Origin of the sequence: Collinsella aerofaciens, assembly GCF_005844325.1 — a bacterium.
In the GTDB taxonomy this organism is placed as follows: Bacteria; Actinomycetota; Coriobacteriia; order Coriobacteriales; family Coriobacteriaceae; genus Collinsella; species Collinsella aerofaciens_G.
In genome coordinates this window covers 1-56,378 of the sequence record NZ_SPFY01000005.1, presented here as the reverse complement: position 1 = coordinate 56,378, position 56,378 = coordinate 1, and the positions used below count along the sequence as shown (strand labels likewise).

At 60.7% G+C, this 56,378-nt stretch carries 55 protein-coding genes (1 of these 55 running past the window's edge); 47 read left to right on the top strand and 8 right to left on the bottom strand.

Annotation, left to right across the window (positions count from 1 at the left end):
• A protein-coding gene (locus tag FGQ61_RS09575) for a DUF2207 domain-containing protein (RefSeq protein ID WP_055310398.1) crosses the window boundary here: on the top strand, positions 1-387 show its end. It extends 1,557 nt beyond the left edge of the window; the window shows 387 of its 1,944 coding nt (coding positions 1,558-1,944); its start codon lies beyond the left edge, outside the window; the stop codon is at positions 385-387.
• Between the two features lie 138 nt (positions 388-525).
• Here the strand turns inward: FGQ61_RS09575 and FGQ61_RS03030 are convergent, their stop codons facing one another.
• Complete coding sequence (locus FGQ61_RS03030) at positions 526-1,167, bottom strand: GNAT family N-acetyltransferase (protein ID WP_138113379.1); 642 nt, start codon at positions 1,165-1,167, stop codon at positions 526-528.
• A gap of 277 nt (positions 1,168-1,444) precedes the next feature.
• On the opposite strand from FGQ61_RS03030, the gene purH reads away from it, so the two are divergent.
• The 6 genes from purH (at position 1,445) to FGQ61_RS03000 (ending at position 7,551) form a co-directional block, all read left to right on the top strand.
• Positions 1,445-3,052, top strand: a complete 1,608-nt coding sequence (gene purH, locus FGQ61_RS03025; RefSeq protein ID WP_138113377.1) for a bifunctional phosphoribosylaminoimidazolecarboxamide formyltransferase/IMP cyclohydrolase — start codon at positions 1,445-1,447, stop codon at positions 3,050-3,052.
• A 223-nt stretch (positions 3,053-3,275) separates the two neighbouring features.
• Positions 3,276-4,007: a hypothetical protein gene (locus FGQ61_RS03020; RefSeq protein WP_138113375.1), complete on the top strand. Its 732-nt coding sequence runs from the start codon at positions 3,276-3,278 to the stop codon at positions 4,005-4,007.
• Between the two features lie 177 nt (positions 4,008-4,184).
• Complete coding sequence (locus FGQ61_RS03015; RefSeq protein WP_138113373.1) at positions 4,185-4,856, top strand: response regulator transcription factor; 672 nt, start codon at positions 4,185-4,187, stop codon at positions 4,854-4,856.
• A gap of 9 nt (positions 4,857-4,865) precedes the next feature.
• Positions 4,866-5,909 (top strand): sensor histidine kinase, encoded by a 1,044-nt coding sequence (locus tag FGQ61_RS03010; protein WP_138374528.1) that lies wholly within the window; start codon positions 4,866-4,868, stop codon positions 5,907-5,909.
• A gap of 116 nt (positions 5,910-6,025) precedes the next feature.
• Positions 6,026-6,271 (top strand): helix-turn-helix domain-containing protein, encoded by a 246-nt coding sequence (locus FGQ61_RS03005; RefSeq protein WP_138374527.1) that lies wholly within the window; start codon positions 6,026-6,028, stop codon positions 6,269-6,271.
• Positions 6,262-7,551 carry a HipA domain-containing protein gene (locus FGQ61_RS03000; protein WP_138374526.1) on the top strand — a complete coding sequence of 430 codons (1,290 nt, stop codon included), beginning with the start codon at positions 6,262-6,264 and terminating at the stop codon, positions 7,549-7,551. Before FGQ61_RS03005 ends, FGQ61_RS03000 begins: the two co-directional genes overlap by 10 nt.
• Positions 7,552-7,641: 90 nt before the next feature.
• On the opposite strand, the gene FGQ61_RS02995 is transcribed toward FGQ61_RS03000, so the two are convergent.
• Positions 7,642-8,079: a universal stress protein gene (locus tag FGQ61_RS02995; protein WP_006235921.1), complete on the bottom strand. Its 438-nt coding sequence runs from the start codon at positions 8,077-8,079 to the stop codon at positions 7,642-7,644.
• A gap of 247 nt (positions 8,080-8,326) precedes the next feature.
• Here FGQ61_RS02995 and FGQ61_RS02990 point away from each other — a divergent pair, with 247 nt between their 5' ends.
• The gene (locus tag FGQ61_RS02990) at positions 8,327-9,307 is read left to right on the top strand and encodes an undecaprenyl-diphosphate phosphatase (protein ID WP_117746102.1); all 981 of its coding nucleotides are present in this window, start codon (positions 8,327-8,329) and stop codon (positions 9,305-9,307) included.
• 356 nt (positions 9,308-9,663) lie between these two features.
• Positions 9,664-12,564: an ATP-dependent helicase gene (locus FGQ61_RS02985; protein WP_138374525.1), complete on the top strand. Its 2,901-nt coding sequence runs from the start codon at positions 9,664-9,666 to the stop codon at positions 12,562-12,564.
• 279 nt (positions 12,565-12,843) lie between these two features.
• Here FGQ61_RS02985 and FGQ61_RS02980 read toward each other — a convergent pair whose 3' ends face one another.
• The gene (locus tag FGQ61_RS02980; RefSeq protein ID WP_411160854.1) at positions 12,844-13,776 is read right to left on the bottom strand and encodes a type I phosphomannose isomerase catalytic subunit; all 933 of its coding nucleotides are present in this window, start codon (positions 13,774-13,776) and stop codon (positions 12,844-12,846) included.
• 74 nt (positions 13,777-13,850) lie between these two features.
• Complete coding sequence (locus tag FGQ61_RS02975) at positions 13,851-14,570, bottom strand: GntR family transcriptional regulator (RefSeq protein WP_138374523.1); 720 nt, start codon at positions 14,568-14,570, stop codon at positions 13,851-13,853.
• A 301-nt stretch (positions 14,571-14,871) separates the two neighbouring features.
• On the opposite strand from FGQ61_RS02975, the gene FGQ61_RS02970 reads away from it, so the two are divergent.
• From FGQ61_RS02970 to nhaA, 7 genes are all read left to right on the top strand, one after another.
• Entirely contained in the window at positions 14,872-16,272 is a 1,401-nt protein-coding gene (locus FGQ61_RS02970) for a glycoside hydrolase family 1 protein (RefSeq protein ID WP_138113363.1), read from the top strand.
• A 135-nt stretch (positions 16,273-16,407) separates the two neighbouring features.
• The gene (locus tag FGQ61_RS02965) at positions 16,408-17,760 is read left to right on the top strand and encodes a PTS sugar transporter subunit IIC (RefSeq protein WP_138113361.1); all 1,353 of its coding nucleotides are present in this window, start codon (positions 16,408-16,410) and stop codon (positions 17,758-17,760) included.
• 150 nt (positions 17,761-17,910) lie between these two features.
• A complete protein-coding gene (locus tag FGQ61_RS02960; RefSeq protein ID WP_117735519.1) occupies positions 17,911-18,213 on the top strand; it encodes a PTS sugar transporter subunit IIB in 303 nt (100 codons plus the stop codon).
• A 9-nt stretch (positions 18,214-18,222) separates the two neighbouring features.
• On the top strand, positions 18,223-18,555 hold the full coding sequence (locus tag FGQ61_RS02955; protein WP_199407153.1) for a PTS sugar transporter subunit IIA: 333 nt from the start codon (positions 18,223-18,225) through the stop codon (positions 18,553-18,555).
• 241 nt (positions 18,556-18,796) lie between these two features.
• Positions 18,797-19,750 (top strand): ROK family protein, encoded by a 954-nt coding sequence (locus FGQ61_RS02950; RefSeq protein ID WP_229025879.1) that lies wholly within the window; start codon positions 18,797-18,799, stop codon positions 19,748-19,750.
• A 165-nt stretch (positions 19,751-19,915) separates the two neighbouring features.
• Positions 19,916-20,839 (top strand): manganese-dependent inorganic pyrophosphatase, encoded by a 924-nt coding sequence (locus FGQ61_RS02945; protein ID WP_117646235.1) that lies wholly within the window; start codon positions 19,916-19,918, stop codon positions 20,837-20,839.
• Between the two features lie 267 nt (positions 20,840-21,106).
• Positions 21,107-22,465, top strand: a complete 1,359-nt coding sequence (nhaA, locus tag FGQ61_RS02940; protein ID WP_138374521.1) for a Na+/H+ antiporter NhaA — start codon at positions 21,107-21,109, stop codon at positions 22,463-22,465.
• 86 nt (positions 22,466-22,551) lie between these two features.
• On the opposite strand, the gene FGQ61_RS02935 is transcribed toward nhaA, so the two are convergent.
• A complete protein-coding gene (locus tag FGQ61_RS02935) occupies positions 22,552-22,806 on the bottom strand; it encodes a hypothetical protein (protein ID WP_040359778.1) in 255 nt (84 codons plus the stop codon).
• 149 nt (positions 22,807-22,955) lie between these two features.
• Here FGQ61_RS02935 and FGQ61_RS02930 point away from each other — a divergent pair, with 149 nt between their 5' ends.
• From FGQ61_RS02930 to FGQ61_RS02900, 7 genes are all read left to right on the top strand, one after another.
• Positions 22,956-24,260 carry an aspartate aminotransferase type Ic gene (locus FGQ61_RS02930; RefSeq protein ID WP_138374520.1) on the top strand — a complete coding sequence of 435 codons (1,305 nt, stop codon included), beginning with the start codon at positions 22,956-22,958 and terminating at the stop codon, positions 24,258-24,260.
• 51 nt (positions 24,261-24,311) lie between these two features.
• Positions 24,312-24,626, top strand: a complete 315-nt coding sequence (locus FGQ61_RS02925) for an STAS domain-containing protein (protein WP_035137695.1) — start codon at positions 24,312-24,314, stop codon at positions 24,624-24,626.
• 153 nt (positions 24,627-24,779) lie between these two features.
• The gene (locus tag FGQ61_RS02920; protein WP_171021487.1) at positions 24,780-25,355 is read left to right on the top strand and encodes a twin-arginine translocase TatA/TatE family subunit; all 576 of its coding nucleotides are present in this window, start codon (positions 24,780-24,782) and stop codon (positions 25,353-25,355) included.
• Complete coding sequence (gene tatC, locus FGQ61_RS02915; RefSeq protein ID WP_022093860.1) at positions 25,355-26,146, top strand: twin-arginine translocase subunit TatC; 792 nt, start codon at positions 25,355-25,357, stop codon at positions 26,144-26,146. Before FGQ61_RS02920 ends, tatC begins: the two co-directional genes overlap by 1 nt.
• Before the next feature lie 6 nt (positions 26,147-26,152).
• Positions 26,153-26,509, top strand: coding sequence for a hydrogenase maturation nickel metallochaperone HypA (gene hypA / locus FGQ61_RS02910; RefSeq protein ID WP_117817250.1), 357 nt, complete (start codon positions 26,153-26,155; stop codon positions 26,507-26,509).
• 55 nt (positions 26,510-26,564) lie between these two features.
• The gene (gene hypB, locus FGQ61_RS02905; protein ID WP_138374518.1) at positions 26,565-27,248 is read left to right on the top strand and encodes a hydrogenase nickel incorporation protein HypB; all 684 of its coding nucleotides are present in this window, start codon (positions 26,565-26,567) and stop codon (positions 27,246-27,248) included.
• Between the two features lie 54 nt (positions 27,249-27,302).
• Complete coding sequence (locus FGQ61_RS02900; RefSeq protein ID WP_138374517.1) at positions 27,303-29,894, top strand: DNA topoisomerase I; 2,592 nt, start codon at positions 27,303-27,305, stop codon at positions 29,892-29,894.
• A gap of 151 nt (positions 29,895-30,045) precedes the next feature.
• Here FGQ61_RS02900 and FGQ61_RS02895 read toward each other — a convergent pair whose 3' ends face one another.
• Positions 30,046-31,029 carry a zinc-ribbon domain-containing protein gene (locus FGQ61_RS02895; RefSeq protein ID WP_138374516.1) on the bottom strand — a complete coding sequence of 328 codons (984 nt, stop codon included), beginning with the start codon at positions 31,027-31,029 and terminating at the stop codon, positions 30,046-30,048.
• 246 nt (positions 31,030-31,275) lie between these two features.
• On the opposite strand from FGQ61_RS02895, the gene tmk reads away from it, so the two are divergent.
• The 21 genes from tmk to nagA all read left to right on the top strand — a co-directional run bounded on the left by tmk (position 31,276) and on the right by nagA (position 52,456).
• Positions 31,276-31,959 carry a dTMP kinase gene (gene tmk / locus FGQ61_RS02890; RefSeq protein ID WP_138374515.1) on the top strand — a complete coding sequence of 228 codons (684 nt, stop codon included), beginning with the start codon at positions 31,276-31,278 and terminating at the stop codon, positions 31,957-31,959.
• A 1-nt stretch (position 31,960) separates the two neighbouring features.
• Positions 31,961-33,088 carry a DNA polymerase III subunit gene (locus FGQ61_RS02885; protein ID WP_138374514.1) on the top strand — a complete coding sequence of 376 codons (1,128 nt, stop codon included), beginning with the start codon at positions 31,961-31,963 and terminating at the stop codon, positions 33,086-33,088.
• Positions 33,079-34,779, top strand: coding sequence for a PSP1 domain-containing protein (locus FGQ61_RS02880; protein WP_138374513.1), 1,701 nt, complete (start codon positions 33,079-33,081; stop codon positions 34,777-34,779). The genes FGQ61_RS02885 and FGQ61_RS02880 overlap by 10 nt, the downstream gene beginning before the upstream one ends.
• A 102-nt stretch (positions 34,780-34,881) precedes the next feature.
• Entirely contained in the window at positions 34,882-35,688 is an 807-nt protein-coding gene (locus FGQ61_RS02875) for a ComF family protein (RefSeq protein WP_229025878.1), read from the top strand.
• Positions 35,689-35,698: 10 nt separating this feature from the next.
• Positions 35,699-36,808, top strand: a complete 1,110-nt coding sequence (locus FGQ61_RS02870) for a hypothetical protein (protein WP_138374512.1) — start codon at positions 35,699-35,701, stop codon at positions 36,806-36,808.
• A gap of 733 nt (positions 36,809-37,541) precedes the next feature.
• Positions 37,542-38,567, top strand: coding sequence for a substrate-binding periplasmic protein (locus FGQ61_RS02865; protein ID WP_229025882.1), 1,026 nt, complete (start codon positions 37,542-37,544; stop codon positions 38,565-38,567).
• Positions 38,568-38,884: 317 nt separating this feature from the next.
• Positions 38,885-39,469: a ribosome hibernation-promoting factor, HPF/YfiA family gene (hpf, locus tag FGQ61_RS02860; RefSeq protein ID WP_035137685.1), complete on the top strand. Its 585-nt coding sequence runs from the start codon at positions 38,885-38,887 to the stop codon at positions 39,467-39,469.
• 80 nt (positions 39,470-39,549) lie between these two features.
• Positions 39,550-40,503, top strand: a complete 954-nt coding sequence (locus tag FGQ61_RS02855; RefSeq protein ID WP_138374510.1) for a DegV family protein — start codon at positions 39,550-39,552, stop codon at positions 40,501-40,503.
• Positions 40,504-40,559: 56 nt separating this feature from the next.
• Positions 40,560-41,681 (top strand): NAD(P)-dependent oxidoreductase, encoded by a 1,122-nt coding sequence (locus FGQ61_RS02850; RefSeq protein WP_465038282.1) that lies wholly within the window; start codon positions 40,560-40,562, stop codon positions 41,679-41,681.
• Between the two features lie 5 nt (positions 41,682-41,686).
• Positions 41,687-42,115: a hypothetical protein gene (locus tag FGQ61_RS02845; RefSeq protein WP_118206488.1), complete on the top strand. Its 429-nt coding sequence runs from the start codon at positions 41,687-41,689 to the stop codon at positions 42,113-42,115.
• A gap of 15 nt (positions 42,116-42,130) precedes the next feature.
• Complete coding sequence (locus FGQ61_RS02840; RefSeq protein WP_138374508.1) at positions 42,131-42,829, top strand: HEAT repeat domain-containing protein; 699 nt, start codon at positions 42,131-42,133, stop codon at positions 42,827-42,829.
• A gap of 6 nt (positions 42,830-42,835) precedes the next feature.
• Positions 42,836-43,921 carry an isocitrate/isopropylmalate dehydrogenase family protein gene (locus FGQ61_RS02835; RefSeq protein WP_138374507.1) on the top strand — a complete coding sequence of 362 codons (1,086 nt, stop codon included), beginning with the start codon at positions 42,836-42,838 and terminating at the stop codon, positions 43,919-43,921.
• Positions 43,922-44,047: 126 nt separating this feature from the next.
• Positions 44,048-45,133, top strand: coding sequence for a hypothetical protein (locus FGQ61_RS02830; RefSeq protein ID WP_138374506.1), 1,086 nt, complete (start codon positions 44,048-44,050; stop codon positions 45,131-45,133).
• Positions 45,134-45,763: 630 nt separating this feature from the next.
• Positions 45,764-46,207, top strand: a complete 444-nt coding sequence (locus FGQ61_RS02825) for a PTS sugar transporter subunit IIA domain-containing protein (protein ID WP_117743271.1) — start codon at positions 45,764-45,766, stop codon at positions 46,205-46,207.
• On the top strand, positions 46,207-46,488 hold the full coding sequence (gene yajC, locus FGQ61_RS02820; protein WP_022094612.1) for a preprotein translocase subunit YajC: 282 nt from the start codon (positions 46,207-46,209) through the stop codon (positions 46,486-46,488). Before FGQ61_RS02825 ends, yajC begins: the two co-directional genes overlap by 1 nt.
• Before the next feature lie 36 nt (positions 46,489-46,524).
• Entirely contained in the window at positions 46,525-47,007 is a 483-nt protein-coding gene (agaV, locus tag FGQ61_RS02815; RefSeq protein WP_022094611.1) for a PTS N-acetylgalactosamine transporter subunit IIB, read from the top strand.
• Between the two features lie 90 nt (positions 47,008-47,097).
• Positions 47,098-47,898: a PTS mannose/fructose/sorbose/N-acetylgalactosamine transporter subunit IIC gene (locus FGQ61_RS02810; RefSeq protein WP_022094610.1), complete on the top strand. Its 801-nt coding sequence runs from the start codon at positions 47,098-47,100 to the stop codon at positions 47,896-47,898.
• Positions 47,888-48,970: a PTS system mannose/fructose/sorbose family transporter subunit IID gene (locus tag FGQ61_RS02805; RefSeq protein ID WP_138374505.1), complete on the top strand. Its 1,083-nt coding sequence runs from the start codon at positions 47,888-47,890 to the stop codon at positions 48,968-48,970. Before FGQ61_RS02810 ends, FGQ61_RS02805 begins: the two co-directional genes overlap by 11 nt.
• A 185-nt stretch (positions 48,971-49,155) precedes the next feature.
• On the top strand, positions 49,156-49,887 hold the full coding sequence (locus tag FGQ61_RS02800; RefSeq protein ID WP_138374504.1) for a GntR family transcriptional regulator: 732 nt from the start codon (positions 49,156-49,158) through the stop codon (positions 49,885-49,887).
• Between the two features lie 114 nt (positions 49,888-50,001).
• Positions 50,002-51,168, top strand: coding sequence for an AgaS family sugar isomerase (locus tag FGQ61_RS02795; RefSeq protein ID WP_138374503.1), 1,167 nt, complete (start codon positions 50,002-50,004; stop codon positions 51,166-51,168).
• Between the two features lie 118 nt (positions 51,169-51,286).
• A complete protein-coding gene (gene nagA, locus FGQ61_RS02790) occupies positions 51,287-52,456 on the top strand; it encodes an N-acetylglucosamine-6-phosphate deacetylase (RefSeq protein WP_022094606.1) in 1,170 nt (389 codons plus the stop codon).
• 75 nt (positions 52,457-52,531) lie between these two features.
• On the opposite strand, the gene FGQ61_RS02785 is transcribed toward nagA, so the two are convergent.
• Positions 52,532-53,116, bottom strand: coding sequence for a flavodoxin domain-containing protein (locus FGQ61_RS02785; RefSeq protein WP_022093846.1), 585 nt, complete (start codon positions 53,114-53,116; stop codon positions 52,532-52,534).
• Positions 53,117-53,272: 156 nt separating this feature from the next.
• Between FGQ61_RS02785 and FGQ61_RS02780 the strand changes: the two genes are divergently transcribed.
• The 3 genes from FGQ61_RS02780 to FGQ61_RS02765 all read left to right on the top strand — a co-directional run bounded on the left by FGQ61_RS02780 (position 53,273) and on the right by FGQ61_RS02765 (position 55,820).
• On the top strand, positions 53,273-54,154 hold the full coding sequence (locus FGQ61_RS02780; RefSeq protein WP_138374501.1) for an aldose 1-epimerase family protein: 882 nt from the start codon (positions 53,273-53,275) through the stop codon (positions 54,152-54,154).
• Between the two features lie 59 nt (positions 54,155-54,213).
• Positions 54,214-55,149 (top strand): hexose kinase, encoded by a 936-nt coding sequence (locus tag FGQ61_RS02775; RefSeq protein WP_138374500.1) that lies wholly within the window; start codon positions 54,214-54,216, stop codon positions 55,147-55,149.
• 197 nt (positions 55,150-55,346) lie between these two features.
• Positions 55,347-55,820, top strand: a complete 474-nt coding sequence (locus FGQ61_RS02765; RefSeq protein WP_117716293.1) for a NanQ anomerase/TabA/YiaL family protein — start codon at positions 55,347-55,349, stop codon at positions 55,818-55,820.
• A 217-nt stretch (positions 55,821-56,037) separates the two neighbouring features.
• Here FGQ61_RS02765 and FGQ61_RS02760 read toward each other — a convergent pair whose 3' ends face one another.
• A complete protein-coding gene (locus FGQ61_RS02760; RefSeq protein ID WP_138374499.1) occupies positions 56,038-56,313 on the bottom strand; it encodes a hypothetical protein in 276 nt (91 codons plus the stop codon).
• Positions 56,314-56,378: the final 65 nt, after the last annotated feature.

Genomic DNA, 56,378 nt, shown 5'->3' with positions numbered 1-56,378 from the left:
GTGGCGGCTCGCTGCAAGGCACTCAAGCATTGGCTCGAGGATTTCACACGCCTAAAGGAAGCCGTCCCGGGCGATTTGGTGCTGTGGAACAAGCTGCTGGTGATGGGCGTTGCCCTGGGCGTTTCGAAAGAAGTGCTGCGACAGCTGGCCGAGGCCGTGCCTGCGGACCTGCGCAACAGCGACGATTTCTACGACAACTACCCCTGCTACTGGTGGTATTACCATCACTACGGCAACGAGTCTCCGCTCGATTCGTTCAACGATGTGTATCACGAGACCATCCGCGAGCTGGCTTCGAGCTCCGATAGCTCGAGCGGCGGCAGCGGCGGCGGCTTCTCTGGCGGCGGTGGTGGCGGCGTCGGCGGAGGCGGCGGCGGAACGTTCTAGCGCGCTCTGATTTTTGGGATGGATCTTCTCCGGCGACTGCCGACGGATCCATCCCATTTTCATGCGCTACCTACGAAGGCTGTCCCCAACGACTAATCACTGGGAACATCCCTAAATGACTAGGTATGGCTGCTGGGTTTAGGCTGTTAGATCGAGTTCGTAGAGGAAGCTTTCGCGCGGCATGTCGTGGCGACGCTCTTCGCGGTTGGCGCGGTGCGTGGCCGTGCGCTTAAAGCCGTGCAGCTCGTAGAACTTCCACGAGCAGTTGGAGTCGGTGTACAGGTGCGCCCTCGTCGCTCCAAGCGAGGATAGGTGTGAGACCGCGGCATCGAGCAGAACCGTGCCAACGCCCAGGCCATGGACATCGCGATCCACGGCAAGCAGCGTGACCTCGTTGTCGTGCGGCAACGGGCTGCTCTCGAGCAGGCGGTTGTTGGTCCGGATGGTTGCGCGCACAAACGAGAGATACTCGGCGCAGGCATCGGGCTCCAGCTCACGCATCTGCGATAGCAGCGCGCGTTCGGTATCCATCCAATGTTCCTTAACGGTGGCGCCGGAGCTCTGTCCTGCGCGTGCAAGCGCAATGCCGCGTGCATGGCCGTCGATTACGGCAACCTGCGAAAACGTCGAAGACGAAAGGCAATAGGCGAGGTCGCATGCGGCCTCGAGGCGGTTGTACTCATCGTTATCCGAATTGTTATGCCAAAGCTGCTGCAGAATCAACGCGATGGCGTCGAAGTCTTCGGTATCAAACGGTCGGTAGAGAACCCGCGAGACCATGGTGCCTCTTTCTTTTGCGGATGCATATCGAGCACAGTTCTACCACGCTATTGGCATCTAATTATGGTGCCCCTGTGTTCCATGAACTCACCGTGCCCGGTGCCGTGCCCATCCCCTCCGCTCGCAAACTTTTTCTGCATATGCGCCCGTTGCGGGGTGCATCGATGCGCTCGATGCGCTACATTGAATCAGTATTTTCAATGCCGCTGCGCGAGCGCTGCAGATCGACGTATCACCGACTCACAGAGCACGGCGGCGTACCAGACAGGAGGACTGCATGGGATCTGATGTGAAGATCGCACGCGCGTTGATTTCGGTTACCGATAAGACGGGCGTCGTCGATTTCGCACGGACGCTGGTCGATGACTTTGGCGTCGAGATCATCTCTACGGGCGGCACGGCTCGTGCCATCGAGGACGCGGGCGTCCCCGTAACCCCCATCGAGGAGTTCACGGGCTATCCCGAGATGATGGACGGCCGCGTTAAGACCCTGCACCCCAAGGTTCACGGCGCGCTGCTGGCCCGCCGCGATTCCGAGCAGCACATGCAGGAGGCGGCACAGCACGGCATTAAGCTGATCGACCTGGTCGTCGTCAACCTGTACGAGTTCGAGAAGACCGTCGCCAACCCCGAGGTCACCTTCGCGGATGCCATCGAGCACATCGACATCGGCGGTCCTTCCATGCTGCGCTCTGCCGCCAAGAACGCCGCGAGCGTTACCGTCATCTCCGACCCGGCCGACTATGATGCCGTCCTGGCCGAGATGCGCGAGACCGGTGGCTGCACCACGCTTTCCACCCGTCGTCGCCTGCAGGTGAAGGTCTACCAGACCACCGCCGCCTACGACACGGCTATCTCCCGTTGGCTCGCCGCCCACGCAAGCGACGTGGCGGACACCTCTGCCAAGCTCGAGATCTCGCTGGAGAAGGTCGACGACCTGCGCTATGGCGAGAATCCTCAGCAGAAGGCCACGGTCTATCGCTTTGCCGAGGGCTGCGAGAATACCGCGAGCTCGCAGTTCCCGCTCGTGGGCTCCGAGCAGATCCAGGGCAAGCCGCTCAGCTACAACAACTATCTGGATGCCGACGCCGCTTGGAACCTAGTCCGCGAGTTCGACGAGCCGGCCTGCGTGATCCTCAAGCATCAGAACCCCTGCGGCTCCGCCGTGGCCGAGGACATCACGGCCGCCTACGACCGCGCCTTCGCCTGCGATCCCAAGAGCGCCTTCGGCGGCATCATCGCCTGCAACCGCGAGGTTCCCTATGAGCTGGTTGAGCACTTTGCCGATCAGAACAAGCAGTTCGTCGAGGTTATCATCGCTCCGAGCTACACTGCCGAGGCGCTCGAGCGCATGGCCAAGCGCCCCAACCTGCGCGTGCTGGCCACCGGCGGCGTGGACCACGGCGCCCAGGTGGAGCTGCGCTCCGTCGACGGCGGCATGCTGGTGCAGGAGGTCGACCACGTGACCGAGGATCCTGCGACCTTTACGTTCCCCACCGACCGCAAGCCCACCGACGCCGAGATGGCCGAGCTCGAGTTTGCCTGGAAGGTCTGCAAGGGCGTCAAGTCCAACGCCATCCTGGTTTCCAAGGGTAAGGCCGGCATTGGCATGGGCCCGGGTCAGCCCAACCGCGTTGACTCTGCGCTGCTTGCCTGCGAGCGCGCCGAGGACTTCTGCGAGCGCGAGGGCGTGGAGAAGGGCGGCTTTGCCTGTGCAAGCGACGCGTTCTTCCCGTTCCGCGACAACGTCGACGTGCTCGCCGCGCACGGCGTGACCTGCATCATCCAGCCCGGCGGCTCCAAGCGCGACGACGAGAGCGTCCAGGCCTGCAACGAGCATGGTATTGCGATGGTCTTCACAGGGGCCAGGCATTTTAGGCACTAGAGGCTTTCCCAAGCACCCGACCTTGCCCCTCAAACCGTCGCTTGCGTACATTTAGTACGCGGCGCTCCTCTTTCGGGGCAATCTCGGGCACTTGGAAAACCCTTAATGGGATGTTGTTCTATCCCATTAAGCCGATCGGTCGCCTGACCGTATCGTCAAAATAATCTCTGCAAAAGACGGCTGCTCCGTTTGGAGGGCCGTCTTTTTGGTATAAGAGGACGGAATGACTAACACGAAAGGTATGACCATGCCCCAGATTGATGATGCCGAGCTGTTTGGCAATGCCGAGGATCAGCGTGCGTACGAGGACTTTTGCGCCAATCAGGAGGCGGTCGAGAAGTTTACGCTCGACAAGCCCGCGCTTGTCTGCCGTTGGCGCATGTCCAACAAAAAGGTGCCCATGCTCAACCGCCACATTCGCGCGCTGTCCGAGCGCCTGGTGCAGGGCGAGCCGCTTACCCACAACATGCTCAGCTGGGCCAAACAACACGTTGAGTGGTCGCTTGCCGAGGGTGATTACACCGCACACGACGGCGTGCTCATGCTGGTGATCGACATCAACGGCAACGCCGCCATGACGGTGGGCGAGTACGAGCCGCTGGCCGATACGTCGGCCAAGGCGCTACGTGCCCGCTCCGCCGAGGCCCGCTCCGAGGCCGACGAAACCGGCGTGGCGCCCGAGCTGCTCGCCGCCGTCGATAACGGCGAGCTGGCCTTTGTGGCGCCAGCGGACGAGTGTCTGTGCGGCACGGCGACGCTCATTGAGCAGCTGGCCCAGACCAAGGGCATCCCGGTCACGCGCGTGGACATTCCCGCGCAGCTCAAGGGCGCGCTGTTCCTGGTGAGTGACGAGCACGGCGTGGTCCCCGCAACCGAGACGGACGCCGCCGAGGCCGACGCCGCCACGGTCGCCTTCTTCGCCGAAGGCTACGAAAAGCTCCGCGCCCGCCGCTAAATGATTTTTCTGGGACGGGGATTAAAGAATCATTTTGGTCCCCGCCACCGCTGCGAGTGCGAGGCGGACAAAACGCCCCCGCTCGCGAACAGTTCTGTCACCTGGCACCGCGCGAGGCGTGTACCTGCAGCTTTGCGGTCATAATGGGACAAGACAACCAAGAGGGGAGCGGAATCAATGGCGCTGATCTATATCGTTGAGGACGACGAGCCCATTCGTCGTGAGCTTGTCGACATCCTTGCCCGCGCCGGGTTTGAAGTCGAGGCCTGCGAATCGTTTGAGCATGTCTCGCGCGATATTCTCGCCGCCGTGCCCGACCTGGTGCTGCTCGACCTCACGCTTCCCGTCAAGGACGGCCAGCATATCTGCCACGAGGTTCGCCGCGAATCCGAGGTTCCCATCATCGTTCTCACGTCGCGCACGACCGAGATCGACGAGGTTATGGCCATGACGCTCGGCGCGGACGACTTTGTTCCCAAGCCTTACAGCGCCCGTGTGCTTGTGGCGCGCATCAACGCACTGCTGCGTCGCACCGCGGCGTCAGGCGAGCGCAGCACACTTGTCCACAAGGGGCTGGAGCTCGACCTCGCCCGCTCAATGGTCACCAACACGCAAACGGGCACCAGCACCGAGCTCACCAAAAACGAGCTGCGTATCCTCTCGCTGCTTCTGAGCCGCGCGGGCAAGATCGTTTCGCGCTCGGCCATCATGCAGGACCTGTGGGACTCCGACGCCTTCGTGGACGACAATACGCTCACCGTCAACATCAACCGCCTGCGCACCACGCTCGAAAAAATCGGCATCAAGGGGTATTTGACCACGCATCGCGGCCAAGGCTATTCGGTCTAGGGGCCGGCTATGTCGTTTGGCAAGTTCTTTAAAGATGCGCTGCTTCCCGTCGCCGTGTGGACGTGCGGTGTGCTGCTGAGCTGCTTTGTGCTGACGGTTGCCGGTGCACCCGTCTCTATCGTGGTCGTGGCGGTCGGCGTGTCCTTTATCTTTGGTATGCTCGGCATCGTGGTCGAGTACGCGCGTCGCCGCCGTTTTCTGCGTCAGCTGGAGCGCGCGGCCGAGGAGCTCGAGAGCCCCGCATGGGTGCAGGAGATGGTGCAATGCCCGACCTATGCCGAGGGCGAGCTCGAGTACGAGGTCTTGCGCCGGGTGGGCAAAGCCGCTTGCGACGAGGTTGCCGAAGGCCGGCGTCAGACCGATGACTATCGCGACTATATCGAGAGCTGGGTCCACGAGGCCAAACTGCCCCTGGCGGCGGCTCATCTAATTTTGGAAAACCTGGATGGCAGCGAAGACGACCTGTCTCGTGTGGATGACCTGGGCCGTGAGTTGGCTCGCGTGGAGCGCTATATCGACCAGGCGCTGTACTACGCGCGTTCGGAAGTCGTGGAGCGCGACTACCTGATTCGCCGCTGGGATCTCAAGACCTTGGTGACGGGCGCGATTAAGGCCAACGCGCGCGAGCTCATCGCGGCGCACGTGGCCCCGGTGTGCGAGAACCTCGACTTTGAGGTCTTTACCGACGAGAAGTGGCTCGAGTTTATTCTGGGCCAGCTCATTCAGAACAGCATTAAATATGCGCGCGAGGACGGCGCAAAGATCGTGTTTTCGGGCGCGTTGCTGGACGAGGGCCTGGCGAGCGAACGCATCGAGCTCACCGTCGCGGACAACGGCTGCGGCGTGAGCGCGGCCGACCTGCCGCGCGTGTTCGAGAAGGGCTTTACCGGCGATAACGGCCGCACCACCAAGCGCGCAACGGGCATTGGCCTCTACCTGGTGGCGCGTCTGTGCTCCAAGATGGGTATCGATGTCACCGCGGCATCCGAGCCCGGCGAAGGCTTCGTCGTCACGTTTGCCTTCTCGACCAACAAATTCCAATACTTTGAGTAGTCGTCGCGGTGTAACGTCCCGGAGCGTCATTCACGTTAAGACAATTATCCCAAACGGGATAATTCCATCATGATGTGCTATGATTATCCCGTTTGGGATAATCATAGGGGATTAGCATGCAAGACTGGAATGAGCGAACGATTTTTGACCCAGCTGAACTCGGTGCATATTTGCGTGAGCGCCGGAAGAAGCTCGGTTATACCCAACGCGATGTGGCTGATTTCAACCAGTGCAGTTTGCGCTTTGTGAGCGAGCTTGAGCGTGGAAAGGCGGGTGCCAATCTTCGCCAAACCCTTCAAATCGCTAACAGCTTGGGGGTCGATTTGATCCTGAGGGAGAGGGGCGACGGCTCATGGCATTAAAGGTTTATCGTGAGTATCGGGGAACGTTTGAGCTGGTCGGAGAATTTGAGAGGGCCGACCCCGTAAACGAGACGTTTGCATATGATGAGGGATATCTTGAACGCGACGATGCTGCCGCACTCTCAGCTTCTCTTCCCTTGCGACATGAGCCATATGCCAGCAATGAGTTTTCGGCCTTTTTTTCGGGCATGCTTCCCGAGGGCCCGGTTCGGCATGAGCTGTCGATGCGTTTTCAAATCCCCCAGTCAGACTATTTATCGATGCTCGAGCGTTTGGGCGATGAGTGCGTTGGTGCCTTGAGGTTTCTCGGCGATGAGAAATCGAGCTACGATCCGGGCTATCGTCCTCTGCAAGACGAGGATTTTGAGGCACTTTCTAAGGCGGAAGTGTTTGAGATTGCAAATGATATGCAGGATTCGAGGCTGTCGTTGGCGGGCGCTCAGTCTAAAACCGGTTGGTTTTTACCGCGCGGTAAAGATGCAAAAAAGGCCGGGTCGGGGGATTGGATGCTGCCGCTCGGCTCTGCCCCCTCGACTCACATAGTCAAGATTGCTTCAACTAAACATCCGGATTTGCCGTTCAACGAATTAATTTGCATGACGGCAGCGTCTGCTGCTGGGCTTGAAATTGCCCGTTCAGAAGCTTCGGATACGATTCCTGGTGCGTTCTTTTCCGAGCGTTATGACAGAATCTGGAGCAATGAGCCGCCGTCGATGAGCGGATTCGATGTGCCTCTGAGGCTGCATCAGGAGGATTTTTGCCAAGCGGTTGGCTGGCCTTCGTATATGAAATACGAGACACGTCCCGATAGCTGCTATATGGCTCTTTGCGGCCGATTGATAAGAGAGCAATCGTCTAACGTAATTGCTGATACTCAAATGTTCGCTCGTCAGGTAATGGTCGATTATGCGTTGGGGAATTGCGACTCGCATCTCAAGAACCATTCGTTTCTTTATAGTCCGAGTTGGCGGGAAAAGAGGTTGGCCCCTGCATACGATATTGTTTGCACGACGATAATGGGATACGACCATAATCTTGGGATTGATATTGGGGATCACCGGGTGATCGATGGGGTGACTCCTGAAGATTTCGAATTCATGTCTCAAGATTTGCATCTGCCACTCAAGATGATCAAGAACATCGCGGCGGAAGTGGCTGAAGAGGTGTCTGCCCAGCTTGCAGAACTTGCCTCTGCAACCGGAGATTTGGGTCGGGTCGCTCTGAAAATTCAGACGGATTCCGTTGAGAGAATGAGGGTTCTGGAGCAATTCTCAGCCTAAAGCAAAGCGGGGCCACCGTAATGGTGGTCCCGCTCTTGGAAGACTTGGGCACGTGGGCTTGCGCTCCGCGATGCGTTAGGCGTACGTTTGCTACTTCACGACCAAGATGTCGCAGTCCGTATTGCGCAGCAGGAACGTCGAAATCGAACCCAGCAGCGCATACTTGATCGAGGACAGGCCGCGGGCGCCGCAGAGCACCAGGTCGGGCTTAACCACGTCGAGCATCTCGTCCTTGAGCGTCTCGCGAATACGGCCGGCGCGAATCATGACCTCGACCTCGGGAATATCGGGATTGGCCTTGGCCTCTTCGAGCTGCTTGGCGATGGAGTTCTTAAATGCCTCCTCTAGGCCGTTGACCAGATCGACCGGATAGGAACCGGCGCTCTCGAGCGCCGTGGAATCGATAACGTGGCCGATGATTAGCTTGGCGCCGTTGTTCGCGGCGACCTTGATGGCGCGTGCGAGCACAAAATCCTGCTGCTCAGTACCGTCGAGTGAAACAAATACCTTGGTGTAGCCCTCGTTCATGGTTTCCTCCTTGGTCTATCGCACGGGCGCGGGGCTCGTGCATCGGGCGGGCGCGGGCGCGTTGGCCGCCGGACACTTTATCTTGTTGCAGTTATACCCAAGGATTTGGGTTTGACCGCTCGCAATTCTGTGAACGGGCGAGTTTTTTGGTAAGGGTAGGCGTAGACGCGCCCGAACGGTTGATAATGGGACATCGCCCGCACCGTCCGCAGAACAATATCGGCGGGTGTCTAACGAGGGGGTCCCTTTGGATATTATCGAGCTTCTAAAATCTGCCTTCATGGGCCTGGTCGAGGGCATCACCGAATGGCTGCCTGTTTCGTCGACCGGTCACATGATCTTGGTGGACGAGTTCGTCAAGATGAACGTGAGCGAGACGTTCTGGAATATGTTCCTGGTCGTGATTCAGCTCGGCGCCATTCTGGCCGTCTGTGTGCTGTTCTTCCATGAGCTCAATCCGTTCTCGCCCAGCAAGGGCAAGGAGGGCCGTCGCGACACCTGGGTGCTGTGGGGCAAGATTGTGCTCGGCTGCATTCCCGCCGCGGCGATCGGTCTGCCGCTTAACGACTGGATGGAGGAGCATTTCTACAATGCTCCCGTCGTGGCGCTGGCGCTCATTGTGTACGGCGTGCTGTTTATCGTGATCGAGAACTGGCGCGCGAGCAAGCGCGAGGAAATGGCCGTTGCCGGTTCGTTTGGCTCGCGTGCTGTGGTGTCGGGTGGACGTCCCGCCGGTGCGCACTTTGCGGCGCCCGCCGCGGCTACCGCTGAGGATGAGGACGATGACGAGAATCTGGACTTTGGCTCCATCGCCACGCTCGAGGACCTGAGCTGGAAGACTGCGCTGGGTATCGGCTGCTTCCAGGTGCTTTCGCTGGTGCCTGGTACGTCTCGCTCCGGTTCTACCATCATCGGCGGCCTGCTTTTGGGCTGTACGCGTTCGGTGGCGTCCAAGTTTACGTTCTTCCTGGCCATCCCTGTCATGTTTGGCGCGAGTGCACTCAAGCTGGTCAAATACTTCATCAAGGGCGGCACGTTCGGCGCCAACGAGGTCGCTATCTTGGGCGTGGGCTGCGTTGTGGCCTTTGTGGTTTCGCTCATCGCCATCAAGTGGCTCATGGGCTTCGTCCGCCGTCACGACTTCAAGTGCTTCGGTGTTTACCGCATCATCCTGGGCGTCGTAGTGCTCGCATACTTCTTCGTTCTGGAGCCTATGCTCGGCCTGTAACTTGGTTGACGCTGCGCGGCGGCCAGAGCGACAACTTGTCATTCAAAGAGGGCGGCATGACCAAAAGGTCTATGCCGCCCTCTTTTCATGCCAATTTGTTCGCTCTGGCCGCCGCTCGCTGCTGCTACCGTGACATCGGTGGCTCTGTGATTGGCGCAATGGGGTCAGGTTACTTTGCACCAGCTTGGTGCAGACAAATCTGACCCCATTGCGCCTAATCCGCTGGGGTGGGCCTGACGGTGGCGCACGGAGTCGTGGTGTGATTTGCGTCGGTGTCCGCGCGGCTCGGTATACTGGTACGGCTCAAACTATGGCGCCGCCCGCAGGCGCGCCGTCCGTCAGATGAGGAGTCGCCCATGACCCAGCCCTTGCCCTGGGAAAAGAACGCCACGGTATCCGTGCCGCCCGCGCCGGAACCCGTGCCGCTCGATGCATACACCGCCCCTGCAGCGCCGGAGCCCGAGCTCGTCCCGCTCGACATCTACGACGCTCCTGCGCTGGCACCCAAACCCGCCAAGCCGCTCGTCGACATCGACAGCCTGAATCCCGCCCAGCGCGAGGCGGTTCTGACCACCGAGGGCCCGTTGCTGGTGCTCGCCGGCGCCGGCTCGGGCAAGACCCGCGTCCTGACCTTCCGCATCGCACATATGCTCGGCGACCTGGGCGTTAAGCCTTGGCAGGTTCTTGCCATTACGTTTACCAACAAGGCCGCGGCCGAGATGCGCGAGCGTTTGGCGGCGCTCATTCCCAGCGGTACCCGCGGCATGTGGGTGTGCACCTTCCATGCCATGTGTGTGCGCATGCTGCGCGAGGACGCCGACCTGCTGGGCTACACCGGTCAGTTCACCATCTACGACGACGATGACTCAAAGCGCATGGTGCGTGACATTATGCAGGCGCTCGGCATTGAGCAAAAGCAGTTCCCCATCAACATGATCCGCAGCAAGATCAGCTCGGCCAAAAACGCCATGATCGGCCCCGAGGACATGCTCAAGAGTGCCGATAGCCCCAACGACAAAAAGGCCGCGCAGGTCTACTTGGAGCTGGAGCGCCGCCTACGCGCTGCCAATGCGATGGACTTTGATGACCTGCTCGTGCGCACGCTCGAGCTGCTGCGCACCCGCCCCGAGGTGCTCGATAAGTACCAAGAGCGCTTCCGCTACATTAGCGTCGACGAGTATCAGGACACCAACCACGTCCAGTACGAGATCGCCAACCTGCTGGCCGCCAAGTACCAAAACCTCATGGTCGTGGGCGACGACGACCAGTCCATTTATAGCTGGCGTGGTGCCGACATCACCAATATCCTGGACTTTGAGAAGGACTTTAAAGACTGCAAGACCGTTAAGCTGGAGCAGAACTACCGCTCTACTGGTCATATCCTGAGTGCCGCCAACGCCGTGGTGCGCCATAACTCGCAGCGCAAGGACAAGCGCCTGTTTACGGCCGAGGGCGATGGCGAGAAGATCCAGGCCTTCCAGGCGAGCGACGAGCGCGACGAGGGCCGCTGGATTGCCGGCGAGATCGAGAAGCTGCACTCCAAGGGCACGAGCTACGACGATATCGCCGTGTTCTATCGTACCAACGCCCAGTCGCGTATTCTCGAAGATATGTTCCTGCGTGCGGGCGTGCCCTACAAGATCGTGGGTGGCACGCGATTCTTCGACCGCGCCGAGATCCGCGACGTCATGGCTTACCTCAAGATGATCGTGAACCCGGCCGACGAGATGAGCGTCAAGCGCGTCATCAACACACCGCGCCGCGGCATCGGTTCCACCTCGATCCAAAAGATCGAACAGCTGGCGCGCGACAACCGTTGCTCGTTCTTCCAGGCTTGTGAGATCGCGTGCGCCGAAACCGGCATGTTTAGCGCCAAGGTGCGCAATGGCCTGTCGAGCTTTGTGTCGCTGGTGCGCGAGGGCCGTCGCATGGATGGCGAGCTCAAGGACGTCGTCGAGATGATTGTCGACAAGACGGGCCTGCTGCAGGCATTCCGCGCCGAGGGCACCATGGAGTCCGAGAGCCGCGCCGAGAACATCCAGGAATTCCTGGGCGTTGCGGCCGAATTTGAAGAGACACACGAGGATATCGAGGGTACGCTTGAGAGCTTGGAAGAGCTGCGCGCGGCTGGCGTTGCCGATGTGCCTGCCGACGCTGAGCCCGAGCCCGTTGTGGTGAGCGCGCCTGCGCCCGAGCCGGGACCGTCCGCGCCCGCGTCCTCGTTTGAGGCGCTGGTCGGCGCGCGCGATGCCGCAGGTTCCAATCCGCTCGATAGCCTAGCCGCCCCGGCGCTCTCGCCGCAGGATGCTCTGGCCGCCGCCATCGCGGGCAACGCATATGCCGCGTCGACGGAGATGCCGGCGGGTGCCGTGCATGCCGACGAGATCGAGCGCACCTACGGTCCGCTCACCTGTAAGGCGCTGCCGGCGCTCATGGAGTGGCTGGCCCTGCGCTCCGACTTGGATTCCCTAGCCGGCGAGACGCATGCCATTACCATGATGACCATCCACTCCGCCAAGGGCCTGGAGTTCCCGGCGGTGTTCGTGGCCGGCATGGAGGAGGGTATCTTCCCGCACGTGCACGACTTTGGCGGCAGCGATGACCCGGGTAAGCTCGAGGAGGAGCGTCGCCTGGCCTACGTCGCCATCACGCGCGCCCGTAAGCGCCTGTTCTTGACCTATGCGGCCACGCGTCGCACCTACGGCTCGACCTCTGCCAACCCGCGTTCGCGCTTCCTCAACGAGATTCCGTTTGAGGATATCGAGTTTAGCGGTATCGGTTCTGCCGGCTTTGAAGGCACGGGCTGGGAGAAGCGCGGCGACCGTCACGGCACCTTTGGCTCGGGCATGGGCTCGGATATGTATGGCGGCAAGGTGTTCGGCTCGCATACGCGCTCGACCGGCGGTTCCGGTTCGCGCGGCGGATCGAGCTTTGACGATTTCTTTGGCGGCAGCAGCTACGGGGCCGAACGCCATCGTGGGGTCTCGCCCGATGCCGGCCGTGTTGCCTCGACCTTTGGTTCGGGCGCGCCGCGAGCCAAAAAGCCGTCGTCCAAGGTGTCGCCGACGGTGGAGCGCAAGGTCGATCGCGCCAGCGCATCGCAGGACTTTGCCGCGGGCGATACCGTGAGCCACAAGACCTTTGGTACGGGTACCGTGATCTCGGTCGCCGGAGACATGATCGAGGTTCAATTCGAAAAGACCGGCCAGACCAAAAAGCTGATGAAAGGTTTTGCGCCAATCGTCAAGCTGCAGTGATCCCGGCGGACCTGGGCGGGCGTATAGGGCAACATCGCCTGCTCGGGCAGTCCTGCGCAAGACGGAGGCCACATTAAGTGGCCTCCTTTGCGTGCGGAACTCGCGATCGATGTTGCCCTATACGCCCGCCCAGGTCCTTGGGTAACGTTGCTAGACGAGCGTTGCTTTGCTCGTTCGCTTTTTGGTCTGGAGAGCCGGGTGGGCTGATATATATGGACAAGGGGCTCCCCCGTTGGTGAACGGGGGAGCCCCTTGTTGCGTTTGGGTTGTTGGTGCGAACTAGAGGTGGCTGATGATCAGTTCCATCTTGCCTTCGAGGTCGATGGAGCTGACGGTGCTCGGGGCCAGCAGGTGGCTTCCCTTGTGGACGGGGTCGCCGCAGATGGTGCCTTCGCCGTCGATGACTGACAGGCACATGAAAGGCCAGCGCTGGTCGAGGGTCTTGCTGCCGTCCACGCGAACGCGGTCGACGGTGTAGCAGGGGTTGGACTCGAGCTCGGTCACGCCATTGACTTCGGGTGCGGTCACGGTGCCGTCGGTCGGGGCCTGCGCGTTAAAGTTGATACAGTCCAGGCTCTGCTCAATGTGCAGCGGGCGCAGTTTGCCGTCGGTGCCGGGACGGTCGTAGTCGTACAGGCGATACGTCACGTCGCTCGACTGCTGCGTCTCCAGAATCAGCGTGCCGGTCTTGATGGCGTGAACGGTGCCGGAGTCGATTTGGAAAAAGTCGCCCTTGTGGATCGGCAGCACGTTGAGCATGTCGTCCCAGCGACCCTCTTCGATCATCTGCGCGGCCTCGGCACGGTCATGTGCGCGCTGGCCGACGATGATCGTGGCGCCGGGCTCGCAATCCAGCACGTACCAGCACTCGGTCTTGCCCAGGCTACCGTTCTCATGCTCGGCGGCGTACTCGTCGTTGGGGTGGATCTGGATCGACAGGTCGTCCTTGGCGTCCAGAATCTTAATGAGCAGCGGGAACTCCTTGCCCTCGCAGTTGCCAAAGAGCTCGCGATGCTCGGCCCACAGCCACGACAGCGTGTGGCCGGCGTACGGACCCTCGGCAATCTGGCAATCGCCGTTGGGGTGCGCCGAGATGGCCCAGCACTCACCGATGGGACCCTCGGGAATGTCATAGCCAAAGACGGTCTCCAGCTGGCGGCCGCCCCAAATCTTCTCGTGGAAGATCGGCGTGAGTTTAATCAAATCGGACATGTGCATACCCCCATCAGGTTGTGCAGGCACCTCGCGAAAAACGGCTCAAAGCGAGCGCCTGCCGGATTACAAACTTAAGCCAACGTTACGTTGTGCAGCTCAAAGCGGTCGCCCACGTTGCGCGAAATCGAGTACTCAAACGCGGCGCCGCTGTCCAAAAAGCCAATCTGGTTGAGCTCGAGCAGGGGAGAGCCGGGCTTGGTGTTCAGGCGCTTGGCCTCTTCCTCGGTTGCCGCCACGGCACGAATGGTGCGGTGGAAGCTCGAGATCTTAAGCCCGCATTGCTCGCGGATATAGCTGTAGACCGACGCGTACAGGTCCTTTTTCTTCAGGCCCGGGATCAGCTCGAGCGGCATATAGGTGTACTCGATAACGATGGGCAGGCCATCGACCTCGCGTACGCGCACGATGTGATAGGCAAAGTCGTCTTCGGCCATTCCCAGCTGGGAGGCAACCTCTGCCGGCGGATTGACGATCGAGAAATCGTAGACCACCGAGGCAACCTTCTCACCGCGATGCTCGTAGGTAAAGCCCTGCGCGCGGTCGTTTCTGCCTTGGAAAAACGCTTTGCCGGGAAGCCCCGCGGTGTCCTTGACGTAGGTGCCCGATCCGCGACGGCTCGTGACCAAGCCTTCCTCGGTAATTTGCTCAATTGCTCGTTTGACGGTGATCTTGGAAACGCCATACAGCTCGCAGAACTCAACGACAGTGGGTAGCTTGTCGCCGGGCTTAAGGGCGCCATCCTCGATACTGCGACGAATATCCGCAGCTATTGACTCATATTTGGGAATCATGGAACCCCCTTTCTAACATGAATGCCTGTAAAAGAAAGTATACCTACTATAAAAGCATCTATATGGCTTTAATCAAAGAAGTTCGAGAAAGAAAAACAAAAAAGACGCTTTACATAAAAAATTAGAGCGCTATAGTTATAGATAACAAGCGAGATGCATGAGCATCGCCTGTACCGCTTGGAGACGGATTTGTTTTGGTGGGTCGGATATCCGGATAACCGGTGCGCGCCCGCGCCGGATTACCCGCCAAAGCAAACCCGCCTCCAATCGGAGGCTCAAAGACACGAAAGCGAGGACTTCGATGGCACAGTATCAGCTGCCCAGCGACTTTTTCTTTGGCGCGGCCATGTCCGGTCCGCAGACCGAGGGCCAGTGGAACCAGGGCGGCAAGCTCGAGAACCTGTGGGACACCTGGTCCATGCAGGATCTGGGCTCGTTCTATAACCGCGTGGGTTCCTATGCCGGTAACGACTTTATGGCCAAGTACAAGGACGACCTTCGCATCATGAAGGACCTGGGCCTGGATACCTATCGCACCTCCATCCAGTGGAGCCGCCTGCTCGATGCCGACGGCAACCTCAACGAGGAGGGTGCTGCGTGGTACCACGAGCTGTTCCGCGCTTCCCGCGAGGCAGGCCTGGAGCCGTTCGTCAACCTTTACCACTTCGATATGCCCACCTATCTCTTTGACCGTGGCGGTTGGGAGAGCCGCGAGGTCGTCGAGGCCTACGCGCATTACGCCGACGTCGCCTTCCGCGAGTTCGGTCAAGAGATCAAGTACTGGTTTACCTTTAACGAGCCCATCGTCGAGCCCGAGCAGCGCTACCAGGAGGGCGTGTGGTTCCCGCAGCTCCACGACTTCAACCGTGCTCGCACCGTGCAGTACCACATTTCGCTGGCGCACGCGCTGGCTGTTGCCAACTATCGCAAGGCCTATGACAAGGGCGCCGTTCGCGCCGATGCCAAGATCGGCATGATCAACTGCTTCACCCCGGTCTACACCAAGGAGAACCCCAGCGAGGCAGACCTCGAGGCCGTGCGTATGACCAGCGGCATCAACAATCGCTGGTGGCTCGACCTTATCACCAAGGGCGAGCTTCCCGCCGACGTGCTCGACAGCCTGGCCGAGGGCGGCGTCAAGCTTCCGTTCCGCGCCGGTGACCAGGAGATCCTCAAGCAGGGCGTCGTTGACTGGCTTGGCTGCAACTACTACCATCCCACGCGCGTCCAGGCGCCGGCGAGCAAGATCGACCAGTACGGTCTGCCGCACTTTGCCGACGAGTACGTGTGGCCCGATGCCGTCATGAACAAGAGCCGCGGCTGGGAGATTTACCCGAAGGGCCTCTACGACTTTGGCATGGACTGCGCCAAGAACTATCCCGATCTTGAGTGGTTCGTCTCCGAGAACGGCATCGGCATCATGGACGAGTACAAGAATCGTGACGCCGAGGGAACCATTCAGGACGACTATCGCGTCGACTTTGTGCGCCAGCACCTTGAGTGGGTCGCCAAGGCCATTGACGAAGGGGCCAAGTGCCGCGGCTACCACTACTGGGCCGTCATTGACAACTGGTCCTGGGCAAATGCCTTCAAGAACCGTTATGGCTTTGTCGAGGTCGACCTCATGGACGGCTATCAGCGCCGTCTTAAGAAATCGGCAGCTTGGCTCAAGCAGGTCGCCACGACCCACGTGGTGGATTAGCGATCGGGCGCTCAGCCCCAAAACGGGCGCTCAGCCCCTGCGCAAACGCGCAATAACATTGGCACATCTGGTGGCAGAGGGCGACAGACCACCGTGCGCATAGGAAAAGGCCGGATTTGAAAGTTAGGAGCAATCATGGCCAGTGACAACGGAAAGAGCTTCCTCGACAAATTTGCCGAGGTCTCTGCGAAGGTGGGAAACCAGGTTCATCTGCGTTCCCTGCGCGATGCCTTCGCGACCATCACGCCGCTCTATATCCTTGCGGGTATCGCGGTTCTTATCAACAACGTCGTGTTCCCTCTGTTCCCGCTCGATGCGGCGGGCCTCGCCAACCTCCAGACCTGGGGCTCGGCAATCACCCTGGGCACCCTTAACGTGTCCGCCATTATCCTGGCCGGTCTGATTGGCTACAGCCTCGCCAAGAACGAGCGTTTCGATAACCCGCTTGCCTGCGTGGTTGTCGCTATCTCTGCCTTCGTCATCATGATGCCGCAGCAGATCACCGCCACCCTTGCCGCCACGAGCCCGCTTCTCACCGACAAGATCACCTCCGCCGAGGTCACCGGTGCCCTTTCGACCGCCAACACCGGTACCAACGGCCTGTTCTCGGCCATCATCATCGCCCTGCTCTCCACGACGCTCTTCATCAAGATCTCGGGCGTCGAGAAGCTCAAGGTCAAGCTGGGCGAGGGCGTACCTCCTGCGGTCTCCAACTCCTTCAACGTCATGATCCCAATGCTGCTCAACCTCTCGATCTTCGCTATCGCCTCGGCCCTGCTCGCCGTCTGCGCCGGCACCGACCTGTGCACCATCATCTCCACCTGCATCTCCAACCCGCTCAAGAGCATCATGAACGCCGGTCCGTGGGCTGTCATCCTCATCTACACCCTCGCCAACCTGCTGTTCTGCGTTGGTATTCACCAGTCCACCATCTCGGGCGCTACCGTCGAGCCGATCCTGACCATGCTCATCGTCGACAACATGGCTACCTTTGCCGCCGGCGGTACCATCCAGCCCGATCACTACATGAACATGCAGATCGTCAACAGCTTCGCCCTCATCGGCGGCTCGGGCTGCACCCTCATGCTGCTGCTCGACACCTTCCTGTTCTCCAAGAACAAGGCCTCCAAGACCGTTGCCAAGATGGCCATTCTGCCTGGCCTGTTCAACATCAACGAGCCGGTCATCTACGGTTACCCCATCGTGTACAACCTGCCGCTCATGATTCCGTTCGTGCTTCTTCCCGACCTGTTCATCGGTGTCACCTATGGCCTGACCTGCGCTGGCATCATCAGCCCCTGCATCGCTCAGGTGCCTTGGACCATGCCGCCCGTCATCAACGCCCTGCTTGCTACGGGCTTTGACTGGCGCGCCGGCGTGTGGCAGGCTCTGGAGCTGGTCATCGGCATGGCTGTCTACCTGCCCTTTATGAGGATCTCCGAGAAGGCCATTGCTAAGCAGGAGGCCCTCGCCGAGCAGAACGCCTAGCGTTTGTCCATTCCACCCTTGCGGGTACCGATGCTTGGTACCGGTACCCGTATCTCCTTTTTTGCCTAAACGTGCAAAACAGGGGAAAGATAACCACAAGGATTTATCCAGTTTGTCGTCTGCGCGCCGCGCAGTTATAAGGAGGAAACCATGAAGAAGATCATGCTTTGCTGCAATGCCGGCATGTCCACGAGTCTGCTGGTCCAGAAGATGCAGTCCGAGGTCGCGAGCCGTGGTCTGGACATCGAGGTCGAAGCCCGTCCTATGAATGAGGCCCACGATCACCTGGACGAGTGCGACATCCTGCTGCTCGGCCCGCAGATCGGCTACACCAAGGGCGACTTTGAGAAGGAGGCCGCCGGCCGTTTCCCGGTCGAGGTCATCAACATGGTCGACTATGGCCGCATGAACGCCGCCGGCATCATCGACCACTGCGTCAGCGTGATGGGCTAGGTGCAGCGCATGGAGGATATGAACGAACTGCAGATGACCTGCTTCGAGATCATCAGCTACGTCGGTACCGCCAAGAGCATGTACATCAACGCCGTGCAGAAGGCCAAGGAGGGCGATTTCGACGCCGCCGAGGAGCTCATTAAGCAGGGCGACGAGGCCTATAACGGCGGCCACGATGTTCACATGGGACTTCTTAAGAAGGAGGCCAATGGCGAGCGCAACGGCGAGGCCCCGCTGATTCTGCTGCACGCCGAGGACCAGATGGCCGGCACCGAGACCATGCGCGTCATGGCCACGGAGCTCATTGAGGTCCACAAACAGCTACAGGCACTCAAGGCCTAGCTGGCGTTTTCGCCGCGACGGATCGTGCGGTTCGCATACAATCCAGTCCCTTTTGCAGGCGCCGGGAGTCTCCCTCTCCCGGCGCTTTTTGTTTGGCGAGTTGCTGAGCGTCATTGCTCGTTGAGCGGGCGGACGTTTCCCCAGATAAAACCTGCCAAAACAAACCTGTCCCTTTTTGGCGGGTTTTTGTCTTGAGAGCGGTACCATACAGGCAATGTTTAAACGAGAAAGGTGGGCTCTCATGGAACCTAAGCAGTACTACATCGGCATTGACGTCGGCGGCACTTCGGTTAAGGAGGGCCTGTTCGACGAGGACGGCAACCTGCTTGCCAAGGCCAGCGTGCCCACGCCTCCCATCGTCGACGCTGCGGGCTTTGCCGCGGTAACCGAGGCTATCGACCAGGTGGTCGCCAAGGCTCAGATTCCGCGCGCCTTTGTGGCGGGCATCGGCCTGGCCGTTCCGTGCCCCATTCCGGCTGCGGGCGATGCCAAGGTCAAGGCGAACATCTCCATCAACCTGCCCGAGCTTAAGATTGCCATTCAGGAGCACTGCCCCGACGCGGTCGTAAAGTACGAGAACGACGCCAACGCCGCCGCCATGGGCGAGGCCTGGCTCGGTTCTGCCAAGGGCGTGCAAAACGTGGTGATGGTCACCATCGGTACCGGCGTGGGCGGCGGCGTTATCGTCAACGGCGACGTGGTATCGGGCGTTGTGGGTGCTGGCGGCGAGATTGGCCACATGTGCCTGAACCCGGCTGAGGAGCGCACCTGCGGCTGCGGCGGCCATGGCCACCTGGAGCAGTATTCCAGCGCCACCGGCGTGGTGAGCAACTACCTTGCCGAGTGCGAGAAAGCGGGCGTCGAGCCCATCGAGCTCACCGGCCCCTCCGATTCCAAGGACGTGTTCCAGGCCTGCCGCGAGGGCGACAAGCTCGCGCTGGCCGCGGCCGATACCATGGCCGACTATCTCGGCCGCGCCCTGGCGCTTATTGCCAACGTGGTCGATCCCGAGATGTTCCTGATCGGCGGCGGCGCCTCCGCCTCGGCCGATGTCTACCTCGACAAGGCTCGCGAGTACTTCCAGCGCTACGCGCTTTCTGCCTCGCGCGAGACGCCCATTAAGGTCGCTTCGCTCGGCAATGACGCAGGCATCATCGGTGCCGCCTACGTAGCCCTGCGCGCCGCCGGCAAATAGCTGGTGCAAGGGGGACAGGTTAGTTTGCGCCAACATAGTGCAAGGGGGCAGACTTCGCCCCGGCACTTGCCCCAAATTGTGCCGCGGCCCTTCCGTCTCAGAAGGCTCGGCGCCAGCGTGCTACCATAGCTACGTCCAAGTACACATATCAAGTGGAGGATATCCATGGCAAACGTTCTTGTCTTTGGTCACCAGAACCCCGATAACGACGCCATCATGAGCGCCGTCGTCCTGTCCCAGCTGCTCAATCAGGTTGAGTATGCTGGCAACACCTACGAGGCCTGCGCCCTTGGTCAGCTTCCGGCTGAGTCCGCCAAGCTGCTCGCCGACGCCGGCATCGCCGAGCCCCGCGTGATCGAGTCCGTCGAGGCCGGCCAGCTCGTCGTTCTCACCGACCACAACGAGTCCGCCCAGTCCGTCGCCGGCCTTAAGGACGCCACGGTCTTTGGCGTCGTCGACCATCATCGCATCGGCGACTTCGAGACCGCCGGCCCGCTGCACTACATCTGCCTGCCCTGGGGCTCCAGCTGCACCATCGTCACTAAGCTCGCCGACGTGCTCGGCGTTGAGCTTTCCGACGTCCAGGCCAAGCTGCTGCTCTCGGCCATGATGACCGACACGCTCATGCTCAAGAGCCCCACCACCACCGATGTCGACCGCGCCGTCGCTGCTAAGCTCGGCGAGCAGGTGGGCGTCGATCCGGTCAAGTTTGGCATGGAGGTCTTCCTTACCCGTCCGTCCGGCTCCTTCACCGCAGCCGAGATGGTCGGCAACGACATCAAGATGTTCGAGCCCGCCGGCAAGAAGCTGCTCATCGGCCAGTACGAGACCGTCGACAAGAGCCGTGCGCTCGGCATGATCGACGAGATCCGCGAGGCCATGCGCGCCTACGCCGCCGAGAAGGGTGCCGACGGCATTGTCCTGTGCATTACCGACATCATGGAGGAGGGCTCGCAGGTCCTGCTCGAGGGCGAGACCGAGGCCGCTCAGAAGGGCCTGGGCATCGCCGACGAGCACGACGGCGTCTGGATGCCGGGCGTCCTCTCCCGTAAGAAGCAGGTCGCTGCCCCCATCATGGCCGCCTGCTAGGTTTAGTTGACCAAACGCCACGACCGGATCGCGGAAGCCCCGCGGTCCGGTCGTTTTTTGTGCATGGAGCCGCGTCTTTTCTTGGACAGGGGCTCCTGTGCCGTTGAGCAAATAATGTTCAACCTGTGGTTCCGCTTTTCGGCCGCGCTCGCGCGCTTGTCGCGCAGGGTAGGCTAGATGCAAGCGTAATACGTCGGAGCGCGGCGCCGCCATCTGGGCGGGCCGTGCTTTTTTAAGACGGGAACCTTCCCGTGAAAGGAGCCGCCCATGGCAGCACCCGAGCAGCTGTTTAACGTTCGTGAACGCAAGCGTTTTGAGCGTCACGACATTTGGGGGCGCATTGCCGAGAATGGCACGATTTCCGCCGCCGTCATGGTGATCGCTGCCATCGCCGCCGTTATCTGTGCCAACACCGATGCCTACGAGGCCATCCATCACTTTTTGGAGACCCCGCTGTATGTGGGCCTGGGCAACCTTACGGCCGGTCTCACCGTTGAGCTTTTCGTCAACGACTTCCTCATGGCGATTTTCTTTTTGCTCGTGGGCATTGAGCTTAAGTATGAGATGACGGTCGGCGAGCTCAAGAACCCGCGTCAGGCCATGCTTCCCATGCTGGCGGCCGTGGGCGGCGTCGTCGTTCCTGCGTGCATCTACCTCATCTTTAACCATGCCGGCGCGCACAACGGTTGGGCTATCCCCATGGCAACCGATATTGCCTTTGCGCTGGGCGTGCTGTCGCTTTTGGGCAATCGCGTGCCCAACGGCGTGCGCGTGTTCTTCTCGACGCTCGCCATCGCCGACGACCTGATCTCTATCGCCGCCATCGCCATCTTCTACGGTCAGAGCCCCAATCCGTTTTGGCTGGGTGCCGCCGCGGTTGTGACCTGCGCACTCGTGTGGCTCAACAAGACGCAGCACTACCGCCTCGCCCCGTACTCGGTGCTGGGCTTGCTGCTGTGGTTCTGCATGTTCAAGAGCGGCGTGCATGCCACGCTCGCCGGCGTCATCCTGGCCTTCACCATTCCGGCCAAGTGCGGTGTTAAGCTCGATAGCCTTACCGATTGGCTGGGCGAATGCCTGCCGTTGCTCGACGACCGCTACGATGACGAGGCGCACATCCTGGGCCAGCATGACTTTACCGTCTCGACCACTAAGGTCGAGCGCGTCATGCACCGCGTGACCCCGCCGCTCATCCGCATGGAGCGTCTGATTTCCACGCCGGTCAACTTTGTGATCCTGCCGATCTTCGCGTTCGTCAACGCACAGGTTCGCCTGGTGGGCGTGGATATGAGCACGTTGCTCACCGACCCGGTGACGCTCGGCGTGTACTTTGGCATGCTGCTGGGCAAGCCGATCGGCATCTTTGGCATGACGTTCGCCCTGGTTAAGCTCAAGGCCTGCGAGCTGCCGCACAACGTCAACTGGCACATGATCGCCGGTGTGGGCATTCTGGGCGGCATCGGCTTTACGATGTCGATCCTCATCAGCGGCCTCGCTTTCCCGACGGCCGAGTTTGAGGTTCTTGCCGCCAAGGCTGCCATTCTTGCCGGTTCGGTCACCGCGGCCGTGCTCGGCATGATCTACATGAGTGTGGTCTGCAAACACCCCGCGCCCAAGAACGAGTAAAAGCACAAACAAGTTTGAAAACGCCGCCCGTGAACACCGTCACAAGCGGCGTTTTAGTCATTGGGGACGTTCTTAAATGACTAGGTTTATTCCACGGTGCCGTAGACGGCGCCCCAGCCGTGGGCGGCCAAGGCGGAGTTGAGCTGGTCGCAAAGCGATTGGCGGTCGTAGTAGCCGGGCGGCAAAAGGTTGACGATTTCCATGAGGTCGGGCGCGAGGTCCAAGATCTCGGCCTGCACGATGAGATCCAGGCGGTCGATGGCGCGGCGGTCATAAAACAGTCCGTCGACCAGGCGCTGCAGGTCGCCGAATTCCTCGGCCTGGAACGATCCGTACTCCATAGTGCCTCCTTGGGCGCTTCATGCCGGCATGCGCGGCGATTCGTAATTCATTGCGATGGACTTAATCTATCACGGCTTCATAACGTTGCGACGGTGGCGGTCTATACTTAGAAGAATTGCAACGTACCGCTTCGTGAAAGGTCGCACCCATGCAGACGATCTACCAGAAGATGGAAACCACCGAACTCGATGCCGCCATCGAGGCGCTCAAAGCCGAGGTCGCCGAGGTCAAGGCCAAGGGCCTGGCGCTCGACATGGCCCGCGGCAAGCCGTCGCCCTCCCAGGTGGACATCTCTCGACCCATGCTCGATATCCTCAATGCCGATGCCGATCTGCACGACGGCAATGTCGACTGCTCCAACTACGGCTGCTTTGAGGGCATTCCCTCGGCACGCAAGCTGGCGGGGGAGTTCCTGGGTTGCCCCGCCGAGCAGACGCTCGTGCTGGGTTCGTCGAGCTTGCTGATCGAGCACGATATTGCCGGTATGTTCTGGCGTTGCGGCTCGTGCGGCAGCGAGCCCTGGGAGGCTTATGAGGCCGCGCACGACGGCAAGAAGGTCAAGTTCCTGTGCCCCGTTCCCGGCTACGACCGCCACTTTGGCATCACCGCCGATCTGGGTATCGAGAACGTCCCCGTCGCGATGACCGACAACGGCCCCGACATGGACGAGGTCGAGCGCCTGGTTGCCGCCGACGACTCCATCAAGGGTATCTGGTGCGTGCCCAAGTATTCCAACCCCACGGGCATTACCTTTAGCGAGGACACCGTGCGTCGCCTGGTCGAGATGCCCACGGCCGCGCCCGATTTCCGCATCTTCTGGGACAACGCCTACTGCGTGCACGACCTGTACGACGAGACCGACGAGCTCGCCAATATCTTCGACCTCGCTCGCGCGGCGGGCACCGAGGATCGCGTGGTGGCCTTCGCCTCGACGTCCAAGATCACCTTCCCGGGCGCCGGTATCGGCTTTATCGGTGCGAGCCCCGCGGTCATCGCCGAGTTCTCCAAGCGCCTGAAGGCAGGCCTTATCAGCGCCGACAAGCTCAACCAGCTGCGCCACGTGCGTTTCCTTCCCACCATCGAGGCGGTCAGGGAGCACATGAAAAAGCACGCCGAGTTCTTGCGCCCGCGCTTTGAGGCCGTTGAGCGCAAGCTCACCGAGGTCCTGGGCGATACGGGTTGCGCCACTTGGACGCATCCCCGCGGCGGCTACTTTGTGAGCTTTGATGGTCCCGAGGGCTCGGCCCAAAAGGTCGCTGCGCTTTGTGCTGACCTGGGCGTCAAGCTCACGCCGGCCGGTGCTACCTGGCCCTATGGCAAGGACCCGCGCGATACCAACATCCGCATCGCGCCGAGCTATCCCACGGTCGAGGACCTGGAGGCCGCGCTCGATGTGCTGGTGCTGGCCGTTAAGCTTGTCGCTGCCGAGCTCGCGCGTGCCGAGCGCGCCTAACGCGCGGCTTCCCGTACTATCCGCACCTTCGATACGTAAAGGAGCATATACATGGATTTGGGTATTTCCACCAACCCCACGCCAGAGCTCTACACCATTAAGGTAACCGGCGAGATCGACATCTCTAACGCCGATAGCCTGCGCAATGCCATCGACCTGGCGCTCGAGCAGCCCACTGAGGCCGTTGAGCTCGATTTTGCCCAGGTGAGCTACATCGATTCAACGGGCATTGGCGTGCTCGTGGGCGCCGCGCACCACGCGGTCGACCACGGCAAGCGTTTTAGCTGCACCAATGTGCAGCCCCCGGTAATGCGCGTGGTTCAGCTGTTGGGTGTCGACCAGGAGATTTCGATCACCGCTGCATAATCTTTGCCCCCAAAAGGGCGTGCCGTTTGGCATATGTTTGTGATGCGCTCGGACGTTTTGGCGTCCGGGCGCTATACTTGACCGAATGAATAGACGAGTTCCGGCCGAATGGCGCGGTGCGGGCTCGACTCACATCGAGCCTTGGAGGTATGTGTGTTTGGTATTGGAGAGGGTGAGCTCGCGATCATCGTGGTCTTCGGCTTTTTGCTGTTTGGCCCGGATAAGCTCCCGCAGATGGGCCGCACGATCGGCCGTGCCATCCGTCAGTTCCGCGAGACGCAGGAAAAGATGACGGCCGTTGTTCAGTCCGAGATTATCGATCCGGTGAGTGAGGCCGCTTCGGCTCCGGTCAAGCCCAAGAAGGCTGCCGTCGATGACGATTCCGATGCGGACGAGGATGCCGCCGAGGCGGCAGCGCCCGCCAAGAAGGAGACCTTTGCCGAGCGCCGTGCCCGCCTTGCTGCCGAGAAGGCCGCGAGCGAGGCTGCTGCTGAGGGCGAGGGCGCCGAGCCCGCCGAGGCCGAGCCTGCCGCTGCCGCCGAGCCTGTCGTCGAGCCCGAGCCTGCTGCAGAACCGGAGCCCGAGCCCGAGCCGGTAGAGCCCACGACGGCCGACCTCTACGCCCGTCGTCCCCGCAAGCGCAAGGCCGTCGTCGACCAGCTCGCCCGCGAGCTCGAGGCCGAGGACGACGCCGCTGCCGCCGACGCCTCGAAGGGAGGCGATGAGTAATGCCTATCGGACCTGCGCGCATGCCGCTCTTCGATCACCTGGGAGAGCTCCGTCGCCGCCTGACTATCGTGGTCGTGTCGGTGTTTGCCGCCGCCATCGTGCTGTATTTCGCCACGCCCGTGGTGCTCGACATCCTGGAAGACCCCATCCGCTCCTTTGTGCCGGACGGTAAGTTCTACATCACCACCACGCTCGGCGGCTTTGGCCTGCGCTTCTCGCTGGCCATCAAGATGGCCGTGGTCATGTGCACGCCCATGATCATCTGGCAGATTCTGGCATTTTTCCTGCCGGCACTGCGTCCCAACGAGCGCAAATGGGTCGTGCCCACGGTGCTCGCCTCGACGGTGCTGTTCTTCCTGGGCGCCATCTTCTGCTATTTCATCATCATCCCGGCGGGCTTTGAGTGGCTTATCGGCGAGACCTCGGCCGTCGCCACGGCGCTGCCCGACCTGGAGAACTACGTCAACATGGAGCTGCTCTTTATGATCGGCTTTGGCGTGGCGTTTGAGCTGCCGCTTATCATCTTCTACCTGTCCGTCTTCCACATCGTGTCCTACGCGGCCTTCCGCGGCGCCTGGCGCTACGTGTACGTGGGCCTGCTTGTGGGCTCGGCTGTGATTACGCCCGACGGCTCGCCCGTTACGCTGGGCCTCATGTATGGTGCCCTGCTCTCGCTCTACGAGATTTCGCTCGCCATTGCCCGCGTGGTCATTACCGCGCGCGAGGGCAAGGAGGGCTTGTTTGTGAGCCGTCTGGACCTGTTCTCGGACGATGAGGACGACGAGGAGTAAATCGGTATGCACGAGGTTGGCATTGTCAACGGCATACTCGATACAGTGATTCGCGCGGCGCGTGGGGCGGGGGCCTCGCGCGCCGTTTTGGTAACGCTGCGTATCGGGGATATGACCGAAGTTGTGCGCGAGGCGCTCGACTTTGCGTGGGAGACATTTCGCGATGAGGACTCGCTCACGCGAGGCTGCGAGCTTGCCGTGGAGGAAGTCCATCCACAAAGCGAGTGTCTGGACTGCGGGGAGGTCTTTGAGCACGATCGCTTCCATTGCCGCTGTCCCCAATGTGGCGGCGCCAACGTGCGCCTGCTGCACGGCCGCGAACTCGACATCGCAAGTATCGAAATCGAAACCCCCGACGATTAGCCCATCAGCCACCTGGGGACGGGGTATAAAGGGGCAAAAGTAAGGAGCGCTGAGTATGGCTGAGAAAACGATTGATATCGCGTCGCCGATCCTGTCGCGCAACGAGCGCCTGGCAGATCAGCTGCGACAGCGATTTAAAGAGACAAACACCTATGTGATCAATGTGCTGTCGAGCCCCGGTTCGGGCAAGACCACCACGATCCTGGGCACCAACGAGCGCCTGCGCGACAAGGCTGGCCTGCGCTGTGCCGTCATCGAGGGCGATATTGCCTCGGATGTCGACGCCATCACCATGAAGGAAGCCGGCATGCCCGCCATCCAGATCAACACGGGTGGCCTGTGCCACCTCGAGGGCAACATGATCATGGAGGCCGTTGACGCGTTCGACCAGGCCGTCGGTCTGGAGAACATCGACGTCATCTTTATCGAAAACGTGGGCAACCTGGTCTGCCCGGTCGACTTTGACCTGGGCGAGAACCTGTCCATCATGATTCTCTCGGTGCCCGAGGGCGACGACAAGCCTATCAAGTACCCGGGCATCTTCCAGCACGCCGGCGCACAGCTGCTCAACAAGGTTGACGTGGCTCCGGCTTTCGATTTTGACATGGATAGGTATACTAAGACACTCGATGACCTCAATCCGCAGGCGCCGCGGTTTGCCGTGAGCGCGCGCAAGGGCGAGGGCATGGATGCCTGGTGCGATTGGCTCATCGGGCAGATCGAGCAAGCAAGGGCGTAAATCGGCCGCCATACGGGCGGGCGTAGCCGCAGAGACACGAGATAGGAGCCTCTTTTGAAGCTCATCATCGCCGAGAAAAATGACGCCGCGCGTCAGATCGCCGAGCGTCTGTCCACGGGCAAACCCAAAAAGGACAAGGTGTACAACACCGCCATCTACCGCTTTGAGTGGAAGGGCGAGGAGTGCGTGACGATCGGCCTTGCCGGTCACATCCTTGCGCCTGATTTTTGCGACAGCGTGCTGTTCGATAAAAAGCTGGGCTGGTATTCGGTCACCGAGGACGGCGAGATACTGCCGGCCGACATGCCCGATGGCCTGGCGCGTCCGCCTTACGACACCAAGCGTAAGCCGTTCCTTGCCGATGGCATCTCCATTAAGGGCTGGAAGCTCGAGAGTCTGCCTTACCTCACCTGGGCGCCCGTCATTAAGTTGCCGGCTGAGAAAGAGCTCATTCGCTCGCTTAAGAACCTCGCCAAAAAGTCCGACAGCGTCATCATTGCCACGGACTTCGATCGCGAGGGCGAGCTGATCGGTTCGGACGCCCTCAACAAGGTGCGCGAGGTGGCGCCCGACTTGCCGGTCGCCCGCGCCCAGTATTCTTCGTTTACCAAGGCCGAGATCACGCAGGCCTTCGATAACCTCGTCTCGCTCGACCAGAACCTGGCCGACGCCGGCGAGAGCCGTCAGCACATCGACCTCATTTGGGGTGCGGTGCTCACGCGCTACCTGACGCTCGCCAAGTTTGGCGGCTTTGGCAACGTGCGTTCCGCCGGCCGCGTGCAGACGCCGACGCTTGCCCTGGTGGTCGAGCGCGAACGCGAGCGCATGGCGTTTGTGCCCGAGGACTATTGGCAGATTCGCGGCATGGGCGCCGCGCAAGGCGCTGCCGAGGACGATCGCTTTAAGATCGCGCACAAGACGGCGCGCTTTACCGACAAGGATGCTGCTGAGACGGCGTACGGTCACGTTGACGGTGCCAAGACGGCAACCGTCGCCGCGGTGACCAAGCGCTCGCGCAAGCAGCAGCCGCCCACGCCGTTTGCGACCACCTCGCTGCAGGCTGCCGCCGCAGCCGAGGGCATCTCGCCTGCGCGTACCATGCGCATCGCCGAGTCCCTCTACATGGCGGGCCTCATCAGCTACCCGCGTGTCGACAACACCGTGTACCCCGCGACGCTCGATCTGGGCGCCGTGGTGAGCGACCTGGCAAAGATCAACCCGGCGCTGGCGCCCGTGTGCAAAAAGGTGCTCGCCGGCCCTATGAAGCCCACGCGCGGCAAAGTCGAGACCACCGACCACCCGCCTATCTATCCCACGGGCGAGGGCGATCCGTCCACGCTCGACGGCGGCCAACGCAAGCTCTACGACCTCATCGCCCGCCGCTTCCTAGCGACGCTTATGGGTCCCGCGACCATCGAAAACACTAAGCTCGAGCTCGACGTGAACGGTGAGCCGTTCGTGGCTTCGGGCGATGTGCTCGTGACCCCGGGTTTCCGCGAGGCGTACCCGTACGGACTCAAGCGCGACGAGCAGATGCCGCCGCTGGAGCAGGGCGATACGGTCGACGTGTTCGACATTAAACTCGAGGCCAAGCAGACCGAGCCGCCCGCGCGCTACAGCCAGGGCAAGCTCGTGCAGGAGATGGAAAAGCGCGGCCTGGGCACCAAGTCCACGCGCGCGAGCATCATTGAGCGCCTGTACGCCGTGCGCTACCTCAAAAACGATCCCGTGGAGCCGAGTCAGCTGGGCATCGCCATCATCGATGCACTGACGCAGTTTGCCCCGCGCATCACGAGCCCCGATATGACCAGCGAGCTCGATGGCGACATGACCCGTGTGGAGCGCGGCGAGGATACCGAAGAGCATGTAGTGACGCACTCGCGCGCGCTGCTGGCTGGTGTGCTCGACGAGCTGCTCAAGCACACGCAGGAGTTGGGCGACGCCATCAGCGACGCCGTCACGGCCGATGCGCGCGTGGGCGCTTGCCCCAAGTGCGGCAAGGACCTGGTTATGAAGACGAGCGCCAAGACCCGTGGCAGCTTCATTGGCTGCATGGGCTGGCCCGACTGCGATGTGACCTATCCGGTGCCGAGCGGCGTCAAGGTAAGCCCGCTCGAGGGCGAGGCAGCCGTGTGCCCCGAGTGCGGCGCGCCGCGCATTAAGTGCCAGCCGTTCCGCCAGAAGGCCTTCGAGATTTGCGTGAACCCCACGTGCCCCACCAACTACGAGCCTGACCTTAAGGTGGGCGAGTGCAAGGTGTGCGCCGAGGCCGGACGCCATGGCGACCTGATCGCGCACAAGAGCGAGAAGAGCGGCAAGCGCTTTATCCGCTGCACCAACTACGATGACTGCGGCGTGAGCTATCCTCTGCCGGCGCGCGGTAAGCTCGAGGCGACGGGTGAGACATGCCCCGAGTGCGGCGCCCCCATCGTGGTGGTCAACACGGCGCGCGGTCCGTGGCGCATCTGCGTGAACATGGACTGCCCGACCAAGGAGAAAAAGCCGGCCCGCGGCCGCAAGACCACGACCAAGGCGAGCGCGGCAAAGAAGACGACGGCGGCAAAGAAGACCACGGCTAAGAAAGCAACTGCCGCCAAGAAGACGACCGCAAAAAAGACGACCACCAAGAAGGCCGCCGACAAGTAACCGAGCACATATAGACGCGGCGGGGCCGGGCGCGCAAATGCAAATGCGCGCCCGGCCCCACTTCTAAGTTGCGGTGAAATAGGGACTGTTTTTGCTGGCAAAAGGCCTAATTAATCCCTATTTCACCGCAAGATTTGATCAGTTGTTGGGATTACTTCACCTCGACAGGCTTGGCGCCGGGATAGCGTTCCTCAAAGTCTAGGCGGTACTTATTGTCATTGGTGCCCGCCACGTTGTCGCGCGACAGCGGCGCCACGATCTCATTCTTGTGGTCCGCAGGCTTGGCGTATTTCAGGCTGATCTCCCAGGCATCACAGATTGCGTCAATGCGGTGATCCAGGTCGTCGTACAGGGCGATGATGTCCTTCCAGGAGCTGTAGTTCTTGGAGCTCGTCGGGACGTCCAGGTCCTCGACGATGTCGTAATACTGCTCGATGGTGTCCTCTGTGCGCTCGGCGACGTCGGCGAGATTTTGGCGGGTGGTTCGATCCTCTTCCAGATAGCTGCCGTTGAAGTTCTGCGCGCAGCCACGGACGTAGTTGTCGAGGTCTTCGAGCAAGTCGTAGTATTCGCTCAGTCGGCGGTAGAGGTTCTGCTCGGAGAGCGTTGCTTCGCTGCCATCCTCGTCGTCATCGTCGTCATCGTCGTACAGGCTGTTGGGATCGCCGAGAGGCTTTAGGTCATCGTCGTCGACGTCATGGTGCAGCTTAGCTACCTCGGCAGTCGTCTGCGTGGCGGCGTTGTCGAAAGGCTTGATCACAAAGAAAACGACCAGGGCGATGATGATCGCCACCAGCACAACAATAACGGCGATAAGCGGCCCGGTGCCGCTCTTTTTGGGAGCGGGGGTCTGTGGCGAAGCGGGCGTGTATGCGGGAGCCGGCTCCTGTTGGGGCGAGCCGCTCGCGACGGGTATGCGCTGCGTGGTCTCGACGGCCGCAGGGCTTGCGGCGGGGTCGTGGCGATAGACGAGGGGGTCGTCCGCCTTGGCTTGCGGCGTATCAAGGGAGCCGGTCTGCTCAAAAGCGGGCTGGCTATCGCTCGCGGTTGTTTGCTCAACGGGTGCACCGCACGAGGTGCAGAACTTGGCATTATCTGCAAGAAGCTTGCCGCACGAGGCGCAATACCGAGACATTGCCACTCCTTTCGCCACATTTCAATGCAATACGACGATTATACCCAGCGTCCAAAATTCCCCTTCATAAGTTGCGGTGAAATAGGGACTGTTTGGCGGTCTCAGAGCTTTAATCAGTCCCTATTTCACCGCAACTTCGGGGATGCCTCGATGGCTAGGTTGGATTTGGGACGCGCCGAGCACTGGGGTATCATGGTTTGGTTGATATATCTGCATTTACGCGCCTTGTAGGAAGGGGCTGCGCCCATGGCTTTTGAGCCCGCTCAACATAGCTTCATTACGCTCGAGGGCGTCGATGGCGCCGGCAAGTCCACGCAGGCGCGCTTGCTTGCCCGCGCGCTCGACCTTGCCGGCTACCAGGTTGTGAGCCTGCGCGAGCCGGGCGGTACCGCCATCAGCGAAAAGATCCGTGCTCTGCTGCTCGACCCCGCCAATACGGCGATGGGCGACACTTGCGAGCTGCTGCTGTATGAGGCCGCCCGTGCCCAGCTGGTGCACGAGGCCATCGCGCCCGCCCTCGCTGCCGGCAAGGTGGTCCTGTGCGACCGCTTCTACGATTCCACGACCTGCTACCAGGCGTTTGCCGATGGCCTCGATCGCCAGATAGTGCGCGATGCCAACAACCTGGCCGTCGCGGGGACGCACCCGGCGCTCACACTCGTCTATCACATCACGCCCGAGCAGGCGGCGCTGCGCATGGCAGCCCGTGGCGCGGCAGATCGCATGGAGGCTAAGGGCATGGCCTTCCAAGATCGTGTCTACCAGGGTTTTTGCGCAATTGCTGCCGAGGAGCCAAACCGCGTAAAGCTCATCGACGCCACTGCGACCGTCGAGGAAGTCTTCGAGAAGACGGCCGAACAGGTTCGCGCGTACGGTCTCGACATTCCCCAAGACGCCGTCGCCTCCGCGCTTGCCAAGGAGGCCGAGTAACATGGCCCCCGCTCAGGCAAGCCTGCTCGCCAAGCTCGACACCCAACAGCGCGTGCGCGACTTTTTGACCAACGCCATCGCAAACGGCCGCGCATCGCACGCCTACCTGTTTTTGGGCGCGCCCGGTGCCGGTAAGCTCGACGCCGCATGGGCGCTTGCCCAGGCATTCCTGTGCGAGCAGGATGGCTGCGGCTCATGCGATAGCTGCGTGCGCGTCGCCCGTCATACGCACCCCGACGTGCACTATTACACGCCCGAGAGCGCCACGGGCTACCTCATCGCCCAGACGCGCGAGCTACTCGACGACGTACCCCTGGCGCCCATCCGCGCCAAGGCCAAGGTCTACATCATTGACCGTGCCGAGCAGCTGCGCGCCAACACCGCCAACGCACTGCTCAAAACACTCGAGGAGCCGCCCGAGGGCGTTATGTTTATCTTGCTGGGCACCTCGGCAGACGTGATGTTGCCCACCATCGTGAGCCGCTGCCAGTGCGTGCCGTTTCGGCTGGTGTCGCCCGCCGTCGCCGCGCACGCCGTGAGCCGTGCCACTGGTCAGGATATCGCGCGTTGTCGCATGGCCGTCGCCGTGGCGGGCAGCCCCACGCGCGGCATCGAGTTCCTTAAGAGTGCCGAGCGCCAGGACGCCCGCCGTCAGATGGTCCGTGCCATCGACTCACTCATTGCCGCCGACGAGGCCGACGTGCTCAGCCGCGCCAAGTCGCTCATCGTCGCCGTTAAGGCGCCGCTCGCCGAGGTCAAGTCCACGCAGGAAAAGGTGCTCGAGCAAAACGCCGACTACCTGTCGCGTGGAGCATTGAAGCAGCTTGAGGACCGCAACAAGCGCGAACTCAACGCGCGCGAGCGTTCGGGTATTATGGAAGCGCTGGCGAGCGCGCGGACGCTCATGCGCGACGTGCTGCTGACGCTTCAGGACGAGGCGGCAGACGTTGTGAACGAGGACGTGCGCGACACGATCGGGCGGCTTGCCGCCGCGACGAATGTTGCGGGTGCCACGCGGGCGCTCGAGGCGGTCGCAACCGCCGAGCGCAACATCGCCAGAAACGTTACTCCTCAGCTGGCCATCGAGGTCATGCTGCTCGATATCAGGAAGGCACTGAAATGCCGTTAGTCGTACCCGTTAAGTTTACCTACGCCTCGCGCGACCTGTGGTTCGATCCGCAGGATCTGGATATCCTCGAGGCCGATTATGCCATTTGCTCCACCGAGCGCGGAACCGAGATTGGCCTGGTCACGGCCGATCCCTTTGAGGTGCCGCAAGACGAGATCGGTCAGCCGCTCAAGCCCGTGCTGCGCGTGGCGAGCGACATCGACCTCCAGCTTGCCGACGACCTGGCCATCCAGGGCGACGAGGCCATGGTCGACTTCCGCCGCCTGGTCAAGGAGCTCGACCTCGAGATGAAGCCGGTGGGCGTCGAGTACCTGTTTGGCGGCGAGAAGGCCGTGTTCTACTTTGCGGCCGAGGAGCGCGTCGATTTTCGCCAGCTCGTCAAGGATCTGTCCTCGACGCTGCACATTCGCGTCGATATGCGCCAGATCGGCGTGCGCGACGAGACCCGCCTGGTGGGCGGCTATGCCCAGTGCGGACAGGAGCTCTGCTGCACGCGCTTTGGCGGACAGTTTGAACCCGTCTCGATTCGCATGGCAAAAGAGCAAGACCTGCCGCTCAATTCCTCCAAGATCAGCGGCGTGTGCGGTCGTCTGATGTGCTGCCTGCGTTATGAGTTCGAGGCGTACAAGGACTTTAAGAGCCGTGCGCCCAAAAAGAAGACGCTCATCGATACGCCGCTTGGCAAGGCGCGTATTCAGGAGTATGACACGCCGCGTGAGCAGCTGGTGCTGCGCTTGGAGAACGGTAAAGTCTTTAAGGTCAACCTGGCCGATATGACGTGCTCGGAGGGCTGCAAAAAGAAGGCCGCCGAGCAGGGCTGCAGCTGCCGCCCCGACTGCGTGACGCGCGACGTGCTCGAGCGCATCGAGTCGCCCGAGATGCGCCTGGCGCTCATGGAACTCGATCGCGAGAATGGCGTCGACGTGGGCGATGGCCTGTCGAGTGCCGACCGCCTGGCCGGCACGTCGATGCCTAAGCGCCGTCGTCGCGATGCTGAATCCGATGCTCGCGCCGGTCAGGGTCAGGGCGAGGGCCGTGGCCGCGGAAAGGGCCGCGGCAAGGCCGAGGCGCCCGAGGCCGAGGAGGCCGCCGGTGGCCGTCGCCGCCGCAAGCGTGCGGGCTCGGGCGATGCTACCGAGGCTGCAGCCGCGGGCAAGAACGCCTCTCGCGAGCGCGAGGTTCAGCAGCCCCAGCAGCAGAATCGCGGCGGTGGCATGAACCCCACACGTCGCCGCCGCCGTCATCTGTCGAGCGAGGAGCGCGAGGACGCCTTCCGCGCCGCAGCTGCTCGCGAGGCTGGTGCCGCTTCCAAGGGCGCCTCGGCCTCCGATGCGCCTGTCGACAAGAGCGGCAAGTCACGTGGCGAGGAGGAGCGCGCGCCGCGTCCGCGCCGTCGCCATTCCTCGGGCGCGCAGCAGAAGCCCTCAGTGCCCTCCGTGGCCGATCAGGTCTCGGATGGCGAGGTCAAGGTCACGCGCCGTCGTCCCGGAGATGGCGGGGGAGCGGCTGCCAAGGCTTCGCGTGGCGCCGCTCGCGACGAGCGCGAGCCGCGCGAGGATCGCGGTGGCGAGGGCTCGGCCGACCAGGGTCAAAAGCGCCGTCGCCGTCGCCGTTCCCGCAAGCCTCGCCAGGATGGTGGCGAGGGCTCGACCCCGTCTTCGCCCGCACCGCAACCGCCCGCCGGCGAATAACGCCCGCGAGCGGATTTAGCCCGCCTTGCCCCGAGCGCATCGGGGTATCATAGCGCCGAATCAACAACCCTCCCTGCGACCGAGCGTAGGGAGGGTTGTGTCTTGAAGAGCCATCTGAACATATTGAGCCGTCTGCAGGGTGCCGGTGCCCTACCGTTTGCGGACGAATTGCTACCGTTTGCCGAGCGGGTGGCACGCGAGACGCTCGAGGCATTGTCGCCAACACGATGTGCCGGCTGCGAGCGCGCCGGTACGCTTATTTGCCAAGACTGCCTGGCTGCGCTCACGCTCATCGACCCACGTCATAGCTGCACCCGATGCGGCGCCCCGTTTGGGGATTTGCTGTGCACTGAGTGTTCGGTCGAGGGCACGTCCTCGGCAATGGCGGAGGCGCTCGACCGCTGCCTGGCGTGCGCCGTCTATGCGCATCCGCTGCCGCGCATCATTAAAGCGTACAAGGATGCGGGCGAGCGACGTCTGGCTCCGTATCTGGCAGAGCTGCTCTACGACACCGCCCTGCATGCCCAGGTCGTAGCGCCCGATCGCTACGGAGGTGTGCTGTCCGGTGCGGATGCGGTGGTGTTTGTGCCTGCGACGGCGGCAGCGTTTCGGCGGCGTGGTTTTGATCATATGGAGGCCATTGCGCGCCCATTTTGCGAGCTGTCGGGTGTTCCCCTGCTCGATGCTCTCGTCAAGTACGGGCATGGCGACCAGCGCGAACTCGGTCGTGAGGAGCGCCGCGAGCGTGCCCGAGGCATGTACGAGACGGTTGAGGATGTGCATGGCCGCCGCCTGCTGCTTATCGATGACGTTATCACCACGGGCGCGACGATGGCCGCGGCTTCGGCGGAACTCAAGCGCGCCGGCGCCGCAGCGGTCGGTGGCCTCGCTATCGCACGCGTTTGGTAGGGGTGGTTTTGTGTCAGTAAAGATTGAGCGGCGCAACGAGCCGACAGGCGAACAGCTAGCGGCTTCCATAATCCTGACCGGCGCCTCGGCGCTGCGCATGATGCGCGCCGAGCGCCGGCAGATGGGCTATATCGGCTGGAGGGACCTCAGTCCCGATGAAGAGCGCCGTGTGCTGCGCACGTCGTCGCCCTCGACCGAGGACATCTATCTTCCCGACTTGGTGCGGATTGGGGCCGCAAGCAGCGAGGTACAAGAGGATCTGTGCTTGCTGGTAGGGTCTGCAGCGCAGCGCCGCCGCATTCTTGGCGTGAGCTGGTCCGTATGCTCCGGGTTGCCCGCCGGCTCGATTCTAGAGGTGGAACCGGGGGTGTACAGTCTATCTCCCGAGGCCCTTTGTGTTGTCGTCGCCCGCGAGGTCGGCTGTATCCAGGCGTTTGCCCTGGCCCAGGAGCTGTGCTCTAAGATTTCACTGAGTGACCGCGGGAAGTATCTGCCTCCCTACACCTCGCCTGTCGTGAACAAATTGGCAAAGGACAAAGACCAGCCGCCAGATGTCGGTTACTTTGAGGTCGAGTCCGTGCTGACACCCGATTGCCTGGTAGATTACCTCGCGGCATGCAAGGGGAGCGCGGCCAAGCAGCTGCGGCGGCTGTGTCCCTATCTGTCGGAAAACCTGCGTTCACCCATGGAGTGCATCATGCTTGCCATGTTTTCGCTTCCGTTTTCCTATGGCGGATTTGCCTGTGGTCCCTTTAAGACCGACTACAAGATCGAGTTCAACGACCGTGCACAGGCGATCTCGGGGATGCCGCATGCGGTTTGCGATGCCTTTCAGGAAGCAGCCCGGTTTGACTTGGAATACAACGGTGAGCTGGGCCATTCTTCTCGGAGGGGACGTATCCATGATGAAAAGCGCAACACGGGCTTGATTACTATGGGAATCGAGGTCGCGACGGTCAACAACGAAATGCTCTGTGACATGGAAGCGATGGAAGCACTCGCATGGCGCATCCACCAGCGTATGGGTAAGCGATATCAGAATCGCGTAGAGGCTCGTCGAAAGAGGCAAGATGCTCTGCTGAATACGCTCCGAGCGTGCTTTGGGCTCAAACCAGCGTAAAACTATGGCTTTATAGGGGGTCTGTTTATATGCTCTGTGCAAAAAACGGCAAATATGAGTACTGTTACTAGATTAGTGACAGCAAAAACAAAGAAACTTGGGCCGATAATCTGGATTCAGCGAAGAGATAATAAACGAATGTGGAATATCTTGGCGCCAAGCAGGCTGTGCGGAACTCAAAAAGGGCTCGTGAGGCGGTAATACGCTGCTACTAAATTGGTAACAGTACTCATATTTGCCGTTTTTTGCACACGGCACCCTGAGACGGGTGCCCCGGAGCTCCCCGTAGGGGAGCTCCGGGCTTCATAGGGGCACGAATGGTCCGCTCCGACCCGCAAAATCTGTACTCGAGATGCGAATGACGCCCCTAACCTTAAACTTTAGCTTGAACTTAGCTATAATGCGCTTCGTTCCTACCAGGCTGTGGTTGCGGACGGACGAAATGCCCGTCCTAGTCCAAGACAGACGCGGTCAAAGGGATCCACGTAAGCGACCGCGTGCGCGCGGCGCGATCATGGCGCGTCCTAGATGTAAGCCGCACCGTCCGTTCTACTTTCTTTGGGGCAATACCGCCTCGCGGGCGAGCGGGTCAGTCGTGAAGGTGGCTGCGGCCTCCCGAGCAAACACCCCGGTGCGCAAGTGTGGGGTCAAATACCAGGTCAGCTGGTGGGAACAACCTGATATTCCGCGCAACGCACGGATCGTATACGACACAGAAGGCAGGGTAGTGGACATGGTGAGGGGCAGCTTGATGCACGCGGCTCGGTTAGGTGCTGGGACCGCAGCGGTCATCGCCGTTTTGGGCCTGAGCGGATGCGCGTTCAACCCGCTGTCTACGTTCACGACTCCCACGATCGACCAGATCGAGTACGAGACCGTCACGCCGGCGGTGTCGGACGATGCCCTGGTCACTCCCGGAACCCTGACAGTCGCCCTCGATACTTCCGATGCGCCGCAGGCCATGCAGGACGCCGACGGCGAGCTCACGGGGTATGCGGTTGACGCCGCCCGCGCCCTCGCAAGCCGCATGGGCCTTAAGGTCGCCTTTGTCGATGCGTCCTCGGCAGGTTCCGCGCTCGGCGACAAAAAGGCCGATATCTTTATCGGCGAGATTAATTCCACGGACGGGGACATTAGCTCGCTCGGCACCTGCCTGTACGATGCCACTTCCGTGTTTGGTAAAACTAGCGATGGTGGGTCGCTAAGCGTTTCCACCGATACCCTTAACACGTCCACCCTGGGCGTTCAGATGTCCTCGGCCTCGCAGGAGGCGCTTGCTAAGCAGAGCATTACCGCCAACCAAAAGACCTACTCCAACATCAACGAGTGCTTTGAGGCGCTCGAGTCCGGCGAGGTCGACTATGTAATCTGCGACTCCACGGCCGGCGGCTACCTTGCACGTCTGATGAGCGAGGTCTCCTATGTCGGTGCGCTCGAGGCGCCCTCGACGCTTGGTGTTGCGGGCCTCTCGTCCAATGACGAACTGTGCCGTGCCGTGAGCGATGCCCTCGACGACATCACGGTCGACGGTACGCTCGAGGCGGTCCACTCTGTCTGGTATGGCACGATGCCCTACGACCTCACCACTAAGACGGTTTCGGGCGCTAACGTGCAGCCGGGCGACTCTGAGTCCAGTGAGACCACGTCCTCCGGCAGCGAGTCCTCCGATTCCAACAATGAGACCGCATCCTCCGAGGACAAATCGTCCAGCCAGGAAGGCGCCATCACCGACGACGACATTAACAAACTCAATAGCTAGTTATTGCTAGGGGTGGTGTCTCCTATACGTTGGAAAGGACACTTCTTCACGGTTTCAACACGCACTGCCGGGCTTCCCCGATGGGGGAGTCCGGCTTTTTCATCCCAATAAAACTAGCAGGTCAAAGCCAATTTTCGGGACCAAATACAAAGCCGCCGGCCCCCTCCTATAGCGCACTTTGCCATGGAAAAGTGCGAGACTTCGGTATGCGGTATCAAGCAATCGTTATTCGGGTCTTTAGGAATCCGCGTGATTAAATGCACGGCAATGGGTACATAGCCAGTACAGTAAGTCCCCGAGGCAGATTGGAGCCACGTATGGATATCAAGGTTTCTGGACGCAAGACGACGGTAACCGATGCTCTGCGTGCGCATGTGGATGAGAAGATCGGCGAGGCGCTCAAGGTTTTCGATATCGAGCCCATGACGGTCGACGTTGTACTTCGCTATGAGAAGAACCCCTCGAACCCCAACCCGGCAATCGTCGAGGTTACGGTTCGTGCCCGCGGTTCGGTGATTCGCGTTGCCGAGCACGGTGCAGATATGTACGCCGCCATCGACCTCTCAGCCGATAAGGTCACCCGCCAGCTGCGCAAGTTCAAGACCAAGGTCGTGGACAACCGCCAGGGCGGTGCCAGTGCAGCGGATGTCGCACCGGTCGAGCGCGTCGAGGATCTGGCCGACCTGCTGCTGCCCGAGGAGGAGGATGACCTGCTCGTCCGCGAGAAGGTTATCGACGTCACCCCGATGACTGAGGAGCAGGCGCTGGTGCAGACCGATCTGCTGGGCCACGACTTCTACGTGTTCGAGAACGCGACGACTGGTCTCATCAATGTGGTATATCACCGTAAGAATGGTGGATATGGCATCATCAAGCCCCGTATCGAAACACTTGACGAGTAAAATACGTTAACTTGCATGAGTTAACGGTTGGCGGCCATCCCATGCGGGTGGTCGCCTTTTTTACGTAAGGAGTCGCTTTGATGGACAAGGCCGCATCCGCCGGTCATTCGAACCGTTGCCGCATCGTCGTCGATACCTGCTGCGACTTTAGCCCCGAGGTCGCCGCGAACCTCGATGTCGATATCTTGGGCTTCCCCTTTATCATCGATGGCGAGGAGCGCACGGACGATATCTGGTCGAGCATGAGCCCTAAGGAGTTCTACGACCGCATGCGCGCCGGCGCTCGCGTGTCTACCTCCGCCGTGTCGCTCGGTCGCTATATCGAGTTCTTTACCGAGTGTGCCAAAGAAGGTACTCCCACGGTCTACCTGTGCTTTACCTCGGCGCTGTCGTCGAGCTACAACTCCGCGTGCCAGGCGGCGGACGCCGTGCGCGCCGAGTATCCCAACTTTGAGCTCTACGTGGTCGACAACGCTCTGCCCTGCGCGACCGGCGCGCTCTTGGCGCTCGAGGCCGTGCGCCAGCGTTCGGCGGGACTGACCGCCAAGCAGCTGGTCGATTGGGCAAACGAGGCAAAGACCTACGTCCACGGCTACTTTACGCTCGAGAGCTTTGACGCGCTGGCTGCCGGCGGCCGCATTCCGCCCGCGGCGGCGCAGCTCACGGCAAAGCTCGATGTCAAGCCCGAGCTCTCCTACGACCTTGCCGGCTCGCTGTCGCTGATCGGTGTCAACCGCGGCCGCAAGAAGGCGCTCAAGTCCATTCTCAAGTCGTTCCGCGAGAACTACGTGCCCGACCGCACCATGCCCATCGCAATCATGACGGCCGATGCCGAAAAGGACGGCGACTGGCTCGAAGCCGCCATCCGCAAGGAGGAGGGTTGCGCCGACGTCACGATCATTCGCAGCTCCGTGGGCCCCACCATCGGCTCGCACGTGGGCCCCGGCATGGTGGCCTGCGCGTTTTGGGGTAAGAACCGCGCCGACAAGGCGTCGCTTTCCGACCGCATCGCCTGCCGCGTGCGCGGCCAGTAGGCAAGTAACGCGGCCGTAATCGATCCCAACTCACTGCCCAAACGCTGGCATCGAGTATTCAACCTGGTAACAACACCCAACCCAAAAGGAAAGGTTTCATGGCAAACAAGCTCTCCGTCGCATTTATCGGCACCGGAATCATGGGTGCCCCCATCGCCGGTCACATCCTGGATGCCGGCTATCCCGTCACGGTCAACAACCGCACCAAGTCCAAGGCTGTCGCGCTTATCGAGCGCGGTGCCGCCTGGGCCGATACGCCGGCCGATGCCGTGGCTAACGCCGATGTCGTCTTTACCATGGTGGGCTATCCCTCCGAGGTCGAGGAGCTCTACCTGGCGGGCGACAGCCTGCTCGCGTGCACTAAGCCCGGCGCGGTCCTGATCGACCTCACCACGAGCTCGCCCGAGCTGGCGCGCGACATTGCCGAGGCCGCCCAGGTTTCCGGCCGCATGGCGTTTGACTGCCCCGTCACCGGCGGTGAGTCGGGAGCTATCGCCGGCACGCTCACGGCTATCGTGGGCGCTACCGAGAACGACATCGCGCCGGTCCGCGACATCCTTGCCACCTTTGCGGCCAACATCTGCTGCTTCGACGGCGCCGGCAAGGGCCAGGCTGCCAAGCTCGCCAACCAGGTGTCGCTGGGCGCCTGCATGGTCGGCATGGCAGACGCCATGGCATTTGCCGAGCTGAGCGGCCTTGACCTGGAGAAGACCCGCCAGATGATCCTGGGCGGTACCGGCAAGTCCGGCGCCATGGAGAGCCTGGCGCCCAAGGCGCTCGACGGCGACTACAAGCCCGGCTTTATGGTTGAGCACTTCATCAAGGACCTGCGCTTGGCACTCGCCTATGCCGACGACCGCGAGCTTGCGCTGCCCGGCGCCGACGTGGCCTTTACGCTCTACGACATGCTCGACGCCATCGGTGGCGCCAAGCTGGGCACCCAGGCCATCACGGTCCTCTATAAGGAGGAGGCCGACGCCATCGCCGCCGGTCTGGACTGGTCGCAGTATCGTCCCGAGGAGCATGGCGCTCACGAGGACGGCTGCGGTTGCGGCGAGCACGGCGACGACCATGAGTGCGGTTGTGGCCACCACCATGGCGAGGACCACGAGTGCTGCGGCGGCCACGGCCATGACGACGGCCATGAGTGCTGCTGCGGCCACCATCACGGGGAGTAGCGCCCATGAGCTGGACGTTCGTGGTGCTCGCGCTGGTGCTCTTTATCTTTGCGATCTATATTGGCTTTTTGTGCGGCCAGTGGGCGTGCGAAAAGCGCGTGATCACCAAGCGCGACTACTGGATTGCCAATTTTGCAGGAGCGGCGGCAGTCGTCCTACTGACCTGGGTGTTCTCGCTGTTCCCGCTGGTGCAGTTTGCGCCGATCGGCTGGCTCGGCGGCTTTATCGCCGGTCTTAAGATGAGCTTTGGCGAGTCCGTCGGTCCGTGGCGCAAGCACGACGAGGTCTTTAACGTCAACAAGGCTCATCGCGCCGCCGCCGACGCGGGCGACGCTGAGGAACGCCGCCGTGCGCGTCGCAATGGCGCGGCCGACCGACAGCTCATCTCGGTCACCGATGACAGCAAGGGTGCTGGCAAGCACGCTAAGAAATAGTAAGAAGAGGTAACTATGGCAGAAAACAAAGACGAACAGCTCACCGACGAGGAGCTGGCACAGCTTCAGCTGGCAGAGGAGAACGAGAACGCCGTCGACCGTCTGGTCAAGGAGCTCGGCTGCCCCACGCGCCGCATCCGCCAGTTTGCCGCCCGCGTGCTGCACCTGCTTGCCGAGCGCGATCCGCAGCGCGTCGTGCCCTGCGTGCCCGCGCTGATCGAGGCGCTCGACCGCCCCGAGGCGCAGACCCGCTGGGAGGCCCTCGATGCCCTGACGGCGCTCGCCACCACCTGCCCCGAGCAGCTGGGCGATGCCTTTGAGGGCGCCGAGACCGCGCTGTTCGACGAGATCTCCTCCACGCTGCGCTATGCCGCCTTCCGCCTGCTGTGCGTATGGGGCGCCGCGAGTGTCGAGCGTTCGCGCGAGGCTTGGCCCATCCTGGACGAGGCTATCCAGTGCTACCACGGCGACCTTGAGTATCGCGACATGCTCGGTTGCCTGTACGAGTTTGGCCAGGGCGAGATTGACGCCGAGGTCGCCGAGAAGCTCGCGCTGCGCCTTAAGTTCGACGCCGAGAACGGCAAGGGCAGCTATCTCAAGGCCCGTTCGAGCGAGATTTGCGAAATGCTTGTTAAACGTTTTGGCCTGGATCTCTCCAAAAAGAAGAAGCGTGCTACCGTTAAAAAATCTGACGACGCCGAAGACGAGGAGTAACAGATTATGGCGCACGATGTAGTCCTGATTCCCGGTGACGGTATCGGTCCCGAGATTACGCAGGCCATGCGCCGCGTGGTCGAGGCTGCCGGTGTCCAGATCAATTGGAACGTCCAGGAGGCCGGTGCCGGCGTCATGGACGAGTTTGGCACGCCGCTGCCCCAACATGTGCTCGATGCGGTCGCCGAGACCAAGGTTGCCATCAAGGGTCCCATCACCACGCCGGTCGGCACGGGTTTCCGCAGCGTCAACGTGGCCCTGCGCAAGCACTTTGACCTGTACGCCTGCGTGCGCCCCTGCCTGTCGCAGCCGGGCGACGGCTCGCGCTTCCGCGACGTCGACCTGGTCATCGTGCGCGAGAACACCGAGGACCTCTATGCCGGCATCGAGTTCGATGAGGGGGCTGCCGAGGTCGAGGAGCTCTCGCAGCTTGTCGAGCGCTCGGGTCAGAAGGCCTTCGCCGCCGATTCCGCTATCTCGATCAAGCCCATCTCCATCGCCAAGAGCCGCCGCATTGTGGAGTACGCCTTTGAGTACGCCCGCCGCTGCGGCCGCAAAAAGGTGACGGCCGTGCATAAGGCCAACATCATGAAGGCGACCGATGGCCTGTTCCTGCGCGTTGCGCGCGAGGTGGCCGCCAACTATCCCGATATCGAGTTCAACGACAAGATCGTCGACGCCACCTGCATGGGCCTGGTCCAAAACCCCAACGACTTCGATGTCCTGGTGCTGCCCAACCTGTACGGTGACATCGTGAGCGACCTGTGCGCCGGCCTGGTGGGCGGCTTAGGGATGGCCCCCGGCTCCAACATCGGTGCCGACTGCGCCATCTTCGAGGCAACGCACGGCTCCGCGCCCGATATCGCCGGTCAGGATATCGCCAACCCCACGGCCGAGATCCTCTCTGCTGCGATGATGCTCGATCACCTGGGCGAGAACGACGCTGCCAATCGTATCCGTGCCGCCGTATCTGCCACGCTCGACGAGGGCGAGCAGGTTACCGGTGACGTGCGTCGTGCCCAGACCGGCTCCGTCGAGGGCGCCGTGGGCACACAGGCCTTTGCCGATGCCGTTATCGCGCACCTGGCCTAAGGTATGCACGCTGCAAACGCCTAAATAGTACTTAAGTGTTTGCGTATAACCTAAGAATCAATACGCCCGGCACTCTGTCGGGCGTATTCTATTGAAGACTATGTTTCCTAACAAGGAGTAACCGATATGGGTCTGATTCAAAAGAAGGACGAGAAGGACGAGATCGACGGCATCCAGATCATCGAGCGCGGCGAAGGCCCCGACGGTGACGAGGACGAGAAGATCGACCTGGTCACCGGTACGTCTGCCGAGCACATTGCTGCCGGTACGACGGCCGAGGAGGAGGACGCCCGTCTGGAGGCTCAGATTGCCGCGGATGCCGCTGACGAGGATCTGATGCCCGAGGAGCAGGACGAGGACGACGACTCCGACGTGGATGACCACACTTGCAAGCACAAGAAGACGATGATTGCCGCCTTTGTGGTTGCAGTCGTGATTGCTGCCGTGATTGGCTTCTTTATTGGCAATGGTGGTTTTGGCGGCAAGGGTGTCGGCTCGTCGACCCTGACCGAGGACCAGCTCGATTCGACCGTGGCAAGCTACAGCTACAACGGCAAGAAGAGTGACATCACCGCACGCGAGGCCATCGAGAGCCAGTACAGCCTCGACACCGTCAAGGACGACGACGGCAACTATACCGCTCCGTCTGCCGACGTCATCCTGTCCTACGTGCGCAACAAGATCCTGCTCGATGCTGCCGAGGACGAGGGCATCACCGTCTCTTCTAAGGAGATGAAGAAATACGCCGAGGATTCCATCGGCACTTCGGACTACAAGACCATGGCCACGCAGTATGGCGTGTCCAAGGACCAGGCCAAGCAGATCGTCCGCCAGTCCGCGACGCTGCAGAAGCTCTACAAGAAGAAGGTGGGCGATAGCTCCGCAAGCATGCCGACCGCTCCGACCGAGCCTTCTGACGGCAATGAGGACACCGCGAGCAAGGATTACGCCGACTACATCATCAACCTTGCCGGCGACGAGTGGGATAGCTCGAAGGGTACCTGGAAGGACGAGAACGGCACCTACGCTAAGGCCTTTGCCGACGATGCCTTTACGGCCGATAGCGCTACCTATAAGCAGGCTATGACCGCCTACTACACTGCTTACCAGCAGTACTCTTCGCAGGCTTCGAGCGCCAGCTCCAAGTGGACCGAGTACGCTAACGGCCTGTACGCCAAGGCCAACATCAGCATCTACGGCCTGTTTGCGTAAGGTTTGCCTGAACTACTGCGCGCTAACCGATCTACCTGATTAAGCCCGCTAGAACGGACAACGTTCTAGCGGGCTTTTTGTTACCGAAACCACTGGGGTAGGCCTCGAGCCCGCACAATGCTCCATCGGGTTCCCCTAATTCATCTGGGAAAACAACTGCAAACGATTGCAAGTAACCGGTGAACGGTCGAAAACTACCGTTCACCGATAATCTCAAAACTGGTTCTAACTGGTATTAAGTCAAAAAGACCAATTCACATATCTTCACAATGACCTGCAATTTTTCTACACGCTATTTTTAGCCGCCCTGCGTTGTTTAGACACAGGAAAAGATCCGATCTTTTGCCAAAGCATTTCGAAACGGTTTCAAAACCGCAGGTAGAAGTGTTAACGACCGGTAAACGGTCGAAATATCACCGTGAGCGGTGCAAAAACGTTTTACCGTATGAATCAACGAAAGCGACCTCTTCTGGGGTGATATAGTGACAACAACACGTCACGTGGTTACTACCAGTTTAGAAACCACTGGTCTTCAAAGAACGCTTTCTAAGAAGCTTTAAGGGCGAGCGCCCGCTGGCTTCCGAAAATCATCGGACACAGATCGTACGCACCTTCGGAAGGGAAATTTGAATGGTTGGCTTTATTCTTACCGGTCATGGACAGTTCGCACCCGGCCTTGCAAGCGCTATCGCTATGGTTGCCGGCGACCAGCCTGCTTTTACCGTCGTTCCTTTTGAGGGCGACCAGGCTGCTTCCTACGGTGAGGATCTCCGCGCCGCTATTACCGCCATGCGCGAGGAGTGCGATGGCGTGCTCGTCTTTACCGACCTGCTTGGCGGCACCCCGTTCAACCAGTCGATGATGATTGCCCAGGATGTCGACAACGTCGAGGTTCTGACTGGCACCAACCTTCCCATGGTTATTGAGCTTCTGTTCCTCCGCGGCAATGCCACGCTCGCCGAGCTTGGCGAGCAGGCCGTGACCGTTGGCCAGACGGGCATCACCGCCCAGACGGTCGCATCCGTTGCCGGCTCCGACGAAGAGGATATCTTCGGCGACGAGGACGGCATCTAATGGCCGATTTCGGAGCCAACGTCCTGAGCTCCTCGGTCGCTCTTTTAGGCCTGCTTGTCATCATGGGCTTGATTTACACCATCTGGTCGCAAATCAACATGAAGAAGAAGCAGAAGTACTTCAAGGAGCTGCACACCGAGCTCAAGCCGGGTCAAGAGGTTCTTTTCGCCGGCGGTATCTACGGAACCGTCAAAGGCATCGAAGGCGAGAAGGTCCAGATCAAAGTCCGATCCGGAGCCGTCGTAGATGTTTCGCGTTACGCGATTCAGGAGATCAAGTAACTGTCGTCAGCAAATAACGAAAGGAAGCTGATCAACATGGCAGAACCCAACATTCTTCTTACCCGCATCGATAACCGACTGGTTCATGGTCAGGTTGCCACCCAGTGGAACTCCACCCTGGGCTCCAACCTCATCCTCGTCGCCAACGACGACGTGGCGTCCAACACCATGCGCCAGAACCTCATGAAGATGGCCGCTCCCGCCGGCGTCGCTACGCGTTTCTTCTCTCTGCAGAAGACCATCGACGTCATTGGCAAGGCGAGCCCGCGCCAGAAGATCTTCATCGTGGCCGAAACACCGGAAGACGTGCTTACGCTCGTCAAGGGCGGTGTGCCTATAAAGAAGGTAAACATCGGCAACATGCACATGTCGGAAGGAAAGCGCCAAGTCGCCACCTCCGTCGCAGTTAACGACGAGGATGTCGCTGCGTTTAAAGAGCTGCAGGAATTGGGGGTGGAGTTGGAGATCAGGCGCGTTCCGAGCACGCCTGTTGAGGACACGAGCAAGCTCTTCTCGTAATCCTCATGATCCACGTTGTCAGGAATGAAACCCTGACATTCTGTACGTGAAATCCAAAGTGCGTACATTCATTTTGAAAGGAGGAGCAAGATGGAATACTCGATCATCCAGATCGCTCTGGTCTTCGTCGTCACGTTCATCGCGGCAATCGACCAGTTTGACTTCCTCGAGTCTCTCTATCAGCCCATCGTCACCGGCGCCGTCATCGGTCTTATCCTTGGCGACCTCAACACCGGTCTTCTCGTGGGTGGTACCTATCAGCTCATGACGATCGGCAACATGCCGATCGGAGGCGCTCAGCCGCCTAACGCCGTCATCGGCGGCATCATGGCAGCCATTCTCGCTATCGCCACGGGCCTCGAGCCCAACGCGGCAGTCGGCCTCGCCATTCCGTTCGCTCTGCTTGGCCAGCTCGGCGTTACCCTGGTCTTCACGCTTATGTCCCCGCTTATGTCCACGGCCGATAACATGGCTCACAACGCGGACACCAAGGGCATCGAGCGCCTGAACTACTTCGCCATGGCTCTGCTCGGCCTGATCTTCGCTGTCGTCGTCACCCTGTTCTTCATCGCTGGCGCTACCATTGGTCAGACCATCGCTTCCGCCATCCCGACTTGGCTGCAGACCGGTCTGTCCGCTGCAGGCGGCATGATGCGCTTCGTCGGCTTCGCCGTCCTGCTCAAGGTTATGATGAACCGCGATATGTGGGGCTTCTTCCTCATGGGCTTTGGCCTCGCGCTCATCACCGTTGCCAACGATTCTCTGGCAACTCCTGCTCTGCTCATCCTCGCTCTCATCGGCTTCGGCATCGCTTTCTGGGACTTCCAGCAGCAGACCGAGCTGAAGGGTGCAGCTGTTTCTGACGGAGGTGACTTCGAAGATGGCATCTAATGAGTATGTGATCCCGGAGCACTACGAGGATCTCACTCCTGCTCCGCAGCTCGACCAGAAGACCCTCAACAAGATGGCTTGGCGCTCCTGCTTCCTGCAGGCCTCGTTCAACTACGAGCGTATGCAGGCCGCTGGCTGGCTCTACTCCATCATTCCCGGTCTGGAGAAGATCCACACCAACAAGAACGACCTCGCGGCTTCCATGAGCCACAACCTGGAGTTCTTCAACACCCACCCGTTCCTCGTCACCTTTGTTATGGGCATCGTGCTTTCGCTCGAGCAGAACAAGGTTGACATCCCCACGATCCGCGCCGTCCGCGTCGCCGCAATGGGCCCGCTCGGTGGTATCGGTGACGCCCTGTTCTGGCTGACGCTCGTGCCTATCACGGCCGGCATCACCTCCAACATGGCCATCAACGGCAACGCTGCTGCGCCGATCATCTTCCTGGTGATCTTCAACGCTGTCCAGTTCGCTCTGCGCTTCTGGCTCATGAACTGGTCCTACAAGCTTGGCACCAGCGCTATTGACGCTCTGACCGCCAACATGCAGGCCTTCACGCGTGCCGCTTCCATCATGGGCGTCTTCGTCGTCGGTTGCCTGGTCGTCACCATGGGTGGCACCCAGATCAACCTCCAGATCCCCAATGGCACCACCCGTGGTCTCTCCGCTACTACCGTGATCGTCTCCGAGAAGGAGGCCGAGAACTTCACCGGTATGGAGGGCATCGATACCGAGACCGCTGAGGCCGGTACCATCGCCATGACCGATAAGGACGGCAACGCCCTTACCGCTTCCGATGCCGACGGCAACGCTGTCGAGTGCGGCGTCACCGATCTGGGCAACGGCATGGAGTCCGTGACCTACGGCACCGTTACCGAGGATCCGGTCAACTTCTCTGTTGCCGACACCCTCAACACCATCGTCCCGAAGCTCGTCCCGCTTATGCTTACGCTGCTGCTTTACTACATGTTCGCTAAGCACAGCTGGACCCCGACCAAGGGCATTCTCCTGCTCTTCGTCCTTGGCATCCTGGGCGCTGGCCCGCTTGGTCTCTGGCCGAGCATCTGGTAAGGCTCTAGCTTGAGGGGTGTGTCCCTACGCGGCTCACACCCCGACCCCTTAAGCCATGTGTATGTTAAAAGCCGCGTGCTCGAAAGAGCGCGCGGCTTTTGTTTTCTTAATGATTCGGGTGTGGCAGACAGATAATGCATAACACCCTAGGTAGTTAGCCGAATTCGAGCAAAAGGGAGGATAGGATGGCGATCGGAGCGCATAAGCAACCGCTGTACGATCAGCTGGTCGATATTCTGACCGAAAAGATTGACCATGAATATCGCGCCGGTGACATGATTCCTTCCGAGCGCGAACTTTCGGAGCGCTATGGTCTCTCGCGCACTACGGTACGCCTGGCTCTGCAGGAACTGGAGCGTTTAGGACTGGTGGTTCGGCAGCACGGTCGCGGTACCTTTGTGACCGACCGCTCGGCAAAGGCAACCAATCTTATGCAGTCCTACAGCTTTACCGAGCAGATGCGCGCGATGGGTCGCGACCCCGAGACCACGATTCTCGATTTTTGCGAGATGGAGGCCGATAAGAATCTGGCTGAGCATATGGGATTGCGTATCGGTGATCGCATTTTTAAGCTCAAGCGTCTTCGTTCTGCCGACAACATGCCCATGATGGTCGAACGCAGCTATCTACCGGTTCGTCAATTTCTATCCCTAAAGCGACCACTGCTAGAGCGTAAGCCGCTTTACGATGTGATTGAGCAAGACTTTCAGCAAAAGATACGCGTGGCCGAAGAGGAGTTCTATGCGAGCATAGCCCGTCCCACCGATGCTCACCTTTTGGGAATTGTCGAGGGCTCGCCTGTGCTCGACTTGGTCAGGACTACGTATAACGAGTCAAACGAGGTTGTGGAGTATACACTCTCGGTTGCTCGTGCCGATCAGTTTAAATACAAGGTTTACCACCAGCGCAGTAACTAGTGCTCGCATCGTTTCCATATGGTGATTCTTTGCATTTAACTGGTTACTACCAGATAACCAACCGAAGTGTATAATTGCACGTCAGAGGATTACTTCTAGAGAGAGGTATTAGAAATGTTCGAGAAGAGTGTCGAGGAGCTCACCGAGCTCGGCGCCCAGATCACCACGGCCGAGATTGCTCAGCAGCCCGAGCTTTGGCGCGATACGCTCAACATCTATCGCGAGAACAAGGAGGCCATCGAGGCCTTCCTGGCCGAGGCTCGCGCTATGGGCGAGGGTCGTCTGTCCGTTGTCTTCACCGGTGCCGGTACGTCCGACTACGTTGGCGATACCTGCGCCCCGTACCTGCGTCACGCTGGCAACACTGATCTCTACGACTTTAAGCCCATCGCCACGACCGACATCGTGAGCGCCCCGCGCGACTTCCTGCGCGCCGAGGATCCCACGCTCGTGGTTTCCTTTGCCCGCTCTGGCAACAGCCCCGAGAGCCTTGCCGCCGTTGCCGTTGCCAAGGAGCTCGTCCACAACGTCAAGTTCCTCAACATCACCTGCGCTCCCGAGGGCAAGCTCGCCGTCGAGTCCGCCGATGATCCCAATGCGCTGACGCTACTCATCCCGCGCGCCAACGACAAGGGCTTCGCCATGACCGGTTCCTACACCTGCATGACCCTGCTCTCCACCCTTATTTTCGACACTGCCTCTGACGAGCAGAAGGCCGAGTGGGTCGAGACGATTGCCAAGATGGGCGAGGAGGTCATCTCCCGTGAGCCTGAGATCGCCGATTACCTGGCTGGCGACTTCAACCGCGTGACCTACTTGGGTTCTGGCTCCTTCGGTGGCCTTGCCCAGGAGAGCCAGCTCAAGATCCTCGAGCTCGCTCACGGTCTGGTTGCTACTTCCTACGACACCTCCATGGGCTATCGTCACGGACCTAAGTCCTTCGTCGACGATAAGACGCTCGTCTTCGTGTTCGTCAACAACGACGCCTACACCCGTCAGTACGACATCGACATCCTCAACGAGATCGGTGGCGACAAGATTGCTCAGCACACCGTTGCCGTTCAGCAGGATGGCGCTACCGTCTACGAGGGCGAGTCCTTCACCTTTAAGGGCTACGAGGCGCTTCCCGAGGGCTACCTTGCCCTGCCGTTCGTGATGTTTGCCCAGGCTATCAGCCTGCTCAACTCCGTGCGCGTGGGCAACACGCCCGATACGCCGAGCCCCACCGGCACGGTCAACCGCGTGGTTAAGGGCGTGACGATTCACCCCTTCACCGCTTAATCGCGTCCCCCTGTAAGGGCGCCCGTCCGCTCATAACGGCGGGCGGGCGCTTTTTGTTTTTACATGGACCGGGTATAAGCATTACCACAGTCAACTGCTTTAGAAGCAAGGAGTGCATATGAGCACGTACGCAATTAAGGCTGACAAGTTCTTCTTGCCGGCAGGCCCGCAACTGGGCGGCTATCTTATGGTCGAGGATGGCGTTTTTGGCGCCTGGCAGGCCGACGAGCCCTCTTGCGAGATCAAGGACTACACGGGATCGTGGATCGCACCGGGTATGGTCGATACTCACATCCATGGCTTCTATAACCACTCGACTACCGACAACGACCCCGAGGGTATCGATATCAGCTCGACCGAGCTCGCCCGTCGCGGTACCACCAGCTGGCTGCCCACGACGTTCACCGATGGCGTCGAGCAGATCAAGGATGCCTGCGCCGCCATCGCCCAGGCGGACGAGGGCCGCGGCCCCGACTTCTGCGGTGCTCGCATTCAGGGCATCTATCTGGAGGGCCCCTTCTTTACCATGAAGCACGTGGGCGCGCAGAACCCCGCTTATCTTATCGATCCCTCCGAGGAGGTCTTCGATCAGTGGCAGGAGGCTGCGGGCGGTCGCATCGTTAAGAGCGCCATGGCGGCCGAGCGCGACGGTGCCGCTGCTTATGCGGCTGCTCTGAACGCCAAGGGTGTGGTGACCAGCATCGGTCACTCCGACGCCACCTACGATGAGTGCATCGCCGCCATCAACGCCGGTGCCAGCTGCTTTACGCATACCTATAACGGCCAGCGCGGGCTGCATCACCGTGAGCCCGGTGTCGTGGGTGCCGCCATGTCCACGCCCGAGACCTATGCCGAGATCATCTGTGACGGCAAGCACGTGAACCCTGCCGCCATCAAGGCGCTGCTGCAGGCAAAGGGCTGGCAGCACACGGTGCTCATCACCGACTGCCTTGGCTGCGGCGGCATGCCCGAGGGCAGCTACACCAGCGGCGGCATGGACGTCATCATGAAGGACAACCTGTGCTGGCTCGCCGACGGCAAGAGCATTGCCGGCTCGGTGCTCACGCTTGCCCAGGGCGTCAAGAACATCGTCGACTGGGGCATCGCCAGCGCCGATATCGCCATCCGCATGGCAACCGAGGTGCCGGCTCGCTCTGCACACATCGAGGATAAGTGCGGCAGCATCATGCCGGGTCGCGACGCCGACTTTGTCGTGTTCGACCATGAGCTCACCCTCGTCGAGACGTATGTTGGCGGCCAGAGCGTCGGCAACGCCTTTACCGAGTAACGATAGAAAAAGACGGCGGGCCCGAATCTGCTCGGACCCGCCGTATGGGTTAAACGCTCAAAAGCACCTTAACAGTTACAGCTTGTTAGCGATCTTCTTTGCCGTGCGCTTGACGCCGGCCACAAGACCCCCCGCGGGATGCTCCTTTTCGTATGCTAGACGCTTCTCGCGCTTGGCGTACTCTTCGACGATGATGTCGCCATACTCGTCTTCGATCTTGTCGAAGAAGTCGACGGCGCCCTTAATTTCCTCAGCGGTCGGGTGTCCCTTCTGGACGCCGCCGGTAATCTTGAACGGACCCCACGTGTCAAATCCGGGGCAGCCGTAGACACCCATAAAGATGGCCTGCCTCATGCGGCAGATGCCATCGATATCCTTGCCGTACCACTTGTTTTTGCCACCGTAGGTCATAAGGCCAAACACCTTGTCCTGCGGCTGCAGCACGTTCGTGAGCACGCGCGCCATATCTTTGTCGATCTCGGAGTAATAGATGCCCGTGGCGACACCGATCAGATGGTATTCGTGCAGGTCGGGGTACTCGTTTTTACCGAGTGACTTCACGTCGAGGGTATCGATTTCGGGGTGCGCCTCGACGATGGCGTCCACGAGCTTTTTCGTATTGCCGTGGTGGCGTGAGGCATAAAGGATGATGGTTCGCATAAGAAGGCCTTTCAGCTGTAATTGCATCAATGTCTGTATGGTACCCCGTTGCATGCCTGGGAAACCGGACGCATCGATGAACGTGCGGGTTTGTCCTTTGGTCAGGGCCGAGACGGGTTCTTGCGAGCAAAAAGCAGTTGTTCGAAAGGATGGACAATGGAATACGCTCTCTCCAACGATTCGATTTCTATCAAGGTCTCCACGGCCGGCGGCTCGTTTACCTCGATTGAGGCTGGAGGTCGCGAGTACTTGTGGCAGGGCGATCCCGCCGTGTGGTCCGGCCAGGCACCGATTTGCTTCCCGATTTGCGGAGGTTTGCGCGATAACAGCGCCATGACGTTTGCCGGACATCATGTGAAGCTCGCCCGCCACGGCTTTGCGCGTAAGCAGGAGTGGAAGCTGTTGAGCCAAAGCACAAACGAGTTGGCTATGTGCCTGGCATCCGAGGATAACGCTGCGCTGCTGAGCGATTATCCGTATCCGTTTAAACTTGTCGCCCGCTATACGCTCGAGGACGCCGCCGTGCGTGTCTCCTATGAGGTTACCAACGAGGGCACCGAGGACATGCCTTTCTTTATCGGTGGACACCCCGGCTTTAGGTGTCCGCTCGACGAGGGTGAGTCCTATACGGACTACGAGTTGCGTTTTGAGAAAGACGAGGCTGCGGAGCTCTGCACCGCCGTTCCCTCGACCGGATTGATTGATGTGGACAGGCGTTCCAAGAACCCCATGGTGGGAAAGACGCTGCCTTTGTCGCATGAGCTCTTCGATTTTGCGGAGACCATCTTTGACGTGCTCGAGAGCCGTCAGGTCACGCTTTCCAAAAAGGGCGAGGACAAGGGCGTTCGCCTGAGCTTTGAGGGCTTCCCGTACCTCATTGTGTGGAGCAAGCCCGAGGGTGATTTTGTGGCAGTTGAACCCTGGGGCGGCCTCTCGACCTGTTCCGATGAGGATGACGTGCTTGAGCACAAGCGCGGCTGCCTTATCGCCAAGCCCAAAGAAACCATCGTGCGCTCGTTCACAATCGAGATTCTGTAATTCCGTTTTGTCGACTCGTATCGCGAGGCACAAGGAGCCTGCGAGATAAGGAGCTAAAAATGATCCTCACCGTTACGATGAACCCGTCTGTCGATACGCGCTATCAGCTCGATGAGCTCGTTATCGACGACGTCAACCGTGTGACGCCCGAAAAGACCGCTGGCGGCAAGGGCCTCAACGTGGCCCGTGTGCTGGGTCAGCTGGGCGACGACGTTGTGGCAACAGGTCTGCTCGGCGGCCACATGGGCGCCTACATGGCTGAGCTCATGGACGCCAACGGTATTAAAAACGACTTTGTGCCCATCAAGGGCGAGACTCGCATTTGCCTCAACATCCTCCACGCCGGCAACCAGACTGAGCTGCTCGAGAGTGGCCCGACAATTGCCCCCGAGGAGCTCGATGCCTTTACTGCAAAGTTCGCCGAGCTTGCAGGCAAGGCCGATGTCGTCACCATCTCGGGTTCGCTGCCCCGCGGCGTCGAGGCGGACTACTATGCCAAGATCACGGGCATTGCCGAGAACGCCGGCGCCAAGGTGCTGCTCGATACCTCGGGTGCTTCGCTCGAGGCCGCCCTTAAGTCCGAAATTAAGCCCGAGCTGGTCAAGCCTAATCTGACCGAGATTAACGGCCTTCTGGGCACGAGCTTTACCACCGACGATGTGGACGAGCTCCGCGCCGCACTTGCCTCTGACGCCCGCTTCTCCGATATCCCCTGGGTCGTCGTGTCCATGGGTGCCGCCGGTTCCGTGGGCTTCCACAATGGCCGTGCGTTCCGCGCCAAGACTCCCGATATCCCCGCCGTTAACGCTACGGGCTCTGGCGACTCCACTATCGCAGGCTTCGCGCATGCCATCGCTGCTGGCGCAGACGACGAGACGGTACTGCGTACCGCCAACACCTGCGGCAAGCTCAATGCCATGGATCCCATGACCGGCCATCTGGTCATGGACCGTTGGGACGAGGTCTACAACGGCGTTGTCGTGACCGAGCTGTAAGAGCTTGGGTGACGGCCCCGGCATCGCTTGCTAGCTCATGTCGACGACAAGTGCGGTAGCATTATGCCGGGGCGCGACGCCGAGTTTGTCGTGTTCAATCCCGACCTTACCCTGGTCGAGGCGTATGTGGGTGGCAACAGCGTCGGTAACGCGTTTGCCGAGTAGCCGCCAAAGAAGCGATCCGAGAGGGGATTTAGATGATTTACGGTGCATTGGGCGATATCGAGGAGTATCGCGGAATGCTCAAGGGCCTCGACGTGTTGATCGACTGGCTCGAGGAGAACGACCCGGCGGAGCTCGAGGTCGGCAGCCATCCGATTCTGGGCGACAAGGTCTATGCGAACGTCATGGCTCCCACGACGCGTCCCGAGGCCGAGGCTCACTATGAGACGCATCAGCGCTATCACGACCTGCAGATCGATGTCGAGGGTCGCGAGGCCTTTAAGGTCGCTACGGGCAGCTTGACGCTGGTCCAGGAGTTTGACGAGAAGGACGACTACGATCTGGTCGATTCCGACGCCTCGATCGCCGGCGATCTTGCTGACGATAAGTTTGCACTGTTCGTTGCCGGCGAGCCTCATATGCCCACGCTCGAGTTCCCGGGCGATGGCGCGCAGCCGGTCAAGAAGATCTGCTTTAAGCTGCTTGCAGATGCTTACTGGGAAGAGTAACGCGCTGCTCGGCTGAGCTGTTCGTGTTGTGAGCGTTTTCCTTTGGAGGAGCGCGCTTAGGCCCCGCTGATCGCGGTTCCTTTGGGGATTGCGGCTGGCGGGGCTTTTTGTTGAGTAGGGGAGTTGCCGGCGGCGTTGTGCTTGGATTGGCATTGTGCGATAAATCGGGGCTTATAGGACAAAATGTGTGTCCCGATAGAACATCCGTTTCCATCCATTAATCAAGCCAGAACGGGTACGGGTCCCTGTGGTGGAGGTCCTCCCACACTGCCCTGTCGCCCCACTCCGGCCCTCCGTCCTCGCGCGACGGCGAGGCGGAGTAGACGCTGAACAGGAAGTCGATGTCCGCGTCGGTCGGCATCGCGGCGAGCTTCTCGCGCGCCGTCCTCGCGTCCCCCGAGTGCGCGTGGCACCACCAGAACACCGCCTTCACGCGCTTGACCGACGTCAGCCCCCGGTGGTTGCGCAGGACGGCCCTCAGCTGCGAGTTCACCCCTCCCTCGTGTTAGCGTCAATATAATTTTCACCATTTCCACCAACGCATTTTCGCCAATCGCG

What these genes read in the sequence shown, in the direction of transcription:
- FGQ61_RS02985 (WP_138374525.1), top strand. Translation starts at nt 9,664, where the DNA reads ATGACCCAGCCCTTGCCCTGGGAAAAGAACGCCACGGTATCCGTGCCG.
- hpf (WP_035137685.1), top strand. Translation starts at nt 38,885, where the DNA reads ATGGATATCAAGGTTTCTGGACGCAAGACGACGGTAACCGATGCTCTG.
- FGQ61_RS03015 (WP_138113373.1), top strand. Translation starts at nt 4,185, where the DNA reads ATGGCGCTGATCTATATCGTTGAGGACGACGAGCCCATTCGTCGTGAG.
- FGQ61_RS02970 (WP_138113363.1), top strand. Translation starts at nt 14,872, where the DNA reads ATGGCACAGTATCAGCTGCCCAGCGACTTTTTCTTTGGCGCGGCCATG.
- nhaA (WP_138374521.1), top strand. Translation starts at nt 21,107, where the DNA reads ATGGCAGCACCCGAGCAGCTGTTTAACGTTCGTGAACGCAAGCGTTTT.
- FGQ61_RS02935 (WP_040359778.1), bottom strand. Translation starts at nt 22,806, where the DNA reads ATGGAGTACGGATCGTTCCAGGCCGAGGAATTCGGCGACCTGCAGCGC.
- FGQ61_RS03020 (WP_138113375.1), top strand. Translation starts at nt 3,276, where the DNA reads ATGACTAACACGAAAGGTATGACCATGCCCCAGATTGATGATGCCGAG.
- FGQ61_RS02930 (WP_138374520.1), top strand. Translation starts at nt 22,956, where the DNA reads ATGCAGACGATCTACCAGAAGATGGAAACCACCGAACTCGATGCCGCC.
- FGQ61_RS02835 (WP_138374507.1), top strand. Translation starts at nt 42,836, where the DNA reads ATGGCGCACGATGTAGTCCTGATTCCCGGTGACGGTATCGGTCCCGAG.
- FGQ61_RS02830 (WP_138374506.1), top strand. Translation starts at nt 44,048, where the DNA reads ATGGGTCTGATTCAAAAGAAGGACGAGAAGGACGAGATCGACGGCATC.
- FGQ61_RS02795 (WP_138374503.1), top strand. Translation starts at nt 50,002, where the DNA reads ATGTTCGAGAAGAGTGTCGAGGAGCTCACCGAGCTCGGCGCCCAGATC.
- FGQ61_RS03010 (WP_138374528.1), top strand. Translation starts at nt 4,866, where the DNA reads ATGTCGTTTGGCAAGTTCTTTAAAGATGCGCTGCTTCCCGTCGCCGTG.
- FGQ61_RS02805 (WP_138374505.1), top strand. Translation starts at nt 47,888, where the DNA reads ATGGCATCTAATGAGTATGTGATCCCGGAGCACTACGAGGATCTCACT.
- FGQ61_RS02840 (WP_138374508.1), top strand. Translation starts at nt 42,131, where the DNA reads ATGGCAGAAAACAAAGACGAACAGCTCACCGACGAGGAGCTGGCACAG.
- tmk (WP_138374515.1), top strand. Translation starts at nt 31,276, where the DNA reads ATGGCTTTTGAGCCCGCTCAACATAGCTTCATTACGCTCGAGGGCGTC.
- FGQ61_RS02780 (WP_138374501.1), top strand. Translation starts at nt 53,273, where the DNA reads ATGGAATACGCTCTCTCCAACGATTCGATTTCTATCAAGGTCTCCACG.
- FGQ61_RS02895 (WP_138374516.1), bottom strand. Translation starts at nt 31,029, where the DNA reads ATGTCTCGGTATTGCGCCTCGTGCGGCAAGCTTCTTGCAGATAATGCC.
- FGQ61_RS03005 (WP_138374527.1), top strand. Translation starts at nt 6,026, where the DNA reads ATGCAAGACTGGAATGAGCGAACGATTTTTGACCCAGCTGAACTCGGT.
- FGQ61_RS02865 (WP_229025882.1), top strand. Translation starts at nt 37,542, where the DNA reads ATGGTGAGGGGCAGCTTGATGCACGCGGCTCGGTTAGGTGCTGGGACC.
- FGQ61_RS02995 (WP_006235921.1), bottom strand. Translation starts at nt 8,079, where the DNA reads ATGAACGAGGGCTACACCAAGGTATTTGTTTCACTCGACGGTACTGAG.
- FGQ61_RS02925 (WP_035137695.1), top strand. Translation starts at nt 24,312, where the DNA reads ATGGATTTGGGTATTTCCACCAACCCCACGCCAGAGCTCTACACCATT.
- FGQ61_RS02950 (WP_229025879.1), top strand. Translation starts at nt 18,797, where the DNA reads ATGGAACCTAAGCAGTACTACATCGGCATTGACGTCGGCGGCACTTCG.
- FGQ61_RS02960 (WP_117735519.1), top strand. Translation starts at nt 17,911, where the DNA reads ATGAAGAAGATCATGCTTTGCTGCAATGCCGGCATGTCCACGAGTCTG.
- FGQ61_RS02775 (WP_138374500.1), top strand. Translation starts at nt 54,214, where the DNA reads ATGATCCTCACCGTTACGATGAACCCGTCTGTCGATACGCGCTATCAG.
- FGQ61_RS02965 (WP_138113361.1), top strand. Translation starts at nt 16,408, where the DNA reads ATGGCCAGTGACAACGGAAAGAGCTTCCTCGACAAATTTGCCGAGGTC.
- purH (WP_138113377.1), top strand. Translation starts at nt 1,445, where the DNA reads ATGGGATCTGATGTGAAGATCGCACGCGCGTTGATTTCGGTTACCGAT.
- hypB (WP_138374518.1), top strand. Translation starts at nt 26,565, where the DNA reads ATGGCTGAGAAAACGATTGATATCGCGTCGCCGATCCTGTCGCGCAAC.
- FGQ61_RS02880 (WP_138374513.1), top strand. Translation starts at nt 33,079, where the DNA reads ATGCCGTTAGTCGTACCCGTTAAGTTTACCTACGCCTCGCGCGACCTG.
- FGQ61_RS02855 (WP_138374510.1), top strand. Translation starts at nt 39,550, where the DNA reads ATGGACAAGGCCGCATCCGCCGGTCATTCGAACCGTTGCCGCATCGTC.
- tatC (WP_022093860.1), top strand. Translation starts at nt 25,355, where the DNA reads ATGCCTATCGGACCTGCGCGCATGCCGCTCTTCGATCACCTGGGAGAG.
- FGQ61_RS03030 (WP_138113379.1), bottom strand. Translation starts at nt 1,167, where the DNA reads ATGGTCTCGCGGGTTCTCTACCGACCGTTTGATACCGAAGACTTCGAC.
- FGQ61_RS02845 (WP_118206488.1), top strand. Translation starts at nt 41,687, where the DNA reads ATGAGCTGGACGTTCGTGGTGCTCGCGCTGGTGCTCTTTATCTTTGCG.
- FGQ61_RS02765 (WP_117716293.1), top strand. Translation starts at nt 55,347, where the DNA reads ATGATTTACGGTGCATTGGGCGATATCGAGGAGTATCGCGGAATGCTC.
- FGQ61_RS02955 (WP_199407153.1), top strand. Translation starts at nt 18,223, where the DNA reads ATGGAGGATATGAACGAACTGCAGATGACCTGCTTCGAGATCATCAGC.
- FGQ61_RS02945 (WP_117646235.1), top strand. Translation starts at nt 19,916, where the DNA reads ATGGCAAACGTTCTTGTCTTTGGTCACCAGAACCCCGATAACGACGCC.
- FGQ61_RS02975 (WP_138374523.1), bottom strand. Translation starts at nt 14,570, where the DNA reads ATGATTCCCAAATATGAGTCAATAGCTGCGGATATTCGTCGCAGTATC.
- FGQ61_RS03000 (WP_138374526.1), top strand. Translation starts at nt 6,262, where the DNA reads ATGGCATTAAAGGTTTATCGTGAGTATCGGGGAACGTTTGAGCTGGTC.
- FGQ61_RS02885 (WP_138374514.1), top strand. Translation starts at nt 31,961, where the DNA reads ATGGCCCCCGCTCAGGCAAGCCTGCTCGCCAAGCTCGACACCCAACAG.
- FGQ61_RS02810 (WP_022094610.1), top strand. Translation starts at nt 47,098, where the DNA reads ATGGAATACTCGATCATCCAGATCGCTCTGGTCTTCGTCGTCACGTTC.
- nagA (WP_022094606.1), top strand. Translation starts at nt 51,287, where the DNA reads ATGAGCACGTACGCAATTAAGGCTGACAAGTTCTTCTTGCCGGCAGGC.
- yajC (WP_022094612.1), top strand. Translation starts at nt 46,207, where the DNA reads ATGGCCGATTTCGGAGCCAACGTCCTGAGCTCCTCGGTCGCTCTTTTA.
- FGQ61_RS02785 (WP_022093846.1), bottom strand. Translation starts at nt 53,116, where the DNA reads ATGCGAACCATCATCCTTTATGCCTCACGCCACCACGGCAATACGAAA.
- FGQ61_RS02980 (WP_411160854.1), bottom strand. Translation starts at nt 13,776, where the DNA reads ATGTCCGATTTGATTAAACTCACGCCGATCTTCCACGAGAAGATTTGG.
- FGQ61_RS02825 (WP_117743271.1), top strand. Translation starts at nt 45,764, where the DNA reads ATGGTTGGCTTTATTCTTACCGGTCATGGACAGTTCGCACCCGGCCTT.
- agaV (WP_022094611.1), top strand. Translation starts at nt 46,525, where the DNA reads ATGGCAGAACCCAACATTCTTCTTACCCGCATCGATAACCGACTGGTT.
- FGQ61_RS02800 (WP_138374504.1), top strand. Translation starts at nt 49,156, where the DNA reads ATGGCGATCGGAGCGCATAAGCAACCGCTGTACGATCAGCTGGTCGAT.
- hypA (WP_117817250.1), top strand. Translation starts at nt 26,153, where the DNA reads ATGCACGAGGTTGGCATTGTCAACGGCATACTCGATACAGTGATTCGC.